Genomic DNA, 57,671 nt, shown 5'->3' with positions numbered 1-57,671 from the left:
TATTCTAAATATAATATACGTTGGTGAGGGACTGCCCGTGAATATTGAACCTATTTCACGATAACTAGTATTTTTAGAATTTAGCAAAAGATTGAAAAACTCACATGTATTAGTAAGTAAACTTAAAGAAAAATCCTGGGATATGTTTTTGGACAGGTTAGATGCAAAACATCCAAATAAACACAATTACGAATTACATAAATAACATTTTAGTAGTAAAGCGGAATTATATACTAGGTAGTATATATAAAAGCATATATATTATTGAGTATAATAATTTAACATTGATTATAAGTATTATATTATCACCAGGAGTAATTGGATGTAACTGCTTTATTACACAGAAGACTCATACTGCACAATAACATTATGGAAAATCATAACAGTATTTCGTAATTTTTTGATATTATTGTTATATGAAGATTAGTGAGTTTGTGAAATGTTGATCTTAAACTAACGGAGCATAAAGTAAAAGAATAGGAGGATGAATTAAATGGCTAGAGAATGTTATGAGTGCGGGAACACAAACGAGGAAGAGATTGAGTATAAAACGGTAACTACTGACGAAGGTGACGGTAACGAAAAAAAGATAAAACTTTGGTTATGCATAGATAACGATGATTGTGAAATGAGAGTATATAACAAGTACTACGCTAATAAGTAAAGAAGGAACAATTCGAGCAAGGCCACAGTGGAAGAAGTGTAATTTTGATTTGTGAGTCGTTCTCTTGCAGAAACCTGACGGCAGATGGTCGGATTATTCTTGCATCTGATAAATTCGGATATATTAAATAATCTACCTTCTTATAAGTAACGGGGGGTATGTTGAACAAGACATGTTGTTATAACAGGATTTTTTGCTTGCTCCAACTCCACAGTTAAATAAAAATATCTTGGACGATCATTTAATAGTGATCGTCTTATTTAAATCTGAGTGCTTAGCAAAAAAGGTGTAATTGGCTATGATTTGAAGTTATTCACTTTTCCAGGCTCCCCAGCGATGGAGTTACTGAAGACAGCAATATTTACAACTAAAGTTATTACCTGAAGCACTACCTGTAACCCTTTAAGACTCGTAAACATTTCTTTCATACCTACCACTCCCTTTTCTACTGTTTTCGCTGGCGCTTGGGACCTCGGCCTGAACCGACTCTGGGAGTGGAGCCTGGAAAAAAGAATAACTGATTTAACATTAGAGTGCTTTGTAAACCATGAAGGTTTGTTAATAATTATAGATTACCCCTCTAACGTTTTATGCAGAAAAACCAACATGTTTTAATGACAGTAAATAAATGACTCAGCATTGTGATAAAATTACTAATAAAAGGAATTACTTGGGATAAGAATATGAAAAAGGTGAGAAGAGATTGACTAAAATTGAAATAAAAATGTTTCCGGCATCATATGGTGACAGTTTTTTAGTGCGATGTTTCGATGAAACAACTACAAATATTTTAATAGATATGGGATTTAAGTCTACTTATAAAGACCATATAAAGAATGAGCTTAAAAGAATAAATGAGCAGGGAGAAGATTTGCATTTACTAGTTTTTACCCATATTGATAGAGATCACATTCAGGGAGGTCTACAATTTATCGAAGAAAATGGTTCAGTGACTTCTCCAGAAATTATTCAAGTTAATGAAATTTGGCATAATAGTTATAGACATCTTCAGTTTGATAAGAAAATTCAAAATGTAAATCAATCAGATGAAGAAATAGAAGAAAAATTAAATCAAATAATCAAAAAAGGATATGGAAGAGAAAGAGGTGTAAGAGAGACATCTGAAATAGGATACAAGCAAGGCTCTACACTAGCAAGTTTGTTGTATGAAAAAGGTTATGAAGAAATATGGAATAAAAATTTTAACCACAAAGCAGTAATGATTAGCAATGAATTTAGTGAAAAGCCAATCTCAATAAATAGAGAAGTGAAAATTACACTATTATCACCAGATATGGAAAAGTTAAAAAGACTTGACTATGAATGGAAGCAAAAATTAGTCGAGTTAGGTTTTAAAGATCAAGTGTACAGTAACAGTATAATGGATGATGCTTTTGAAGTATATAATGCAAACCTTAGGGGCGGCAATAAGAAATCAAGAAGGATTAATAAAGTTTCTGGGAGAAAAATCAATGTTGAAGAAGCAGCTGAACAAAGGTTTGAACCGGATAATACTGCTATAAATGGGAGTTCGATATCATTTATATTAGAGTTTCAGGACAAAAGAATTCTTTTTTTAGGAGATTCTCATACGGATATTATTGAAAAAAATATAGAAATGATTTTAAAAGAGACAAAAAGGGAGAGACTTCTTTTTGACGCAGTTAAAATCTCTCATCATGGAAGTAAACATAATACAAGTCCTACGTTGTTACAGTTAATAGAATCATCCCGTTATATTATATCAACTAATGGGAAGGGAACAGGCTTTAGTCACCCTGACTTGGAGACTATTTCAAGGATATTATTGTCTAAGACAGAATTCAAGAAAGAATTAATCTTTAACTTCAAACCGATTCATTTATTTGATTTTTTATCAAACCAAACCATGAAAGATAAATACAATTATGATATATATTATAAAAATGAGTTTAGTCAATCCGCTATTGGAACCTTTACTAATATTATTATCTGAAAATATGATACCTGCTTAATTAAAGGGAGTGATATTCATGACTAATAGAAATCTTTATGAAATTTCTGCGAAATTGTATGCTGACGAGGAAGCTACTGCTTTTTTAATAAGCGATAGTATAGCATTAACTGCTAAACATGCTGTTGATAAAAATATAGAGGAAAACACGGGCGTTACTCTTCAATTCTTTGTTGAAACTAATTTTGAGAATAATCAAGTTAGAGCAAAGGTGAAAAATTATAATAGTAATTTTGATATTGCAATACTAGAGTTAGATCAACCATGCACCCATGTTACTATCTATTTAGATATAAGTAATCAAGAGGTTGAGTCGTCTGATGATTGGGAGAGTGTTGGTTATCCAATTAATTGGAGTGTTTCTGATGAGGGAAGTGAATTCTGCTATTTAAAAGGATCAATTTACCAAATCTCAAATTTAGGAAGCATTTATGATCTGCACTTAACCAGTCCATATATTAAAGATGAATGGGATTATGGCTTGAAGGGTCTTTCAGGTGCGCCTCTTATAATTGATGGTGTGATTAAGGGAGTAGTTGTCTATGAAGAATATAGCTTACTTAGGACACCGATTAAGTCAATAAGCATTAATAAGTTCGTCCAATTTTTAACCGATAATGGAATAACAACTGGTAATAACTTTGGACCAAAATCTAATCTTGTTAATAAAAGGTTAAATAGACAAAAGATAAAATGCGAAGACTTGTTTAAAAAAGTCGAATATAATTCACGAAATTCGGAAGTGAATATATCGATAAACTCATACCATGTGAACTACGATGATAACGGATTAGCAAAGGTAAAACACTTATCAGATTATCTCGCTAGTTCTATTATAGATTACGCTTTCACTTTAGAGGAAATCCATAAGAGCAGGAATAGTGATACAAATAAAGAAATGTTCCAATTGATGAAAAGGACGAACCAGGTAATTGAGGTTTTAAAAGAAAGTAACGAATTTGGATCAATACTTTTGTGGATGATTTTGGAAGGGGTAATAGGAGCTCCTAAGGCTGTTAGACGGCTAAGTATTAAAGATGAAGAGGACAACATTTATAACGAAGCACACATTGGAGTCAGTTCAGAACAAAAGCTAATACTCTACTTAGGAAATGGTCTTCTGGAGAATGACTTTAAAACAGGAATAAATAATTCAATGGAAGTACTAAAACGGTTATTGAATGTTCAAGATGATGTTTATGTTGTTGATGATTATTTTTATGAACAAATAGGAGAATCACCAATAAGGCAGCTATTAACAGGCTTTGATTTATCACATACGCGGGATTGGGATAATGTAACAATTGAGTTAAATGTTTTTGGTGGATACGATTCTAAGACAATAAAGGAAATAGAAAGTAAAAAGTTAAATAAAAGAGCTATCGAAAAGTTTATTGAGGCTCAATACGTTAAAGAGTGCTTAGAAAATGAAGAATATATCTGTGAAAAACTTACACAAGAAACTGAATTTAAGCATGTAAAGGTTAATTGGTTTATTCTCCCCTTTAATACGATTAAGGATTTTGAAAGAATTATTTTGGATGAATTAACCGAGGAGGGGAGTTACAGATGATTTCCAATGAGATAGTTAACTCCATAGATAGAGAACGTTTAAATAAATTAATAAAGAAATTAAAAAAAATAGTCCTTCAACAAGAATTATTTTCAATTGGAGTTGACCAACTAACTTTACCTGAGCTTAGAAATCTTGCTGAGGTTGCAAATACCTTGGCATCTTCAAGGAATAATACTGATAAATTAATGGCACTGGACATTGCAGTATCTCTACCGCAAGTTATGAAATCGAAAGGTATTTACTTAAACTCTTTTTTAGTCCTCAGAAAACTAGGTAATTACCCTGCAATTAAATTGCTTGAGGAAATAACTGACATACAAGCTTATAAAAAATTATTAAAAGGTATTTCAGCTTTTGAAGAGTATCTATTTGAAAGTTTTAATGAAAAAGAGATAGTTAACCAAAAATATTTGTTAAGTAACTTTCAATATAAAATTTTTGATTTAATTAATGAAAATAATGCTATAAGTTTATCTGCACCAACCTCTGCAGGGAAATCTTTTATTTTGTTGAAGTATGTACTGGACTTCCTTTATAAGAAGAATATGAGTTCTGTCGTCGTATACATAGTGCCCACAAGGGCTTTAATTAAACAAGTAATGAACGATTTTACAGACGATATTCGGGAGTTTGGTCTGAAAGATATATATATAGGGTGTTCATCTGAAGTAGACGTATTGCTAAAGCAACCTAAAAAATCGAGTATATTAGTTCTTACACAAGAAAGACTTTATCAACTTTGTAGTAAACCTGAGACAAAACGGATAAAAATAGATCTGGTAATTGCAGATGAAGCTCATAACATACAGAGTGGTGGGAGAGGTGTTCTATTAGAAAGAGCAATTAATTATGTAAGAGATTTATATCCGGAAGTTAAGGTCTTATTTTCTAGCCCTCTGGTTAGCAACCCAGAAAAAATGTTATCTACATTTAATGTAGAGGGGCAACAAGAAAAAAACCAATTTCCATTAGTAAGTCAAAACGTAATAGAAGTGAAGCAAACTTCGAAATTTCTTAAGGTTTTTACCAAAATTGCTGATGAGGAAGTAGAGTTAAATAGGATCAATTATGGAATTAAAGGAACCTCTAGAGCTAGTATTCTAGCAAACGTTGCTATAAAGCTCTGGAATCAACGAAGTTCAATTATTTATTCAAATGAACCAATGTTATCCTCCGATGTTGCAAGGAATTTAGTTATGAGTGGAGAGTTTCCTAATTTAAATGATGAAAGGCTAGAAGAATTTGCTGATTTTATCGAAGAATATATATCGGAGAATTATGAATTAGCCAGCTTTATAAGGTGTGGAATTGCATTTCATTTTGGATCACTGCCGCCTATAATAAGGTCGGGAATTGAAGACTTATTTAAAGGAGGGGCAATTAAAATAGTTTGTTGCACATCTACACTTCTTGAGGGATTGAATATGCCAGCCAAAAATATTTTTATTTACAAGCCAGAAAAGGGGCAAAATAACCCCATGGATAAACTTAATTTTTGGAATTTGGCAGGAAGAGCAGGGAGAATGGGGAATGATTTTTCCGGTAATATTATTTGTATTAATCCAGATACTTGGGAGGAAAACCCCCTGGAAGGTGAAAGGCAATTTTCAATTACTCCTTCTTCAGAATATCGGTTAACAAACGAAGCTCAGAAATTTAAAGAGTTTATTAGTGACAGAGCTAAACCATCAGGGGTTGATGATTATAATGAACAACTGGTTTCATTAGTAGTAAGAAATAACCTTCTTGGTAAAAAAATGATTGATTCTCCTTATAAGAACGATGATAACGCAGAGGATTTCGTTGAAATTGATACAGTAAGTGACAAGATAATAAATGAATTTTTACCCCCCAAAACTTTATTAACAAGTCTCCCTGGGGTAGTTCCCGATAGATTAAATGATTTTTGGATTTTCTTAATGGAAAATCAAGAAAATTATAAAGACCTACTTCCAATTCGTCCTTTTCACCTTTACGATAGGGGCTATGTGAGATTTAAAAAGATTATTAAATTGATTAATAAATATTTTTTGACTGACAGAGAATGGTCAGAAGATGAGGTGAAAAAAATAGCAATAACAGGCTATAGGTGGGCAACTGGTGAATCTCTTTCCCAAATTATCTTCTATAAAAAAGGATCTACTCGATATACAGGAAAGAAACTAACTAGTTACGTAAAAAACAATATAAACTTTTTAAACGACAAAATCCGTTATAAGATGGTCAAATACACTCAAATTTATACTCAAGTAATAATAGAATTTCTAGAAACAATTGGGAAGAAGGAAGAAGCTGAAAAGGTTATTAAATTTTCTTCATATTTAGAGTTCGGTGCCAGCTCAGTTGCAGCGTTAGAATTTATGTCACTTGGATTACCAAGAGAGGCTGCTATTAAATTAGCTGAAAATTTTCTTCCAACACACTCCGAAGAACCAAAGTTTTATATCGATTGGTTAAAGAGAACGGATATAAATACTATAGAGATGCCAAGTTATTTAAGGAAGCAAATTAATTTTGTTCAAGAAATATTATAGTAATATATACTTAATAAAACAAAAAATATACTATACAGTCTTGTGGAACTCTCGATCCCTTTAAGTTCTATAAATCCTCTGCTTGTGGGTCGCCAAGTGGTCACGAAATATGAAAAATTAGGGGAAAAAGGAGGTTAAAACACAATATTAAAATAACCTAATTCCCCTTATTTAGAGGGACTAGGAAGCTATGGGAGGTTTAAGGATTTAATATATTTTCTCTGGCAACGAAGAGATCAGGCTAATTTACGAAATGTGGAAGAGATAACTTATAACCATAAAGAAAATCTCGTAAAGCGATTAACCTATTGAAAATCTGTCAAACAAGCTCTTGAAGAAATAATGCTACATGATTTTTTAACCTCACAAAATGATAATAAGACAAAGTAAACATTGAATTTACTAGAACTGTTTCATAAATATTTTAGTGATTCAATTTAAAACGAGTTGATATAATTATCATTATGTGTAGCTAATTTGAGATATTAATTCAACATTATGACAAACATAATATTGAATTAATGATGCAATATTTTTAGTGGACGGACAAGGTAATTTACGATATCCACTTCTTGGATTTTATTGAACAAGAAAGAGTGAATCTAACATATAAGTTCGCTCTTTTTCCTTATCCAAGTATATGGCCATGTTCTCCCATCCTACTTCTTTTTTTACTAAACACATATATAACAGAAGTCATGATAAAACAACTAAACCCCGGCGAAAACGAATCCGGAATCACCAAATAAAACACCATCCCAATCATTAAAACGTACAACGCCTCACGATTAAAATTCGACTCCCCACTCGCCAACCTAACAAGCGCACTCTCAGAAATCCTCCCTTTCCGAATAACCAAATAATCAGCCACCACAATAGCCGATATCGGAATAATCAGGATCCCCAAATAAGAAATATACTCCTGCGCATTATAAACCAACTGCGGAAACGAACTTAATATAATTCCGGCGATACTGAACAACAGGGCACTCTGAATCCGCGATAAGGACGGCAGTGCATTAAGCAAACTATATCCCCCCGTATACGCATTACTCAGATTAATCGAAATCATCGACACCATAGCACAAGCCGTAATCACCATTAAAAGCAGGCTTGAGTCAGTAAGCTGACCCGCTGCGACGAATGGATTCAGATCCTTGAACAAGCTCGCACTCAATCCCCCAAGGAGTGCGGTCATCATGAACCCGACGACGTTTCCTCCATACAGTCCCCAGAATCCGTGGCGATCGCTTTTGCTGTAGCGGGTGATGTCGGAGGATGCACTGACGCCTGAGATGTATTGGACGAAGACGAGGCTTGAGTAGAATAGGAACGTTCCGATGGAGAAGGGTTCCTGGTCTTGTGTGAGTGTTGGGAGGGAATCGGCTCCTTTTGTTAGGAACAGGTAGAGGATGATTCCCTGGCCGATCACGAGGATCGGGATGAACAGTTTGGTCGCTTTTTTGACGGCTTCGAAGCCGATGAGGGCCAGAAGGGTCATGATGATGGCGAGTCCGATGGCGACCGGGATGAATGGTATGGTGTACGGTGTGACTTTTTCCACCATGGAGATGATGACGAAGGTTCCTCCGATGGTTTGGACGCTGAACCAGTAGAGGGACGTCAGGGACCGGATGGGGGATGCGATGAGCATCGACAGCCGGGTTCCAATGATGGATCTTAGGACGTATTGAGCGGGCAGGCCGTAGCGGGAGCCCGGTAGAGACAGGAATGATACGAATAGGAAGGCGACGCTTGCTCCGAGTACGGTGGCGATGAATGCTGCCTGGAAGGATAGTCCGCCTTCCAGGACGGCGAGAGCCGGGATGAGGAAGTTCCCTGCGTTCACGGAGAAGGCGATCTGTATGATGAAGTATTCGATCCATGTGGTTGATTTTAACTCAGGCGGGACCTTTTCGAGTCCGAGCCGTTCGATCATGGGTTGTTTCATAAAAAAAGTCTCCTTTGGGTATACTAGGATGCATGGTTTCTATTTTAAAGAATTTTTGAAAAAAAGCGAAGAAATAATCATTTATTTTTTTAAAGAAAAATAGAGATATTTCCTTATTTATTTGTTAGAATGTAAGTGCTTACAGGGTGAGTAATTGCCCTTCGCTATTATATATGAATAGTGTTATATTTAGGAAGTGAATGCTCCAAGGAGCAATAGTGCATTTAGGAGGTTGGCTTAGTATGCGTATTGGTGTACCAACGGAAATTAAAAACAACGAAAATCGTGTGGCCATGACGCCGGCTGGTGTTGTGAACCTTGTTCAATTCGGACATGAGGTTTACATTGAAGCTGGAGCGGGAATGGGTTCAGGATTTACAGATGAAGATTACAAAGCAGCAGGTGGACACATCGTTGATTCTGCAGCGGAAGCATGGTCCATGGATATGGTCATGAAGGTAAAAGAGCCACTTCCAAGTGAGTACTCTTATTTCCGCGAGGGGCTTATCTTATTTACATATTTACATCTTGCTCCAGAGCCGGAATTAACGAAAGCGTTAATTGATAATAAAGTAGTCGGAATCGCGTACGAAACGGTTGAACTGAATCGTGCCCTTCCATTACTGACTCCGATGAGTGAAGTGGCTGGACGTATGGCGACTCAAATCGGTGCCCAGTTCTTAGAGAAGATCCACGGTGGTAAAGGTGTATTACTTTCAGGTGTCCCTGGGGTTCGCCGCAGTAAAGTAACGATCATCGGTGGAGGAGTGGCCGGTACGAATGCCGCCAAAATGGCTGTCGGACTTGGTGCCAACGTAACGATCCTTGACCTTAACCCGGATCGCCTTCGTCAGCTGGATGATATCTTCGGTAGCGACGTTACAACGCTTATGTCGAACCCGTTAAATATCGAACAAGCTGTCAAAGAAGCGGATCTAGTCATCGGAGCTGTACTGATTCCAGGAGCGAAAGCACCTAAATTAGTAACAGAAGAGATGATCAAAGCGATGACACCTGGTTCAGTTGTTGTCGATATCGCCATCGACCAAGGCGGAATCTTCGAAACAACAGACCGCATCACAACGCATGACGATCCAACATACGTGAAGCACGGCGTTGTACACTATGCCGTTGCTAACATGCCTGGTGCCGTACCACGTACGTCTACCATCGCATTAACAAACGTAACCGTGCCTTACGCGGTTCAAATTGCAAACAAAGGCTACAAAAAAGCGTGCCTAGACAACGAAGCTTTATTAAAAGGTATTAACACATTGAACGGATATGTTACTTACCAGGCTGTTGCTGAAGCACATGCTGTAGATTATTCAGATACTAGAACTCAATTAGAGCAACAACAATAACAACGAGAAGCCGACTGAATGGGAATGTTCAGTCGGCTTTTTTATGTGCTGAATTCTTCACCAATGATCAAACTCACTTTTATTTTTGTGAAATTCGGGTATAACATAAAGTAGCATACGAGAGTAAGAAAAATAGATAAGTTTATTTGGAGGAGAGAAATTATGAAGATTTCATATCATGGACATTCAGTAGTGAAAATCGAAACAAATGGCAAAACAATTCTAATCGATCCATTCATCAACGGGAATGAACTGACGGATCTTAAAGTGGATGACGAAAAGCCCGATGTCATCATCCTGACACACGGTCACAATGATCACGTAGGTGATACTGTCGAGCTCGCGAAGAAAAACGATTCATTGGTTATCGCCAACCATGAACTGGCAACCTACCTAAGCTGGCAACTGGTGAGAACTCATCCGATGCATGTTGGGGGAGCATATGAGTTCGACTTTGGTAAAGTGAAACTGACTCAGGCATTCCACGGATCAGGTCTCATCACAGACGGAAATGAAATCATCTATATGGGTATGCCAGCAGGCGTTCTCTTAATGATTGAAGGGAAGACGATTTTCCATGCAGGGGATACAGGGTTATTCTCTGATATGAAACTGATCGGGGAGCGTCATCCGATCGACCTTGCCTTCCTGCCAATCGGCGACAATTTCACGATGGGACCTGAGGATGCAGCAACGGCAGCAAGCTTCTTAAAAGCGAAGAAAGTCGTGCCGATTCATTATGATACATTCCCGCCGATTAAGCAGGATCCGCATAAATTCGTCGAGATGCTTGAGGATTCTGAGGGACAGGTTATGAAGGCTGGAGATGTTATCGAATTTTAACATATTAGAGCGGTGAAAATTAAGTAGCTCAAATACTGTGATGAGAACAATAAGATTTCACCTTGTATGACATATGTTTCTGATATAACAAAAGCTTGGGCAATCCCAAGCTTTTGTTATTGGTCTTATTCAATTAAAGCCCCCGTTACTTGAATAAGAAAATGCCTTGCTTCCCTGTTGAAGCAAAGCCCCTTTGAATAAAGCTATGTAGAACTCAGCAGTTAATCTTCTAGAGAATTATTCAATAACTCTGCTAAAAAGACTCCAAAATTCTCTGCAATTATTTCAAATGATTGTTCCTTTATCGGAAGTCCACTGATAAAGGAAACAACGGGTGCATTGTCATCATTATTACTTTGTACTTTGGAACAATCCAGGCAGAAATACTCGCCATCATCAGCGAAATAAAAGCAAATTAGATTATTAGGCAAACTATCTGTTTCTCTTAATTCTTTGGTAATCCAAATCATATTAGGAATTCCTGTTTCATCTGTTCCTAGACCATAAATTTCTTGTCCAAAAATATCTCCCAAACCATATTTCTTTAAAAACAACCTATAACTTTTAGGAAATTTCACCTTTAATTTATTTTCTGCATCAATTATTGTTTGTTCATCGATTTCACCAATAAAATCAGCTTCTTCTTGGTTAGCTTCTATAATTTCTACTGCTTTATTTATTGACATTTACTCTCCTCCATACCAATCCATTTTTAACTTATTTTAACACCAATCCTTATCCAACTAAACTGCCCTTTACTTGAACAAAGGGGCTGCTGCTTGTTCTGTAAACGCCTCCATTAATTGAGTAATCAATTATCGATTAATCATACCTACTTCCTGCATATAATATTCTCGCAAAAGCACACCATTTAGCTTCTTCTGTGAGTAAATCAGTATCAATTGCCCAAGCTTCCATCGCATCTAGGAAGGTATCTACACTTGTATTTTCCCACTCCTGTTTATTTTCTAAATAGTCCACCTTCAATAATTTTATGAATTGTAATAAATCTCCTTTAGACTTAACTTTAGTTTCAATTTCATCAAATTTCATTTTTAACTTACCTCATTTCACTATACACCTATTGAATTATTCTGCCCGCTTATTGAAGAAATGAAGATTCGTAATCTTTAAATTTATATTACCACATAATGTTAAAAATCCTTCATGCATCAACTAAACAACCATTTAATTTAAAGTGCTAAAAAGTAGTGCTCATGCATTAAAATGTTCCTCCACAAAACTGAACTTTTTAGTTGCAAATTGCATCACCCTTTTTCACATGTTCACACAACATCCTCCACCCACTCGCATATACATGATACAAGCCTAGAGAGGAGGGAAATGTTTGAAACAACGTTATATACTCTGTTTACTCATCACAGGGGCACTCATCTACTACGGAGCCCCACGTATGTCTATTTTTGCAGAAGGCCTACAAGGGTACTTCGCCATCGGCTGGCTCATCCTCGCCACCTGTGTCCTAGCCGGAAACCTGGCAGCTCTGCTTTATACACCGAAAGGAACAGGCAAGGGTAAGAAGTTGAAATCGAAGCCTGTTCGGAAGGTGAAATCACGATCATTTGGCTAAAGAAAAACGGGGCTTGTATCACTCAAAGCCCCGATTAAATTGAAACACCGCGCTTTTCACATTATAATAAACATATAAAGTAGGACGTTATAAAGAAGGGTGAAAAGCTTGGCTACAAAACACGAACAAATACTGGAGTACATAGATACCCTGCCTGTCGGAGAAAAGATCTCCGTCCGCCAGATCGCAAAAGCACTGACCGTCAGCGAAGGAACGGCATATCGGGCGATCAAGGATGCCGAAACGAAAGGCTACGTGAGCACAATCGAACGGGTCGGAACAATCCGTATCGAACAAAAGAAGAAAGAAAATATCGAGAAGCTCACTTACGCAGAAGTGGTCAACATCATCGATGGTCAAGTACTCGGTGGACGATCCGGCCTGCATAAGATGCTCAACAAGTTTGTCATTGGAGCCATGAAGCTTGAAGCCATGATGAGATACACGGAAGCCGGGAACCTTTTGATCATCGGGAACCGGACCCAGGCGCAGGAACATGCCCTGCGTGCGGGAGCAGCCGTCCTGATCACCGGGGGATTTGATGCAGACGAAGACGTCAAGAAGCTCGCGGATGAACTCGAACTCCCGATCATATCGACTTCCTATGACACCTTTACCGTCGCCACCATGATTAACCGTGCGATTTACGATCAGCTTATCAAGAAAGAGATTGTGTTAGTGGAAGACATTTTAACGAAAGTGGACGATACGATTTACTTGCACCTCGATGACACGTTGGAAGAGTGGTACGAAAAGAATCAGTACACATTCCACAGCCGTTTTCCAGTCGTGGACCGAAACTTGAAAGTCCATGGTATGGTGACGTCAAAAGACGTCATGGGTCAGGAAAAGTATGCGGGCATTGATAAGATCATGACGAAGCAGCCGATCACCGTCAGCCCGAATACTAGCGTCGCCTCCGCCGCCCACATCATGATTTGGGAAGGGATCGAATTACTTCCTGTCGTCAATGAACAGAACAAGCTGCAGGGGATCATCAGCCGTCAGGACGTCTTGAAAGCCCTGCAAATGATCCAGCGTCAGCCGCAGGTGGGGGAAACGATCGACGACCTCATCTCAAACGCAGTTGAAGTAGTAGGGGAGAAGAAAGACAACAAAGAAATCTACCAATTTGCCGTTACACCGCAGATGATAACGGGGATCGGGACGCTTTCCTATGGTGTCTTCACCACCTTAATGACTGAAGCCGCCAACCGTGCACTGAAGCCGTACAAAAAAGGCGACCTCGTCATCGAAAACATGACTATTTACTTTATCAAGCCTGTCCAAATGGAAAGCATACTCGAAATCTATCCAAAGGTACTCGACGTAGGGAGAAAATTTGGTAAAGTGGATGTAGAAGTATATAACGAAGGCGTGCTCATGGGGAAATCCCTGATGATTTGTCAGTTGATTGACCGGCATTAATCGGTAAAACAAAAAGACTAGATGGGCATCTAGTCTTTTACAGTACTTTATTGGTTATCCAGTTCCTTCGCTTCTCTCTGTGCAAAAGGAAGCACGTGCTTGTACATCTTATATCCAGCCCAGCAGCTACCAAGTCCTAAAAGGATGAACAGCGTGCCGATGACATACGTCAGTGTGCCAGGGAATAAAAACAGCTGATTGATCCCGAACAGGGCAACGAACAGCCCAAGGGCAATGCTTGCTTTCGCCGATAACCATTTCTTTTCCATCGGTCGTCTCGTTCTCACTTGTCTTATTTTATAAAAGACATAGAACGTGAACGTAACGACAATCAGTAATGCGAGAAAATACATAGTTTTTTGTCCTCCATCGTTGACATCTCTCGCTACTATTTTACAGATAACGGAGCAGAATGCCAAATATAAATTCCACTACAAAGGAGATTCCCATGAAAGAACAAATTCTGAACCTCATCAAACAATACGAAACGATCATTGTACATAGACATGTCCGTCCAGACCCGGATGCATACGGATCCCAGGGAGGACTCGTGGAAATGCTGAAAGCCTCTTTCCCTGAGAAAAATATTTATGCCGTCGGGAAAGAAGAGGAAACGCTCCATTACTTAAAGCGTCTCGATGTTATCGAAGATTCCGTATTCGAAGGAGCCCTGATCATCGTATGCGATACGGCCAACGAAGAACGAATCTGTGACCGTCGCTACAAACTCGGCGATCTGCTTGTGAAAATCGATCACCATCCAAACGAAGATGCATACGGGGATCACCTCTGGATTGATACAACAGCGAGCTCCGTCAGTGAAATGATCTATGAATTTTACCAGTTCGGAAAAGACAAAGGATTGACCCTTCCTGATGCAGGGGCACGACTATTGTTCGCAGGGATTGTCGGCGATACGGGCAGATTCCTGTATCCAAGCACGACCCAGAAGACGTTTGACATCGCGGGTGAATTGATCCGCTATGATTTTGACCGGAATGAATTATTCAATAAAATGTATGAAGTTGATTCCAACGTTACGAAGCTCAACGGATATGTCCTGCAAAACTTCGAGATGGATGGGGATGGCTGCGGCATGATGGTCATGACGAAGGATATCCTTGAAGAACACGCCGTCGTACCATCTGAGGCATCCCTTCTTGTCAGTACGTTGGGTAATGTAAAAGGCATGAAAGCATGGGTCTTCTTTATTGAAGAACATGATCAAATCAGGGTTCGCCTTCGCTCGAAGGGTCCTGTCATCAACACAATCGCCAAAAAGTACAACGGTGGAGGTCATCCCCTTGCGGCTGGCGCATCGATTTATTCATGGGAAGAGAAAGAAGAAGTGATGAAGGATTTACAGGAAGTGTGCAGTAATCACCAATAAGTTTTACGAAGAGTCGGCTGACGCCGGCTTTTTTTGTGCAAAAATACTCATTCCCAATCTAGGCTTCTTCACCAGTCACAACACCCAGCGAGCGAACATAAATTATTGAGGATGATTCACATTTATCGTGCTTTTGCCTAATAGAAACTCCATGTCGATCGATAAGAAAGCCTTATGGTACTTTTTTTGGGAGGTAATGAGGATATGAATAATTTTTATAATGAACTTCAGAATTTGAATGTAGGTGATTTCCAGGCAACACAGCCCGTATCCTGGGATCAGAATATGTATGACCCGAATGACGAACGACTTTTCCTTGGATTTGGAGGCTGTTTCGGCTTTGGTTTTGCATGCTTCTTTAGCTGCTTCGGGTGTGGCGGGTGTTTCCGTTGCGGAGGCTGCGGCAGATGTGGGGGATGTGGACGCTGTGGCGGTTGCGGCAGATGTGGACGCTGCGGTCGTTAAGAAGAATATCGGTTTCAAATGGATCCCTGTGAGTGTGCAGGGATCTTTATTTTATACATAAGGGACAAATTGAAATTCATACGCTAATAATGACAGCCAAAATATAAATGAGATAAGCGGGGGTTAGGAGGATTGCTATGGGAAAATTGAACCCTTCTATGCGTTTAAAAGTGAAGAGGGATACGTTTTATCTCCCTGAGCGGGACAGCGGCGTGTATTTCAGGAATAACCTATGCTCTTTCCGGATGGAGGGAAGCGGCATTGATCAGTGGGTGGAAAAGCTATTGCCGATGTTCAATGGGGAGTACTCCCTTGAGGAGTTGACGAACGGACTGCCTGATCCTTATCGAAACAGGGTCATGGAAATAGCAGAGGTGTTGCTTAAGAATGGATTTGTCCGGGACGTAAGCAGGGACCTGCCACACAATTTGCCCCGACACGCAATGGAAAAATTCGCATCACAGATTGAGTTCGTCGATAGTTTGGCAGACTCAGGTGCTTCACGGTTTGAATCCTATCGTCATAGCAATGTCCTGGCAGCGGGGTCTGGTCCCCTTCTGACTTCATTGGTTTCATCACTCATTGAATCCGGATTGGCGAAGCTGCAGGTGCTCGTGACTGATGAGGTACCTACGAATAGACGAAGGCTGAGGGAACTTGTGGACCATGCCCGTAAAACCGATCCAGAGGTAGAGCTTCATGAAGTGGGATTCAGTGAATCCGGATGGCGGGAGACGATAAGATCTTACGATTCGATTTTATATGTGACGCAAAACGAAAACCTCGAGGAACTCGACCTGCTTCATGCCATTTGCAGGGCAGATCAAAAGCTCTTAATTCCGGCGATTTGTCACAAGCAGACATGTATCGCTGGACCAATCGTCCATCCTGATTCCGAGGCGGGGTGGGAATCTGCCTGGAGGCGTCTCCACGGGACTGCCTTGCAAAAAGAAGGGGAATTTCATGCTGAGTCGGCAGTACCTGGAGCAATGATGGCGAACATGATTACATTTGAACTATTCAAAGAGATGACAGGAGTGACAAAGCCTGACCAGAGAAACCGGCTCTTTCTGCTGGATACCGAAACACTGGAAGGAAGCTGGCATTCCTTTTTACCTCATCCCCTGGAAACCAACATTGGAGCTGAACCGATTCTGAATCTTGAAACCAGACTTGAACAGGGGGGAGAAAGGTCTGATCCAGAAAAACTGCTGTATTTCTTCAGTCTGCTGACGTCAAAAGAGACGGGGATTTTTCACGTATGGGAGGAAGGGGATACGAAGCAGCTTCCGTTGGCTCAATGCCGTGTCCAGCCTGTTGATGGCCGGTCGGATGGTCCAGCAGTACTGCTAGATGAGGTGGTCTGCAGTGCTTTGACCCATGCCGAGGCACGTCGCGAAGCAGGGTTAAGAGGAATAGAGAGGTATTCTTCAAGATTGGGGAGTATGGTGGTCCCTCATGATACAGGGGAATTCATGGCATTCTGTACAGGGGCGACGTTCGCAGAATGCGTTGGCCGCGGTTTAGAGAAGTGTTTGACGGATGATTTGAGAAAAAGAGAATTGGGTCAAAACACTACCATTTCCGGTCTTGAATTAGAAGCAGTTGAGGATGAAACATGCCGTTTTTATCTAAAGGCACTGACGACGATGCAAAAGGAACCTGACATGGGGTTAGGGGAGGATTTGCATGGATTTCCGGTTGTCTATGTCCGTGGAAGAAATGGCTGGTATGGGAATACCGGCTTCACGATCACCATGGCGCTAAGGAACTCTCTGCAGCAAGTGCTCTTCCAAGCCCAGAACAATACGGATGCATTCGACGCACATCCTGTTGCCGTCGCTTTTGAGAAAGAGAATGTACAGAGAATCGTCATTCCGGAGGGTGAAGATCGGACTCAGCCTGATCATCTGAAAGAAGCTCTCCACACTTTGAAATTGAATCAGAAACAGGTAACGGTGTATGAACTTGATATGGAACCTGTATTCAGGCAGGAGCTGGAAGGCGTATTTGGTGTGCTGCTGCGAGAGGAGGAAGCCTAATGAGTTCTTTCGTAGTGATTGTAGGGGAAGGAATGCTTTCGGACCGTGTCTGTGCGCAAATGTCAGCACGGTACCCCGTTTTCAGGCAAAAGACCGTTGAAACGAGCTTCCCGGCAAATACAGATTTAGTACTGGTGTTGGATGATGCCTGGAACCCGGCTGTCCATCAAATGGCAGAAGAAGTCATGAGGGGGACTCGGGTTCCATGGCTGAGAGGCTTGGTCTCGTTTGGAGAAGGGATCATCGGACCACTGGTTCAGCCCGACACACCGGGTTGTTCCCAATGTGCCGATCTGAGACGTCTCCTTGGTGGAAAGGAACGGCATGAGATGAGGGAGGTGCAGGGGAAACTCGCTGAAATCGGTGGGATGGCGAAGGATCCGTGGGCTTCGAATACCGGGTTATCGCATATGGCTCACATCATCGCTGCAGAAGCTTGCCGGGTCCTGGAAGGTGCAAAGCCACGTTCCCAAGGGAAGATATGTTTGACCGAATTGAAAACATTGAATAGCTCCTGGCACTCCTTCGTTCCCGACTCATTATGCCCGAGCTGCAGTCAGGTTCCGGATGATTCGGCTGAACTAGCCCGTGTTACCCTCAAGCCCAGTCCGAAGATCCGAGCCGACAGTTTCCGATGTACTCCTTTGGATGATTTGAAATCAGTTCTTGTAAACGACTATCTTGATAACAGGACGGGACTCTTTAACAGCAAGATGTATGACCTGGTGACGCCATTTGCCGATGCGAGCGTCAATATGCCGATGATCTCCGGTGGTGATGAAGGGACGGCTGGACGGACTCAAGCTTACTCAGACAGCGAGCTGACAGCAATCCTTGAAGGGTTGGAGCGTCACTGCGGATTGGAGGCCAGGGGTAAACGGACGGTTGTCCATGACTGCTACCGGAACGTGGAGGAACATGCATTGAATCCTCTGGAGGTCGGCGTGCACACCGACGAACAGTACGCCATGCCGGGATTCCCATTTGAAAAATTCGATCCTGACAGGAGGATCGACTGGGTGTGGGGATACTCCCTCATCGAAGAGCGGCCGATTCTCGTCCCAGAGCTCCTTTCCTACTACAGTCTGGGCTGCGGTTCGTCCGGTTTTGTCTATGAAACATCCAACGGTTGTGCCCTCGGGGGAAGCAGGGAGGAAGCGATTTTCTACGGAATCATGGAGGTTGTCGAACGGGATTCCTTTTTGATGACCTGGTATGCAGAACTGGGTCTGCCTCGTCTCGATCCGTTTACTGCAGAAGACGAGGAGCTGCAGTTAATGATCGAACGGATGCGGGCCGTCGCAGGGTATGACCTCTATTTATACAACGCTACCATGGAGCACGGAATCCCAAGCGTTTTTGCCATGGCCAAGAACAGGAAGGATACGGGATTGAATCTGATCCTTGCGGCAGGTGCCCATCTGGACCCTGTAAGAGCGGCGAAAAGTGCGATTCAGGAGCTTGCCGGGATGATGCTGAATCTGGATGGAAAGTTGGAGAAGAACAGGGCGAATTATGAAAAGATGCTGTACGATGATTCCCTCGTGAGACAGATGGATGATCATGGCATGCTGTATGGATTGCCCCAGGCTGAAGAACGTTTTAGCTTTTTACAAGAACGTCCTCTGAGAAGTTTCCAGGAGGAATTCAAATGGAATTCCCGTCACGCGGATCTGACGGATGATCTGAAGGATATCCTTGAACGATTCCGAAGCCGGAACCTTGATGTCATCGTCGTGGACCAAACCGCACCGGAACTTAAAAAGAACGGACTACACTGCGTGAAGGTGCTGATTCCCGGCATGCTTCCCATGACATTTGGGCATCATCTCACCCGTCTGACAGGACTGGAGAGGGTCCTGAACGTCCCGGCGGAACTGGGATATAGGGACCGGCCACTGACAGTTGATGAGCTCAATCAAAAACCGCATCCGTTTCCTTAAGGTGTGAGGAGGTAAGGAGGATGAGTCTGGAAGAATTTCTGCACAATCTGCAATGTGATATCAACCGGGCCAATCAGCCAAACTGGGAAGTGGACTGGGAGGATGCGCCCCTTCCTTATAAGCTGTATCGGGGATTGCCGGTCGTCCCTTTGTCTTTGGAGGTTCCATTGTCACTCAACGGGGAGCAGCCGCCGTTGAAACCGGATGTAGAAAGAATCGGTCATTTCCTATGGTATGTGTACGGCATCTCCGGGGTAAGCCAGTCGGAGCAGCCCGATGATTTCGGGGAGGAGTCGTACCCCATCCACTCCTATCGGCGGTTTGCTCCATCAGGAGGGGCGCTGTATCCGAACGAACTCTATCTTTATTTGAAACTCGATGATTTGCCCCAAGGAATCTATCATTATGATGCCGCCCACCACCGACTTGTCCTGCTCCGGGACGGGAATGTTGATTCGTACTTAGAACGGGCACTCGGCAATCGCTCCGACATCTCGTCGTGTTTTGCCACTGCCTTTGTGTCGGTGAGATACTGGAAAAACTTCTTTAAATACAATAACTTCTCCTACCGCCTGCAGGGGCTCGATGCCGGCGTCCTGATGGGGCAGCTCTTGGAAACATCCAAACGGTTCGGGTTCGAGACAGGGGTGTATGCTCAATTTCTCGATTCCCCGATCAACCATTTGATCGGACTCACAGAGGAAGAGGAAAGCGTCTATTCCGTAATCCCGCTTTCGGTTGCTGCAACGAATTGGGGCAGCAGGGGGATGGAGCGGGAAGTTACCGCTGAAGAATTATGCCTGGAGCTGCCTGCTATTTCCCTTTCAAGCTATGAAAGGTCTGAAAAGGTTCGAGAGTTTCCTAGGCTACTGGAAGTGAATGAAGCTTCTAAACTCGAAAGTACCGGTGATTTTCAAAAGGTGGCGAAACAACCGGGTATGAGAGCGGGAGAAAAAGAAATCCATCTCCCGGAAATCGAGTCAGGCTCGTATGATTTTGTGGAAGCATGCCAAAAGCGCCATTCACCGGAAATGGATTTTGTCATGGGGAAGGTCAGCCAGGAGCAGCTCGCGGCTTTGTTGAAAAGGGCCGCACATTCCTACTCGTTTCGAAGTGACCTAGACAACGTTTTTGACGGGGAAGCACCCCGTGTTTCGATATATGGCTGTTTGTATAATGTAGAAGGCATTTCAAATGGCGCGTACGCATATGACAGTGACCGCCATTCACTAAGGGAAATCGGTAGTGGGGATTATCGTCTCCAGCTACAATCGGGGCTGTCACTGGATAACGTTAATTTGTTGCAGGTGCCACTGTGCATGCATATCATTGGGAACAAAGATTATTTCAAGGGTTCCCTTGGCTACAGAGGCTACAGGATCATGCAGATGGAAGCGGGAATGCTCGTACAGCACCTGCTCTTGTCTTCGGCGGCCGCCGGGTTTGGTGGACATCCGCTGCTTGGGTTTGATACAGGGGTGACGGATGGGATTTATAGGCTGGGTTCTGAGAACTTAACGACCTTGATTCAGATTCCTATTGGACCTTATCGGGAGAAGGCTTGGATGAGGGGGAGTTTGTTGAGTTGAGGATGAGGGAGCAACAGGGACAGGTCCATTGACTCTTTGAATTGGAGTCGAGGTGCCTGTCACCGTGGCGCATTTCTTCCGCATGAATAAAGAAAATTCGACACCTCGGCATGATTATCCAATGTCTCGCATGATTTCTTTTAAACTCGCACGATTATGATGATAGGCGCATGATTAAACCAAATGCCGCACGATTCTTGTAAATCTCGCATGATTCTGTTTGATGCTCTTTATCTAGGATGCGAGCTTGGACGGGGATATGGTGAATCTTTAAGAGAAACATAAAAAAACGTCCCTCAGGCAAAACAAGGGACGTTTTTTTTGATAAAAAGTTGGACAGGTGATTTTCTTATTAATCAGTGTCACTTTCTATATCTGCCTTCAATTCCTTAAACCACTGTAAATTTACTAAGTGATGAGAACGGGAATTCTCGTTCATGCGACCAAAATAATCAATTTGACCAGGTGATTCTTCAATGGTAGCCAAGTACTCATCGAGAAGAGTAATTCTGGCTTTTGTTTGATCAATTTGGGATTGGATTAACTCCAATAATTTGTTTTTATCGTATACATCTGCAAAGAGTAATGCCCCATAGACCGGTAAGTTGACATACTCGGATTTCGTTCCGTGTTTGGCCATTAATTTATGGAATTCTTCTATTCCTGAAGACGTTACTTTAAAGGTGTGAATGTCACGACCGTTGTTTGGACGTCTTTCATTTGTTTCTTCAATCAACCCTTTTTCTTGGAGTTGTTGCAAATTGTAATAAAATGATCCCTTAGTAAAGTTAACGATATATTTATAATGTCGTTTTTCCATTAAACTTAATAGTTCGTAGCCATGTGCGCCAGGGTTTTGAATCAGTAATCCAAGGATGAGTAAGGGAATCAAGGGTGCATCACCTTCGCCATCTGTGCTTCAAATTCAGCGTATGTGATTTTGCCCAGAGCTAAATTCATACTGTGAATATAGATTTGTTCATTTTTTGAATAGGTAAGGTTTGTCTTTAGTGATTGATTTTCATCCGCAAGTGGCCCTGAGATATGACGCTTTTTCGAAAATGCCTCGAAGTAGCGATAACCGAATTTTCGTTGGGAAGCGGCGTTTAAATGAATACCATCCGGATTGGCGGTTAGACCTTCTGCCGATACAAAATAACAATTGGGCTGCTCATGAGCAAATCGATGTAATTCAGCGTTAATTTCTTGAAACTCTGATGAGTGCTTTCCGAAACCTTCCTTCCCTAAGAAATGACCAAGCTCACCAATAATTAATGGGACGTCTTGAAGGTTTAATTCGCTGCGTAACGTTTCAATGATAAGAGATAACTTGTCGTAATATGTTTCATGGAGAGACTGATGGCTGTCACTTTCACCTTGATGCCAAAGGATGCCACAAATTTGACTGGTTTCAAGAGCGAATCGGGCTTCAGATAAAGCATGTTTGAACAGAGTGCCTTGCGGGTGCCAATCATTCAAGGAACTGCCGCCTTCCGCACAAGGAATCAACCCGATTTCATCATCCGGGTTGGCTTTCGAACACTGGTCCGCAAAGGATGCTGCCAGACTTACACCGGAAACAGGGCGGTCATAGTTAATAGGCTCTGTCATCATTTGCCACTGTCCGTTACGAAGCATCTTTATTTTTTCATTATAGATAGGATCTACCTCATGCAAGAATCCACGACCTGCCATATTCGATTGTCCTACCATTAAAAAAGATTTAATCATTTCATTTTCATTCCTTTACACGATAGTCTAATTAGACTAAGCTAGTATAAAGTCTAATTAGACTATTGTCAATGAAATAGGAGAGGACTGATGATGTTGGGAAGTGTCAGAATGTTAAAAATTATGATGTGTGTCGGACTGTTAAGTTTAAGCTTCATTGGTAACGGATTAAAACAGACCGAGGCAAAAGAAAAAGCAACAAGTCATGGGGCTGGCCATAAGTTCATGCAACTCGAGAAAAAATTTGATGCCCGCCTCGGTGTCTATGCGATTGACACCGGTACAAATCGGACGGTAGCTTATCGACCTGATGAACGGTTCGCCTATTCATCCACCTTTAAGGCTGTGGCCGCAGGGTTGGTGCTGCAGCAAAACTCGATGGACGAACTTGACGAAGTCATCACCTACACCAGAGATGACCTCGTCACGTATTCTCCCATTACAGAGCAACACGTGGATACCGGTATGACCCTTAGGGAAATTTGCGATGCGGCTATCAGGTACAGCGATAATACCGCGGGGAACCTTTTATTGGAGGAACTCGGAGGACCTGACGGCTTCGAAAATGCACTGAGGCAAATCGGCGATCATGTCACCGAGGCTGATCGCTTTGAGACTGATTTGAACAGTGCCATCCCAGGAGACATCCGTGATACAAGTACAGCAAGAGCACTTGCCACCAACTTGAAGGCTTTGACGGTCGACGACGTGCTCCCGCATGATAAGCGTACCATCCTGACAGATTGGATGCGGGGGAATACTACTGGAGACGAACTGATCCGTGCCGCTGTTCCTAAAGGATGGGAGGTAGGCGATAAAACGGGAGCTGGAGGCTACGGAACGCGAAACGATATCGCTATCGTATGGCCGCCGAATCGAGAACCCATTATTATCGCGATTCTATCCAGCCGTGATACTGAGGATGCTGCCTATGATAATGAACTTATAGCAAAGGCAGCTAAGGTTGCACTGAAAGAATTTAAGTGATTTTTCGAAACGTTAAAGAATCTGGACAATCCATTTCCTCGTGAAAATCGTATGACTTTAAATAAGATAAAAGTGATCAAAATGCTAGGGTTAAATCGCTTGCTTCTTCTAAGGAATTAAAACCGTTTCCGGTGGGGGATGAATAAGAAGGTGGAACTGGATAAAGAGCAGAATGAGTCACTGTGAGGCGATGACTTAGGAGATTGTCGTCTTTCTCTTATAAAATAAAATTTATCTAGAGTTAGATTCCTTTTTCAAAAAAATTGGTAGTGAGTCCATTGTTGATGTTAATCCAATCGTAATATAGTGGCTCTGTTAAACTCTAATATTGAAATATAGTCAAAATAATGAGGAAACCCAAAAAATACAGGGTTTCCTCATTCCTAATACTATCGAACTCGCTAGATAGTGTTAGAGTGGAGGATTTTCCACACCTAAGTGGATCCAATCTTCTTTTGGCGGTCCATAAACGCCAAACGGTTTGATTCCGGCTTGACGCATAAGAATAGTAATTTGGCCACGATGATGAATAATGTGTTTAATTAGTCCCATTAAAACTTGAGCATTTGTTTCTTCCCTGCCAAATGCAATTTGTACTTCTTTCAAAGATTCGTCTGTCCATTGTTGTTCAATGGCTTTGACTGCACTAGAACTTATGTTTTTAAACGTTTCAGACATTTCTTTAGCTGAGGCAGGGACATTTTCCATATTTTCTACACCGTCTACATTCAGCCCGAAATGAGTCAAGTACTCTGGAATATTTGTCGTGAAATGCCAAACAATCCTCCCCAATGAACGACCTTCCGGGTAAACTTTTTGGTTCAATGAATCATCCGTTAAACCTTCCAAAACCTTTTGAGTTAGCGTTGCCTCCCAATTCCATTCTCTAATAAAGTCTGTAATCGTTACATACATATACCACGCCTCCATAATCCCGTTTCAATAATTTTTCATTTATGAAAACACATTATAAAACACTTGTTCGGAGTATTCAAATTTCCTCTTTACTATTACTTTAAATATTTGAATTACGAATGGCAGTTTAGATTAGCATCCATATAAAACAACCCAGTCGGGAATTGTCTTGAAATTTCAGTTATCGTATAGTGTAATTATTCCTAATAAATAAAGGAGAATCGAAAATGAGAAAACTTGTTCTATTTCTGCACGCATCGCTTGACGGTTTTGTAGAAGGGCCGAAGGGGGATATGGACATTGGATGGGTTTCCTACGATGCTGATCTTGAGAAGCACGCGAAAGAAATTCTGAGTACTGCCGACACCGTCATCTGGGGGCGTGGGACATACCAGATGATGCACAGTTACTGGCCATCTGTCTCTTCAAACCCAACAGCTTCACAACATGAAAGAGATCATGCCGAATGGATCGAAAAGACAGAAAAAATCGTTTTTTCGAGGACACTGGAAAAAGTCGAATGGAACAATTCCAGACTGGTTAAAGAAGATGTCATGAAAGAGATCAACAACCTCAAACAGCAGCCAGGTCAGGATATGGTCATACTCGGAAGTCCAAGGTTCGCACACTACCTTATGCAGCTAGATTTAATAGATGAGTATAAAATTACAGTTTCTCCCATTCTAATCGGGAGCGGGCTGCCGTTATTCCAAGGTATCAAAGGAAAGATCAATCTTAAGCTAATCGAAAACAAGACATTTGACTCTGGCGCCATAGGGCTTGTTTACCAGACGGTTAAATGACCTTGCTGCCCCAAATGAGTTTAAGCAAAGGCATCCCAAAGACAGCATACTTTTCAGATTCTCCTTCAACATAACTCAATCACATCATTTTTCGAAAAACTAATATTTATTGTGTTGACGTGATCCTTATGGGATTGCGTTTTTTTGTTTACAGCATTTAAGAATTAATTAAGAACTACATAAGAAATCATTTAGAATTGCTCCCTACAATAAGTACATGTCAGCCGATGAGGTGACAAAAACGAATTTGAGAAGGAGTTTTTTACATGTCAAAAAAAGTTGGTTATTACTCCGTGTTATCCCATCTTTGGATCCAGTGGATCATATTGGGGGGCATCTTGCTTAATACATTTATGGTCTATCCCAATATTTTTCACAACGTACCGGAGACGTTGGAAGCATCCATGGACTGGATGCAAGTCGCAAGTCCACACACCTACTTTCCGCCATTGGGGTTTGTCAGTATCCTGACGGGTGTCCTGGCAGGAATCTTTGTGTGGAAAGTGAAACCGGCAAGAAAATGGGTACTCTTCAGCCTGATGGCCATCATATTAGAAGGGGCAGCCTCCATCCTGTTTGAGTGGCCGCGGAATGAAATCATGTTTATGGAAGGAGCTGGCGTCCACTCTGTTGAATTTCTAAAACAAACCGTTCAGGAATTCAAAATCGTCCATTGGTTCAGGGTGATGTGTAATATCTTTGGTTCATTGTTCATTTTTATAGGATTTATAAAGTTTGATCGTTTTATGACCTCGGAACATCAAGGGGAGAATCGTAAATAATATAAACACGTGCCGGACAGTCCGTTTTGAGAAACGTCCGGGTTGTTCGAACATTGTAAGTTGAAAGAGGAGGTGACAGTGCGATGTCCATAAAGAAAAGACTGATCTTATCGAATATCGGTATGATTTTTATCCCGATAATCAGTTTAATCATTGTCGAACTTGGTGCCGGGTATGTGTTTTTTTATGTGCTTGGAAAGAAATCTGAAGGGGAGGATATGCAGGTCTTTCAAACCTTTCGTTTTGGGGCGATGATCGTGATACTCTTCGTCACCAACGGGATCCTGACGTATTTTATTTCAAGGAGTCTCCTTGGACCAATCAAGAGTTTATCCATGGTGGCAAAAAAGATCAGTGAAGGGAATCTCGATTACAGCTGTGCTTCACAGCAAAAGGACGAATTGGGGCAATTGTCCAATGCTTTTGAAGAGATGCGGTTGAAACTGAAGGAAGCGTCGGTGGTTCAGCAGCAGTACGAACTGAATCGCCAGGAGCTCATTGCCAGTATTTCGCATGATATTAAGACGCCACTGACCTCGATCAAAGGATATGTGAGCGGCATTCAGGATGGAGTGGCGGACACGCCTGAGAAACTAAATCGTTATATTTCCAAGATTGAAAAAAACGCTCACGATATGGATGCCCTCATCGATGAACTGTTTCTCTATTCCAAACTGGACCTTGAACAAATTCCATTTACATTTGAGAAGATCAAACTGGACGATTATCTTCAAGATTTTATTGAAGAACTCTCGTTAACCCTTGAACATGACCATGGGAAAGCGGTACTGATCCATGATCCTCTAAAGTCTTATGCCGTGAAGGCGGACAGGGAAAAATTAAACAGGGTCGTCATGAATATTACACAAAACAGTCTGAAGTATATGGACAAATCAGTGAAAGTAATAAAGGTCATCCTCAGTGAGAACAACAATGAAGTCCAGGTGGAAATCAAAGACAATGGGAGCGGAATTCTGAAAAAGGATCTATCCAATATCTTTGACAGCTTCTACCGGACAGATGAATCGAGGAATTCAGCCACGGGAGGCACCGGGCTCGGACTGTCGATTGCAAAAAAAATCATTGAAAACCACGGCGGGAAAATCTGGGCAGAGAGTGAACCGGGAGTGGGGACGAGCATTTATTTTACATTGAAAAAGGTGAATGAGCGTGAAGAAAATATTGATTATTGAAGATGAGATGGATATTGCTGAACTGGAAAGGGATTATTTAGAGGTGAACGGATTTGGCAGTGATATCGCTTCGACAGGGGAGGAAGGGCTGAGACTTGCAAGGACCCATTCATACAACCTCATCCTGCTGGATTTAATGCTTCCGGGAATCGACGGGTATGAGTTATGCAAAAAGCTGCGGGAATTCTTAGATATTCCGATTCTTATGGTGACCGCCAGAAAAGAAGACATTGATAAAATCAGGGGATTCGACCGCGGAGCAGATGATTATATCGTGAAGCCCTTCACACCGAGTGAACTTATTGCCCGGGTAAAGGCGCATATGTCAAGATACGACCGATTAATCAGTCGGGAAGCCCCGAAAGATGAAATCGAAATCAAGAACCTCAGGGTGGACCTCGATTCCCGGAGAGTATACGTGGACAATGAAGAGAAACCATTTACCGCAAAAGAGTTTGATTTATTGGTGTTCCTGGCAAACCATCCTGACAGGGTCTTCACGAAGGAACATCTATTCGAAAGGCTCTGGGGTTATGATTCTTTTGGGGACATTACGACGGTCACCGTCCATATTAGAAAAATCAGGGAGAAAATTGAAGAGGACCCCTCAGATCCTGTATTTATTGAAACCATTTGGGGTGTAGGCTACCGATTCAAGAAGCAATAGGGAAGGAGGGCCTTAAAAGTGAAAGATACCAAGAAATACATGAATGAGATAACGCGTCATTTCCCTGACATTAAGATAGAATCGGTTCAAGTACTTGGTGAAGGAATGATGAGTATCGTCTTTGAAGTCAATGATCAGTGGGCATTCCGTTTTGCAAAGAACGAAGGGGGATCAATGGATATTGAGAAGGAAATCAGCATCTTGCCTGCCATTCAGCCTAAGTTATCATTGTCCATCCCATTTTTTGAGTTTGTAGGCAGGCAGGAAAATGGGCTTTATTTTGTAGGGTATAGGAAGCTGCCTGGTGTGCTCCTTGAAGAAGATTCCATTTCGAGACTCAGTCGGATTCAAGTCAGGAATTTGATCGGATCACTTTCTGAATTTATGAAAAGTCTACAAGCGATTTCGGTTGAATCGGTGGCATACCGGGCTTTACCTGCCGTAAACCTTGAAACCAAGTACTTACAGCTGTTTAAAGAAGCAAAAGAGAAAGTTTTCCCCCATACTGACGACAAAACAAGAGACTACATCTCTGGCCGGTTTAACTCGTTTTTACAACATCCTGATTATCATACATATACACCCACATTGATTCATGGGGATCTTTCCCCCAATCATTTCCTTATTGATACCGAAACAGGTGGACTGACAGGGATCATCGACTTCGGAGATATGTGCGTATGTGACCCCGACTATGAATTACTATATATCCTTGAGGATTGTGGAAAGGGATTTACAAGAGATTTATTACGTTCGCTGGGATATTCAAACGTAGAAGAGAGGATTGAAAAGATCTCTTACTTTGTTACATTCGATCAGATTCAGTATATGATTGATGGGATTATCAGGGGAAATGAAGAATGGGTGGAGGAAGGATTGCTGGAGCTTGGGAAAGAGATGGGAGGGTGTATGGGGAAATAGGCAATGGAGGGGATTCCGGCAGCCGCGGGGACAGGTACCTTGGCGCTTACTTACCAGGTCTAACAAATACACGGAAAAATTCCGCTTATGTCGTCTTTGCTAGTAGAAAAGACCTGAAATAGAAGGGAAAATTCCGCCTATTGACTCAATAAATCCAAAAACGGATGATTTTTCTGTACATAAACGGAAAAATTCCGCTTAATTTCCCCAAATACACCGTTCATTTTGAATGTAAGCGGAAAATCTCCGCTTATTTTTTTTTGAGAAACGGCTTCTCCCTTTGCCATAATCAGTTTGAAGTTTGTATGATCACGTCTTTACAAAACCATAACTTTCTATTAAAAATGGGTCAAAACTACTGTGCTACCTTGAAGATGACAAAAGCACAGGGAGGTTTTCCATGTCTTTGAGTAAATGGATGTTGGCAGCAATCGCAACGGGGGTATTTTTCATCGGATCATCATTTGCGTCATCTTCCACCGATCCTGGAGAGTATATTTCTGTGCAGCTTCTGGGAGTCAATGATTTTCATGGCCAGCTGGAAACGGTTCGAACGAGGGATGGAAAGAAGGTAGGCGGTGCTGAATACTTGTCTGCCTATTTAAAAAAGCACCGGCAGGAAAACGAAAATACTTTATTGGTCCATTCCGGCGACATGGTCGGTGCTAGCTCACCTGTGTCATCTCTTATGCAGGATGAACCTGCCGTCGAGTGGATGAACGAGGTCGGATTCGACATCGGGACGTTAGGGAATCATGAGTTCGATGAAGGAACGGAGGAGATGTTCAGGCTCCTTGACGGCGGCAAACATGAGAAAACGGGTACCTTTGAAGGGGCGGCATTTCCATACACAGCTGCCAATGTCATCGATAAAGAGACAGGGGAATCCATTTTACCACCCTATTTGATCAAAGAAGTCGATGGTGTGCCCATCGGGTTTATCGGAGTTGTCACGACAGAAACGAAAGATATCGTCCTGCCAAGCGGGATTGAAGGCATTAAATTCACGGATGAAGTCACGGCCATCAATCAAAGCGTGAAAGAATTGAAGGCAAAAGGAGTTCGGTCCATTGTCGTCCTCGGGCATGTTTCCGCTTCTTCAAATGAGGACGGAACAAATCCTGCTCAAGACGCCGCTGAATTTGCCCCCCGCATCGATGATGAAGTAGATATCATCTTCGGCGGCCACAGTCACGGCTTTGCAAATACATCAGTTGATGGGAAATTGATTGTTCAATCATACTCATATGGAACTGCCTTTTCCGATGTAGATCTCCTGATCGACCGGGAGACGAAGGACATCGTCAATAAGCAGGCAGCCATCCTATCCACCTATCACGATGGAATCGAGCCCGACAAAAAAATCAAACAAATGGTCGATTCTTACTCGGCAGACAAGCAGATGATGCTGGACCAGAAAATGGGTCAGGCGGAAGCCGCCATCACGAAGGAAAGGACCGCCAGTGGGGAGAGGCCGATTGGAAATCTTATCGCAGATTCACATCGGGAGAACATGGACACCGACATCGCATTCATGAATCCGGGTGGAATCCGGGCGAACCTGGATGAGGGGGAACTTACTTGGGGAGAACTGTACACCATGCTCCCCTTCGGCACCAACCTGGTTAAACTATCATTGACCGGCGCCGAGATGAAAGAAGCACTGGAACAGCAGTGGACAGGGAATTTTCAAACCATCATGCAGACATCGGGGCTCGACTACACCTATGATAAAGACGCACCACCTGGCCATAAAGTAGTAGCGATGACTGATAGAGATGGAAACGCCATTCAGCCGGACCAGACATATACCGTAGCCCTCACAAATTATCTTGCAACCGGTGGAGACGGATTCACTGCCTTTAAAAAGGGCCATGATTCTGTGGAAGGCCCGCCGACATTGGACTCATTCATTACCTATATCATTGAATCAGGCGGAAGCGTAGCACCACCTGAGACAGGGCGGATCAAGGTGCAGTAAAAATAAAACAGTAGAGCGGGGCAGATCCCGCTCTACTGTTTTATTTTCATTTAATTACTGGAAGAGGAGTATTGCTCAAATCTATAATATTTGAAATAATTGGAACTATCTTGTTTTTAATATTAGTTACCAAGTATTGAAGTAGCAGGAGTACAGTAGCTGAGGATACTGAACGATCAGTATACTTATTGAATTAATTATATAAAAGTAAAGGACATGTCAAAATGTCCTACTATTATAAGGATGTGTAACTATAAGAAGTACCCGGAATTCGCAGATGGCAGCAAGCTAACTGACACCTTTATGTATTCAATAATAAAGTAACCGATGTGAAAGGGAACCCACAGAGAATATGGGTACGGCAAATTCAACAATAGGTGTGGACAATAACTGATCCAGCTATCTTGAATTATCAGGCAGGTTAAAGAAAGAATAGAATGGAGGAGAAATGAATGTCTCAAGATGGAATTGTCTTAGTAGCAAGTGTATCAATCTTACGTCATGGTAAAGTCTTGATGATAAAAGAAAACAAACCCAATGCCGTCCATAAGTGGAACTTTCCGAGTGGGCATATAGAGTATGGTGAGGATATTCTTTATTCAGCTAAAAGGGAAGTGAAAGAGGAGACGGGTTTGGATGTAAAGCTGGTTGGCACGACAGGAGTATATAATTTCACCAGTAATACGAACAATCAAGTCATTTTATTTCATTTTATTGGTGAGGTTACTGGAGGTACATTAAACCTTGAAGAGGATGAAATTACTGAGAGCAGGTGGATAACAACGAATGACCTTTTAGCATTAGAAAAAGAGGATTTGCGAGAACCGCATGTATTAAAACAAATCATTCATAACTTAGTAGAAGAAAATATCTATTCAATTAGCGTGATGAATGAGCAACTTTTTAAGGGCTAACATCACTAATGAGCGATTATTAGTAGTAGGATAACTCCCTCCTTCCATATTTCTTTTTGAAAATTCTATAATTTGATATGATGGACTTTGTAATCAGGAAAATTAAGTATACAGAGGAGTGCTTAAACATATGGAATACATCACACTTAATAATGGGCTGAAAATGCCAATTGTAGGGACAGGTACAAATACGTATGGGAAAGAAAATCATGAGTATAACGCGGCGTTAACCAATGAAATTCCTGAACTTCTATCAGCACTTGAGTTGGGATACCGTTCAATCGATGCCGCCATCGTTTATCGAAACGAAGAACTTGTGGGAAGAGTTTTAGCAGAAAGCACAGTGCCTCGGGAAGAGTTATTTATTACGACAAAAGTTCCAGGCGATGAAGAATATATTTCTTCAAAGGAAGCTACTCGTGCAGCAATCGATAACAGTCTAAAAAACTTTCAAACAGACTATCTTGATCTGCTTCTTATTCACTTTCCTATCGAAGACAACGTACAACTTCAAAACACGTGGGAAGTCTTTGAAGAATATTACGAAGCGGGCAAACTAAAAGCAATCGGCGTTTCAAACTTTGGAAAAGATCATCTGGAAGAATTGAAAGATTTCGCTAAAGTGAAGCCAGCCGTTAATCAAATTCAAATTAACCTAACAAAACCTAACAAAGATCTCCTTTCTGTATTAAAAGAAGAGGGCATTGCACCGGTTGCATGGGGGCCAATGAAAGCCGAAGCCCATCAAAAAGAGGTTTTGGATGAAATCGGTGAATCCTACAAAAAATCTGGCGCACAAGTCTTATTAAAATACCAAATCCAACGTGGTGTGATCGTCATTCCTAAATCTCATAACCGCGAAAATCAAGCGTCTAATCTAGATCTTTTCGATTTCGAATTATCTGAAGAAGATATGAAAAAAATTGAAAACTTATAATTTGTTTGGCCTTCATCCTAGTGATAGAGATAGTATCGCTAGGATTTTGGTTTATTAAAAGCATTGGGCATTCCAAGAAAACTAAGCAGGTGAAAAAGTGAATAACGTAATAGAAAAACTGAAAGAAATAGAAGTTGGAGAAGTAGGCTTAACGATCTATTCCACGAAAGAAAATAAAAAAAGTGCCTCTCTAAATAGTGAACTCAAAATTCCTCTTGCTTCAGCAGCTAAAGTGGCGATTGCATTTTGTGTAGCGAAATGGGTAGAGGATAATGTGATTAAATGGGAGGACATTGTTGAAAAAGTGTCATTTAATCCAGAAGAGGACAGCAAAGAACTTTATCCACATCTACAAAATAGACATACCCTTCCGTTGAGGGAAGCGGTTGAAGTAATGATTGCCTGCCATGATAGTTATATTGCCAGAAGCATTGTTGAATTTTGTGGTGGTTGGGAAAAAGTAAATGGGTCGCTCCAGTCTTATTATCCTTCCATACATGTTACTGAAAACCCAAGGGATGTTGATAATAAAGCTCAGCTAAACGAAATGCTAGATTTGATGATTCGTATCTATCAAGGGTACAAAACGCAGCCTCTCTTGTGGACACCGATCATGAATGGATTGGTTAGACAAAAGGGAAATATAGGACAAATACCAGTGCACCATTTAAACCATATGACAGGTGGTCTGGAAGATGTAGCTGTTGATATCGGTATAATGGGTGACTTCAACGAGAACCCTTATCTCTTTGCATTAGGAGCGGTTAACTTACCTAATCGTCTAAACCATCAGGATTCTGACCATAAGATTATGGAAGCGATGGAGTTGCTTTATGGTGAATATGTAAAACAGTAAGCAGCTTTATTTAAGTATCGGGAATGATGGGGGAATGTTCGTGCATCCAATAACGCTAATAGAAATAACAATGTGTGCTGCATTTATCCTGATCCTCTTTGTAACGGCATTTTTATTGCCTAAAAAGAGTAGAAAATGGAGTTTCATTATCGCGTCCTCAATAACTCTAATAGTCCTTTCATTTTTCGTGATTCGACCCTATTGGATTGATTATCAAGTATCACTTAAGACAGAACAACTAAACTATTTTCTTGAAAAAAAATATCCCGATCAAGAATGGAAAATTGATCATCAAACAAGGAGGCAATTCAATCCTTATCATTTAAAGGTTGAGTTTGAAAACGAAAAAGGCTGGATTTACACATACTCAGTGGTAGATGAAAAGACTATTTGCCAAACCGCTTGGACACCTCCAGAGGGCAGTTTGCCAAAGGACGGGAAGCATTTTGAACGTAATCAGTGTGAATAAGTATGGATTTAAGAAGGGCGAATGTAAAAGTATCTTATTGTAGTTTCCAAAGTACGTTTTATTCAAGGGGGAAAATGATGAAGAATGCACTACTGGTTATAGACGTTCAGAATGGGATGTTTCAGGAAGGTAATGTTGTATACAAAGGAGAAAGATTACTCCAAACTGTAAAAGATCTAATTGAAAAAGCACGCTCTAACGAGACATCGATATTCTTTATACAGCATAATGCACCTGTTGGAAAACCTTTAGAGTATGGTACAAAGGGTTGGGAGATTCATCCTGAAATCACTCCACATCCTCAGGATATCATCATTCAAAAAACGACTCCGGATTCATTTTATAATACTTCTTTAGATGATGAACTGAAAAAACAAGGGATTGACCATGTAGTCATTGCGGGAATTCAAACAGAAGCATGTGTGGATACATCTTGCAGAAGAGCTTTTAGTTTGGATTATAAGGTCACTTTAGCTTCAGACGCACACAGCACTTGGGATTCGCAAGATATCACGGCTCAACAAATTATAAACCATCATAATGGCGTATTGCGTTGGTTTGCAGATGTATACCCAAGTAACGATATTACGTTTGATAGTTGAGTGTGGAACTATACATATTGTTAAACAATAAAGGACGGTGGCTCCCATGCATAAATTAAGCGCAGGTGACAAAGTGGGGATTTTCACTCCATCATCACCAGCAACAGTTACAGCAAGAAAACGATATGAACGGGCAAAATCTTTCCTGGAGAGCAAAGGTTTATGTATAGTCGAAGGGAAATTGACAGGAAAGAATGAAGGGTATCGCTCAGGGACCCCTAAAGAGCGCGCAAATGAGTTAAATGATTTATTGCGAGATCCAGAAATAAAAATGGTGATGTCCACGATAGGCGGTACCAATTCTAATAGCCTTTTGCCCTATATAGATTACGAAGCGTTGATAAAAAATCCGAAGATCGTAGTAGGTTACTCCGATGCAACGGCTATCCTTCTTGCTCTTTATCATAAAACAAAAATCACTACTTATTATGGTCCTGCACTCATTCCTTCCTTTGGTGAATTCGAACCATTAGTTAATGACACGTACCAATACTTTGTTAACTACTTTATGACAGAAAGCAGTCTTCCTTATGAAGTGCCCATGCCTACATATTGGTCTGATGAACCTGTTAATTGGTTAGACAAAACAAAAGAAAAAACTCTCTATCGAAATGAATGGATAACAAGAAACACCGGAGTCGCGGAAGGTCGATTAATAGGTGGAAATGTTAATACGATGTATGGTTTTATTGGTACGGACTATTTCCCGCCTATAAAAAATGGGGATGTCTTACTGATAGAGGATTGTGCGAAAGATGCGTCGATAGTGGAAAAGAACTTTGCAATGTTGAAACTGCACGGAATCTTTGAAAAGGTGTCAGGGATCATTTTGGGGAAACATGAGGGATATGATGATTTAGGAACAGGTAAGAAGCCAATCGATATTCTTATGGAACAATTAGACGATAAAGAGATCCCTATTTTAGCTGAGTTTGATACGTGCCATACTCATCCCATGCACCCTTTGGCTATAGGAAAGAAAGTGAAAGTAGATACAAAGAGAAAGTCAGTCCATTGTATAGAAGCGTGGATCTAGGTTTATCTTGATTCCCTAATTGCGATTGGTTATCTTGAATTCAAGTTATCAAAGGAGAGCTTATCCAGAATAGGGATAAGCTCATTTTTAAAAAAATTTGGTATTTCCATTAAAATATATTGTTGATTTCAAATTAGATTACAACTATAGCGAGGGATTCAAATATGTTTTTCATTCAGATGTCCGGTTTTCCAGGCTCAGGAAAGTCTACACTTTCTAGACAAATTGCCAAGCACACAGGAGCTGTACTCATTGATCACGATATTGTTAAATCAGCTTTATTAGAATCCATTGAAGCCGAAATCGATAACAGCTTAGCTGGGAAAATTTCTTACAATATTGATTGGTCATTAATTGAGTTTCATTTATCCCAAGGTCACAATGTCATTTTTGATAGTCCTTGCTTATATGATGAATTAGTTCGTAAGGGCACGAACTTATCTGCTAAATACAATGCTACGTACAAATATGTTGAATGTTATATCGATGATGTAAAGGAAGTTAATTTTCGATTAAAGAATCGAGAAACGATGACCAGTCAAATAAGCGAAATCACTTCAAAAGAAGCATTTAGATATACTATCAATAACAGTAAAAAACCAATGGATATCAAATGTTTGTTAGTAGATACAAGTAAACCTCTGGAAAGCTATGTTGAGGATGTTTTTGAGTATGTGAAGGAGTGAGTTAATAGATTGTCTTGCATATAATGGATAATCACGTTATGATGTTATAATTTGCAATATTATAACAATTGAAGAGGGTTTAAAAAAATGGAAGAAATCATTCAACGGGCTAATCAAAGACAAAAGATTGCACTGGGAATTTTAAACAAATTAGACTTGATTAAAAAATGGGGAGAAGTTGGTGAAGTCCATCTGGTAGGGGCTACAGCCTATAACCTTATGGTAAGTCATGATATTGACATAGAGACTTTCTGTGACATCCCGAGTCCAGAGAACGTCTTTAAAGTACTCGGAGACTTAGCTACTCATAGGGGTGTGGTAGAAATCAAGTTTCATAACTATTTAAACTCTCCATTTAGAGGTTTATATTCTAAATTAACATATCTTGATGCAGATCATGATGAAGGAACTCAATGGAATTTAGACATGTGGCTTTTTCCTTCTAACCATAACGGTCCACTATCCAGGGACTTGGTTGGGTTTATGGATAAAGCGTTGTCAGATAGAAGTCGTAAATCCATCTTGGGTATTAAAGAACACCTTGTAAAATTGGAATTGAACTATCCATCTGTATTTATATATCGAGCTGTCCTGGTGGATGGGATAGAAGGTATTCATCACTTCTTAGAATGGATGAACAATCAGGATGTTAATGAACCGTTTAAATTAGAGAAATTGGGCAAGGTTGAAAGGTGAGAAGATCATGTCAGGAAATAAAGAAATATGGGAAAAACAATATGGTCAGATAGAAGATTACTTATGGGGATTGGAGCCAATCCAAACATTAATTGACTACCTCCCTTTAGTAAAAGACGGAAAAGTGTTGGACCTCGGCATAGGTGAAGGAAGGAATGCTCTATATTTTGCCCATAAAGGGTTTGAAGTTGAAGGTATTGATATTTCAGAAACAGCCATCAAGCGCTCATTAACTGCTGCTAAGGAAATAGGAGTAACCATCAAAGCAGAAGTAAACGATTTAACAAAATGTGAAATAGAAGAAAACACATATTCATTGATCATTCTTGCCAATGTCCTCAATTTTTTCAACGATGAGGATATAAAAGGAATCATTAATAAGGCTAAAAAGGGACTGATTCCAGGGGGCCTCATTTATATCAATGCCTTTGATGTCAATGATCCAAGCTACGATAAGAATGTGAAAAATGCTCAAACGCAAAGTGAGAATACGTTCTATCGTCCCAAGTCTGATACCTATATTCACTTCTTTACACAGAACGAATTAGATCATCATTTTAACGGATATGAAAAGATTAAGGCATCTGAGACCCTTCTGTTGGATATAGGTCACGGTGAGCCACATTATCATAGTACGGTTGAAGTGTTATATCAAAAGTACCGAATAAAGGAATAACCGTTATCTCAATTCCCTTAAAATTTGTTGCGATTTTATTGTAACTAAACCCCTTTTGGGTATTATTACGTACAGTTGTACTAGAGCGGTAAATCCGTGACTGTGCCTTTAGTTGGAATAAGATGGACTGCAAAACTCCTGTAAGATAAAGACTATAGTAAACTTGTAAAGGAGATGAAGTATGAAATAACTAAGATTAAATAATATGTCTTTATAGAATGTAATGGTTCTAGCGGGGTATTTTTATATGGTGAATTGTTGAAAAAATTTACTTGCGGAGGTTTGAATTGATTACAATAAAATTTTTAATACATAATGAAAATATCTGTGGATTTACAGTTAAAGGACATGCGTTATTCGCCGACTACGGTGAGGATATTGTTTGTGCAAGTGTTTCAACACTAACAATCGGGACAATCAATTCGATAATGAGGATATGTAAAGAGGAAGTGGAAATAGAAAAAGACGATGGTTTAATTGGAATACATTTATCTAGTACTTTAGAGTCCAGTATCGAAGCCCAAACATTAATGAAATCAATGTTGTATAACTTACAAGATATTGAAGAGCAGTATCCAAAAAATGTTTGCGTCAAAAAGAACTTTTAGAAAGGCCATTTTAAAAAGGAGAATAGAAGATGGACTTAATGCAGTCGTTCTCAGCTGAAGTTGAAAATATTATTATACGTATACAAGAAGAACTCACTACTATATTAAACGATGACCTTGCTGGATTGTATATTCACGGTTCCGTAGCAATGGGGGGATTTAATCCAAACAAAAGCGATATAGATTTATTGGCCGTCACGAAAAAAACGATTACAGTTGAAGCGAAAAGGAAGTTGGCTATATTCTTTTTGAATTGCTCCAATTCCCCTTACCCAGTCGAAATCAGTTTTATTAATAAGGAACAATTAAGAGATTGGCAGCATCCTTGTCTATTTGATTTCCATTATAGTGAGTTCTGGAGAGAGCGGTATGAACATGATTTGGTAAGGAATACACACAAATTTTTAACTGGAAGTAGTAGCACTGATCCGGATTTAGCAGCCCATATCACTATTTTACATAATAGGGGGATTTGTGTGACAGGCGAACCTATTGCTGAAGTATTCCCCATAGTTCCGCGTTCAGATTATCTATCGTCAATAGTCGGAGACTTTCAAGAATGCCTGGGTCGCATTCAAGAGGAACCCATTTATTGCACCCTAAATATGATTAGAGTGTTCAGGTACGTAAAAGAAGGAGTCATTTCTTCAAAGGAAGAAGCTGGGCGTTGGGGTTTAGCCCACTTGCCGAAAGAATTGAGTAGCACTGTCAATAAAATAATTGATTGTTATTCGAGTGAAAAAGATGATTGTCAATTTGAGAATGATGAACTATTAAGGTTTAGAGATTATGTTGCTATTAATGTGCAGACCATCTTAAGCTAAGCGTTTAACGACTTAAGATTAGCTAATTTTCCCTTTACTCACTTTATTCAACAAATGGGGTACGACATAAAGTTTGAATTGTGATACCGATTCTGAAAGTACATAGAACAACGATTTTCTTATTTAACAGGAGGCAGTATAACTTATAAATTTAATGTTATGACACAAGAACAAGCAGAAAATATTGCATTTACATGGCACTATGAAGGTGACTATTCATTTTACGATATGGAAGCTGATGCAGAAGATCTAGCTGAATTTTTAAACCCGGAAGAACGAGGGAATACAACGTTTGCTGTTTCAAAAAATAAAGAATTGGTTGCCTTCTTCAGTGTTAGTAAAATAGCTGACGGAATCTTTGATATTGGGTTAGGGATGAGACCAGATTTAACTGGAAAGGGTAATGGGATCGAATTTTTAAGGGCAGGCATGAACTATGTACAATCAGAATTTAAATCTGAAAAACTCACATTGTCAGTAGCGACCTTTAATCAAAGAGCAATAAAACTGTACAGAAAAGTTGGATTTAAAGATGTAGAGACTTTTGTGCAAGATACTAATGGCAGCACATTTGAGTTTCTAAAGATGGAATATAAATGTTATTGAAGCATGGGGAAGGTTCTTATGCTTCCTTTTTATCGAAAAGGGAGCACAGGAACCGTCCCTGCGCTTCCTCCCATGCTTCCTGATGACTATGTTAGAAACTCGAGAACCCGTTTGATCACAAGCTTCGTCGCGTCAGCATCATAAGAGGATATACTGCTGTCGGTGAAGAGGTGCTCCTTGCCCTCATATAGAAAAAGCTCAGCGTGTTTTGCAGACTTCACAAGTTCCCGTGCTGCATCGATATCGCCGTCTTCAACGAAGAAAGGATCTTCATTCATGGCATGAATTTGAACCGGCAAGTCGGCTGGCCATGGAGACTCGAACTCGGAGGTCGGGAGGCATGCATGGAAAAACAGTGCTCCTTTTGCGCCTTCGCGTGTTTGAGCGAGCTGTTGTGCTGCCGGTACCCCCAGTGAAAACCCAGCGTAGACGACATCTTTAGAAAGATCGCCGGCTGCCCGAATGCCACGCGCCGTCACTTCTCCAAACCCGATTTCCTTCACAAATCCTAAGCCTTCCTCGAGTGAGGAAAACGTACGGCCATCAAATAAATCCGGGACATGCACAATATGTCCCGCATCTCTCAGTTGATCAGCGAATGCTTCAATTCCCTTCGTTTTACCCAAAACATGGTGGAACAACAAAACTTCTGCCATCATTTACGCCCCCATTTAAATACGTCTTATGTATAAATTTCGACAAAAATACAGTTTACCCTGCCAACGCTTTAACTTCCTCCTCAAGATCATAGCTTTGAAAGAGTTGTTAAAATTTTCTTGCGTTTTATTAGTGCTATTTGAAATAATTGGAATTGGGAGTTGCGACTTTTAAGAAAGTAATGCTTACTCTTTTACTAAAAATAGGGAGGCGCACATATGACAGGTAAAGAATTAGTTGAGGCGGTAGACTTTAAAAAACTGACGATCGTAGAATTACAAATTAAATTCGAGGAACTAAAAGATAAATACCCAGAAAAGAAGATGATCTTTCTTACCCAATCTGCCACCATCGAGGCTGATTTCCAAATGCAACTAGCAGATAATGTAGAAGAGGAACCTATTCTGGGTCGTGCCCTGCAAGAATACGAGGTTAGTCCAGAAATAGACATTACAGACAAAACAATCGTAAATTCTTCTGCTTGTATTTACTTAACGGATGTGAAGCTAACACCTTTAGCATCACCGAATTCACCTATTTATCTGGAAGAGTTTATTTTGTTTTCAGACCATTTATTAGGGTTAACAACTACGTAAGTTATTCTATTAAATAGGAATAGCTGATGATCAGCTAATTAGGATTGTTTCGAATGGGAAGGAGGCTTTAAAAATGGGCGTTAAGAATTATCTGATTGAAGGCGTTTCGTGCACCGGTAAAACTACCGTCTGCAATGAATTGCAGCGGCGCGGCTATCAAGCCATCCATGGTGACCGGGAATTGGCTTATCAGGGCGATCCGGAAACGTGTGAAAAGACCGATACTGCCTCTCACGAGAACCATATATGGGATGTGGATAAGGTAATAGCGTTGGTCGATAACAAGAATGAGCCAGTAACATTTTTCTGCGGCGGCTCCTGTAACTTCTCGAAATTTATTGATCTATTTGATGGGGTGTTTGTCCTGGAGATTGATATTGAAACATTGAACCGACGACTGGACGAGCGACCCGAAGATGAATTTGGAGGGAAGAAGTCGGAAAGGGAGCTCATAGTTCGTTTGCATGAGACGAAAGAAGACATTCCCAAGAATGGAATGATCATTGACGCGGCTGCACCGGTAGAGCAGGTAGTCGATGCTATCGTTGGACAAAGTGAAGGTAGCTGAGTGACAAAGTTTAAATAGACTTTTTGATCCGTAATGGGTAATCCGTTAATATTTCAGGTTAGGTGGATATTGAATATGGTTTAGGGGGGACTTTATGTTTGTAGTAAATGTAGAAGGTGCTATTCACCGTGATGGAAAGTGGCTATTAATCCATAGAAGTGAAAAGGAGGAACACGCTGGAGGCACACTTTCATTAGTCGGCGGAAAGTGTGAAATTGAAGGAGTTTCATCAGATATTCTAGAAAGAACTTTGATCCGAGAGATTTTTGAGGAAGTAGGTTGCGAGGTTACGGGGCTTAAATATGTAAATAGTTCTTCCTTTGATACTGACTCAGGGATCCATGTAATTGATATCGTTTTTCTGTGTCATCACAAAACTGGAGAACCTTTCGCTAAAAGTACTGAAGAAGTTGATGATGTTATTTGGATGACGACCTTAGAGATTCTTTCCCATCCGGAAATACCTGTATATCTAAAGGAGAATATTAAACTGGCGGATAAAATGCTATAAGATCATTTGTATGTTAATTGTTAGCAATGCATAAGCACGTAGGAGGACTAACATGAAAATCAACAGAATGGATCATATCAGTATCAACGTAAACGACCTTTCAAAGGCTAAAGAGTTCTTTATTGATTTAGGACTTGAGGTCAAAGGCGAATGGGAGATGGATGGAGAACTGCTGGACAAGGTGGTCGGCATGAAAGATGTGAAAACGTCATGCGTAGGAATGGGATTGCCGGACGGAGAGACATGGATAGAACTCGTCAAGTACCGTACACCGTCAGATGAAAACGGTATTCAGCAAACCTTCCCCAACACATTGGGTATCCGGCATATTTGCTTTGCTGTTGATGATCTTGAAACCATGGTTGCCCATTTGAAAAGGAAGGGTACGGAAACCTTTAGTGAAATCCAGCAATATGAAGAACGATATAAACTATGTTACGTACGTGGTCCGGAGGGGATTATTTTAGAGCTGGCGGAAGAAATTAAGTGAAAGTGGCTAAACATGAAATCCAATCTAAATAGTATGAAGCTTACATACGTCAGCTACTCTAAAAAGCCTTTCTATTTGAAAGCGAGGGGCACGCTAGACAATAGAGGAGAATGAAAGGGAAAAGAAAAATTCAACCAACACCAGACATAATAAAAGAATGGATAAAAACCTATGTACCGGACAAAGACCTCTTTTTCCTCCCAGAGAACAACCTTGCCAGTTTTAAAGAATATCTAAATAATGTCCTAGTGGTTCCCCACGAGGAGTTCAAAAACCATTCCACTTATAAACAAGTTCAACTTGCAAACAGCTATGAGTATTGGAATCTATCAAAGGACGTGGCCTATGTACTGGTGACACCTCCAGGCTGGGTGAATGATTTACCAGCTGAGAAGAAAATCGAGCTTTTTCAGATTCAAGTGGAAGTGAACAGGGGATTGATTCATCCGATCTCTGACTTCTCTGTAGACACACCATCCCTCAGTCAAAATATGATAGAGGTTAAGGGAGAGAAGCAGTTAGTCCTTCACAAAGCAATGTGGGAAGACCTCTCATATGCTAATAAAGAAGAACTCATAACAGATATTGCCCAACAATGGGAAGATTGGACTTGCTATGATGTTCCTACCCAAACTGCTCCACACTTAATTAAGTTTGCAAACACCTTCCCATCCACAGCAGGGAGTAATTGTTTATCTGCCACACTCTTCGCCATCAGCAAACAAGAATGGATCATACATGAATGGGTCCATCCTCAAACATTTCTTCAAAGCTTGAAAAATGAGGATTATCACTTGATCTCTTCTGAAGATATGAGAGCAGGTGATGTGCTCACATGGGAGAATTCAGACGGGATCATTCAGCACGCCTCTTACTGCATAGACGGACATTTCTTCTTTAACAAACGGGGACAGACCTTTTTTAATGCTTGGAGTATTGTGCATTTTGATGATCTTACAGAAGATTGGGGTCACTATCATATGAAGAGCTTCCGGAAACATTCATAGGGAGGAGCGTACCATGAATACATTCAAAGAACTGGCATCAAGTTTTTTACTGATCATTAGCTGGTTTCTGTTTGCCATAAGTGCGTATCTCCTTTATTGGACGGTCATAATGCCTGAATATGTCATCATTCCGTTCCTTTTTTTTGTAGCTGCTGGTCTGCTGTGTTTTTTCAGTTCAAGAAAGCTTGATGGTAGAAAGAAAGTTCATAATTAAATTTATATAAATCTTCTTGGATTCCAACGGTTAGGAAGGAAGTGAAGGGGAAAATGGAAGTATTTAAAAAGATCGTCAGTCTCCTTAATCGATTGAAGCAAGTATTTTACTCCTATGATGATGAAGGTTTCTCGACTGCTGAAAAAGAATACATTGATCGTATCAAGAATGCCAATCCCTATGGCATATTTGTCCTGATTTTTGGCGGGATATCCTTCGCATTCGGTCCCCAATATGTCATTTTCCCAATCATCACTTTGACGGTAGCCTTCTTTACAATCTGGACCTTTGATCAAGAAACAGAGGACAACCCGTGGACATTTCTTCTGGGGACCGTTCTATCTCTCACAGGATTGTATATGCATATGGTGGGAGCGGTTCATGTTCTCATTCTTTAAGGGGGGAAGGGTAGATGGAATTCATTAATCGCATTCAAGAAATTGTATCCATGGGACTTGCATTTGTTGTTTATCTTGCTATACCGGCGTTTATTATCATTAGATCCATCCGAAAAAAGAAACTGCCCAACAATCAATACACTCCCCTGGACGATATCCTGGACGGGAAAGTGAGAGATCCTGAGGAAGAGAATGAAGGCGCAAAGAATGGACTAAGAAATGAATGATATGGAATTTTATAGAAAATTAGAGGAGAAGGGAATACAGAAAGCGAACTACTTGATAGACCAGTATAAGGGAGAGAAGGATTTGAGTAAATCATTCATTGAACAAGTACATTATATTAGAATTCCAGTCAAGAATGTCGAACAGTCAGCACATTGGTACAGAGATATGTTGGGTCTAGAGCTATTAAACGTTAACGAGGAACTGGCCGCCATCAAGGTAAATGAAGGACCTTTCTTACTGATCCTCATTCCGACGGAGGATGAAACCTTTGCCCATTTTACGGTGAACCAGGAACAGGAATTCAGCATTGGTTTTACAAGCCCGAGGCTGGGTGAATTTCATCAACACTTAACGGATCATGGGGTGAAGGTCGATGAGATAAAAGAGGATAGTGGTCATGCCTTTTTCCATTTTTACGATCCAGATGGCAATAAGCTGCAAGCCCACTGGTAAGATCAAGCCGATTTCCGAACGTAGCGGAAATCGGCTTTTTTTAATGGAATTTCAAAAATATGGTTGACTATTCAGTTGAACTGTATTAAATTATTAGTAAGCTTAACTATATAGTTGAACTGAATAAAAGGGTGAGAACATGAAACATAAATTATTGCCATTATCAGAAACGATGCATTACATTTTATTAGCTCTCCGTGAGCCACTGCACGGTTATGCCGCCATGCAGAAAATCGAAGAAATGAGTAATGGGACCGTTGTGTTAGCGGCCGGTACATTATACGGTGCGATTGAGAACCTGAATAAACACGGTTGGATCGAACCTGTTGGACATTCAGGCAGGAGAAAGATTTACAGTATCACTTCAGAAGGAAGCGCCATTTTGAAAATGGAGCAAGAAAGGCTTGTGCATATTTTATCCTTGTATGAAGGAAGTGAAGCGAATGAAGAAGTTTAAATGGTTCATCAGTATTGAAAAAGAAGAACGTTGGCTGAATGAACAATTGCAAAAAGGCTATCGGTGCACGAACATCAGTGGACTGGGAGTATACACCTTTGAAAAAACCGATAAGAGCTATGTGATGCGCCTGGACTATCAGGATTATCTATCCAAGAAAAAGTTGGAGGAATACAGAGGGATCTATGAAGATTTCGGTTGGAGCTACCTGAAGGGGTACTGGCTGAGTGGAATACGGTATTGGCAGAAAGAAAGCGATGACCAGGATGAAATCTTTTCTGACCGGGAGTCCAGGAGACATTATTATAAACGGATCATGGGCTATTCTTTTTGGTTTGGCATGATATTTCTCATCTATTCTTTTGGCTACTACAGGGATCCGGAAATATATCATGAAGGTCTTTGGAATATGGAAAATGATTTGTTTTGGAAAGCGTTTCTCTTTGAAACGCCATTCGCCCTGTTGAAACTGTTTCCTGCTTTTATGGTGGTTTTATTGGCAGGGAGTTATTATAAGGCTTATCGGAAGTATACGATGTTGAAAGAGCAATAGATGGAGAAGGGCTTGTCCGGGGAGGATAAGTCCTTTTTATTGAAGTTTTCCTTGAGTAAGTTTCTCGATTTTGAAATAATTGGTAGTAAGTTACATGATGTCAGCATTTCTTCTCCGTTAGTGAAACCTCCACATGAATCAACTAGACCTGAGGTGCAATTAATGGGTGAAAAGGGTGAAATATTTACGCGGATTGTCCATTCTGCTCAAGTAACTTACAATGGAAAATCAAAAAGAAGTAAAGATAAATGGAAATGAAAGTTTTTTATGCTGTAAATGATGTCACAGGTCCATCTGTACATTGAATAGATGACGATTAACATTACATTATTGAATATCAAACGATTGGACTAGAAACATAAGTGAACAAAGAATCAATAATGGTAATAGCAAAATCATTTAAATAGATAATTGATTAGAAGTTTGTGAAATGGTCCTGGCTAACAAAGTAATGAGCGAGAAAAATTAAACATTGACAAGAGGGATGACTTGAAGAAGGTAGTGTGTGTTTTAATTATTCTTTTATTATTCGGTTGTAGCAATGACATGGGGGACAAAGAACGGATAACGATCCTCGAAAATGAAACGTATGTAGTTTATTCTGAAAGTCAAAATGTATTAGCACCTAGAGTATGCTTAGAAAATCAACAAGAAGAACAATCAAATGAACCGTTTTTAGTGACGTTCGAAGTAACCGGTGGGTTAAAACCTATAGTTGAAAAGGAGACTAACTTTTCAATTGATAGTCGAGATCTGCTTAGTGGGAGTGAAGGAGATATTTCAAGTCTACCACCCGAGGGGGAATCCCTTTGCACAGGAATTACTTTACCACTGACTAAAGAAGTTGCTAAAGACAAATTAGAAGATATGATAACTCAAGGGGATCTAAATGTATCCGTTACTGAATTAGATGGTGAAGTGATATCATCTTCCATCATAAAAGTGTTTGTGATCGGGATGCCCGATGGTTCGATAGTTGAACCTTAAGTGTTTGGGAGGAACCACGCTTTGCCAAGCATTTCTTCTAAAAAGAATTAATCGAATGTAGACTTATGTAAGAGGACTCGATATTGACGGGTCTTTTTTTAAATTGTGGGTTGGCAAAATCTGAATGATCGTCAAGAAGCCTAGAAATTATTATACGGGTCAATTTCTTATTGTGGAAAACCAATTCCCCATTGATCCCATTTATAAAAAAAATATTAAAAGATGCCATTTCTAAAACTTTTTCCATATTCTCTCCGAATATATAGATAGAAGGCAGTGAGATTATGAACATAGAAGAACGGTGGATTAAGAGAATAAAAAAGAGTGGAAGTCATGAAGCAGCTAATGAATTAATTTCAAGGTATTACCGGGAAATGTATTCATTCGTCTATAAGCAGACAATCGACTCGGAACTTTCCTATGATCTGACACAGGAAATCTTTATCAGTGCCCTTAAATCAATTGGGAATTTTGATCCCAAGAAGGCTTCATTCCGAACCTGGCTTTATAAGGTTGCTTCAAACCGTGTGGTGGATTACTTTCGTTCCCGACACTATCAATATAGGAAACTGACTGAACCGTTGGAAGAGAGTGACCTTGAAGAAAAAGAGGAGTTGATCTTTCGGCTTGAGTATAAAGAGGAAGTCGAACAGATTGCTGAGGCCGTCAGCAAGCTAGATACGGTCATCCAACAGATTGTCCGATTGAAGCTATTTGGGGAGTATACGCTGAAGGAAATTGAGGGTTTATTGGGAATCCCCCTTTCCACTGTGAAGACGAGGTACTATGCGGGAATCAAATTGATAAAAAAAGAAATGAAGGTGAATCAACATGACTAAAGAAAAATTCCATATTCCAATGCCTGAAGAAAAGATAGTGGAAAGGGAAATTCACACTATCATTCGTTTGGGGATGAAGCCAAAACAGTCTTTCGCTGCATTTATATGGAAGATGCAGAAGGAGCTCGGCTTACGGTATCTGTTTGCAAATCAAAGGGACGGAATTATCATGACCTTCTCCTTCATGACGGCACTCATGTTTCTTATGTCTACTATGACGGAAGGATCCAGTGCTGGGGAGAGGATATATGGAGCTATCTTCTTGGTTTCACCCCTGCTCTTTATGGCACTATCTGTGTATGACTTGATTGGAAAAAGACAGAATGCAGTATTTGAAGTAGAAATGACAACAAAGTATAACCTTTATCAAGTTTCTGCGTTTCGAATGTTACATTTCAGCATTCTTTCTATTCTGGTGAACACATTTATGATTGCTTGCCTTGTATGGAGCGGTCACTCTTTTGAAATCCTAAGGGCCTTAATGATCTCCACAACATCATTATTTTTGTTTTCGACTGTTCATCTGATGGTCTTTACGAAGGGCGGTTCCGGTTTAGCCGCACTTAAGGTAGGCGTGGGATGGGGCATCTTTAATTTCATCCCTTTAGTTGTGGACCGGATGGCATATATGAAATTTCTAAAGACTGCTCCAGCAATAGTTTATGGACTTGTAATGGCAGTAAGCATTGTTTGCTATTTATATTACTTAAGTAAGTTGGTCCGGATGAGAACCGCAGAAGGAGTGTTGTGACGTGTTAGTCGTGAAAGATGTGGAGAAACGATACGGTGATTATACAGCATTGAATGAGATTAATCTTGAATTCGAAAGAGGCATTTACGGTCTCCTTGCTCCAAATGGTGCCGGGAAGACATCTCTGATTAAAATGCTCGTCACCCTCATTTACCCGACAAGAGGTGAAATTCTTTATAATGGGACAAATATTGTTGAGCTTGACGAAGATTATAGAAACATCCTAGGATATTTACCGCAACATTTTGGGTTTTACAAGCATTACACACCAAGGAAATACCTAATGTATCTTGCTGCATTGAAAGGGATCGAGAAGAAACTAGCTGCAGCCACGATTGAGAAGTTATTGGAAAGTGTAGCTCTTACAGATGTTTCCAATAAGAAAATGAGGAAATTCTCTGGAGGAATGATTCAGCGTGTAGGTATCGCTCAGGCGCTCCTAAATGATCCGAAGATTTTGATTCTAGACGAACCAACAGCGGGATTAGATCCGAAAGAACGGGCGCGCTTCCGACGGATTTTGACCAGTCTATCCCAGGACCGTTTGATTATCATATCCACTCATATAGTATCAGACATCGAGTCAATAGCGAATCAAGTGATTATGATTAAGAATCAGAAGATTCTATTTAACGAATCTGCACAGTCCATATGTAAAACCCTGAGGGGAGAAATTTATGAAACGAAGATCTCAAATGGTGATCTGGAAGTATTTAGAGAGAAGTATGCGATTCTCGGTGAGAAGCAGGAAAATGGAAAAATGAGAGTGCGCTTTGTTCATAAAGGGGAAAGTGATGAGGGTTGGATAAACGTAACACCCACTCTTGAGGATGTCTTCTTATTTGAATACCGGGATCGATTGCATGCTGAAGGATAGTGCACATGAGAATAATCATCCTGGAATTCAAGAAGGCGTTCACCTCTCCTATCATCCTTGGCTTACTACTCTTATTTCTCGCTTGGAATGTTTTTTATATCATTGACGCCAATGAATTACCAGAAGAACTCGCTGTAGTGAATAAAATTGTAAATACGTATGGTGCTGACATAACGCAGGATTCACTTAAAGATCTAAATCAGGAAGTTAAAAAGGATTTAGAAGGATTAAATGCTATTACACAAAAAATGTCAGGTGTGAGTTATGAGCATGCTGGCGATTTGTTTGCTGACCTGAATAACGGAGAACAACCTTTTTATACCGATGAGGAACTTCAGTCCTTCTACACTATTTATCTTAAAGAATTGTATCTAAATCGTGCACAGTCCATGGACCAGTCCTATGCTAAATTCAATATTAAAATAATGGGTGAAAAACAAATTAACGGATTTCAGCTTTCTGGTGATGCGGCCAACATGGTGAGGAACGGGTTTAAGGCATTTGAAAGCAGATTCAAAGAATTAAAGAAAAATGGAGAATACAACGAGTGGTTTTTTGAAGGGCAACAATTTGCGATGCACGGCCTGCTATTCAAAAAGGTGTTCATGCATATTATTATCGAATCAATGATTATAGTGGTCCTTTCGACAGCGCTGATTACCAATTTCGAATTTGAGAATGGTACGGGACTTGTCACTTTTACCACGAGAAGAGGCAGGAGGTTGATGATTGATAAGCTAAAGGCTTCCTTGATGGCATCTTCTCTCATTACATTATTGATATTGTCCGTGACACTAGGTGCTTATTTCATCATATTTGATTATTCTCGTCTATGGTACAGTTCGATTAACAGTGGCTTTAATTGGGAGACTCAGTTTCCATATGTTTCATGGTGGGATTTCTCTTTTTTAACCTATTTGATTCTGGCAGTCGTCGTTTCTTATATGTGCATGCTATTGTTCACTGTTCTTATCTTCAATCTTTCCATTATGTTGAAGAACAGTTATTTCACCATGATCGCTTTCTCAGTCTTTTTCATCTCGATGATTATACTGCAAGGTCTCGTCCCAGGTTCTTCCGTCTTTAAAATCCTGGCGGGGTTCAACTTGTCGGTACTCGTACTCAACCCTCATCAATGGTGGATGGCGACAGGAGGATTGACAATGTTCAAATACTATGAAGTGCAAACGCTCACCGCATGGACAGTTTTCCTCGCTGTTTCCTGCTGCGGTTCTATGAAAAAAATCATGAAAGAAGAGATTACTTAAGGAGAAATGTTATGAACATTGTATGGCTGGAAATGAAAAAAATCTTCAATTGGAAAATCCTTCTTATACTCGTTTTTGTTAATGTGTCCCTATACTATATGTTAGTTCAATTTGATATTGAGCACTTTCCAAATGGACGACCTGCCCTGGATTCCTACAGGGTCGGAGTAGAAATGGTCGAAAAGTATGGACCCGACATGAATGCTCCGAAAAAAACGATTTCCAGGAACGATACGAACAGGAAGTTCAAAAAGCCGATAAGTTCATCAAGGGCAGGGAGGATTTCAAGGATGCTGGAATACAATCGTACACGGAGTTTAAAAGTCATAATGGAACCCTTTTTGAGAGAGTTTACTTTGAAGAAGGGATAAATTTGTTTTGGGAGCTTCAGGCGAGGGAAACTTTACTAGATTTCCATCGTAATCAGGACACGATCATGACAAATCAAATTAATAGAGCAGAAAGATTTCAGAAAAAACAGTTAAAAGAATTAAAAGAAGCAGGGCAGGTTGATATGTACCCCGAGGTATCTTTAAGAAACATGGAAGAAATCTTCAGGAACATCGCCATTGTCGTTTTGATCAGTGTGTTACTGATTGTGTCGCCAATGTTTCTTAGCGACAGAAGCAAGCAGATGACTGAATTACAGTACACGTCTAGGACAGGCAGGCACTTATTTCGGAAGAAGTTCGCAGCGGGCATGTTTTCCTCCTTCATTGTGATGACTGTTTTACTTGCTGTCTATTTAAGCTTTTATTCTTTAAACGATCCTTCAGCCTTTTTTGAAGTTCCAATTAATTCATTTATAGCTGCTCATTACTGGTATCACCTGACATTCTTCCAATACATTGTCCTTTCCATTGTTGCTATTTATGTATTGGGCTTTATTCTCACAATCATTTCCATGGGGATATCAACTCTTGTTCCAAGCTTCATCAGTCTGATTGGAATACAGGTTATTGTCGTACTAACACTTCTCATATTTGGATTAAAGTATATGCTTTCGTTAATGGTGAGCATGGGGGTTCCGATATGGTTGGTGCCGGTCCTTTATGGAATCTTGATTATGGGGGTTATATTGATTACCTGGAGGTTATGGATGAGGGAAAGGAAACTGGATATTGTATTGTAGATGGGTATTTCGCTGAATAAAGTAAAACAAGGTAATGGTTTCTTCAATAGAGAAGAAACCACCTGTAATATTTGAGATAGCAGGCTAACTCGGAAATAAGAGTTGGACCTGCTATTTCTCATTTTGGTGAACCACTCTTGTAGCATTCTAGTTAAATAACAACTCTGTCCACTATGAGAAACGTCTTCAGAAGTTTCTTTAAATCTGAAAATCCTGGACTGTGTCCTGTTATTAGCATAATTATGGTAATATTGAAAATAATGGGTATGGTATATGCACATCTGATGGAATTAAGGATCGATACACCAACAGGTCATGAAGCATTTTTGGAAGCTTTAGAGCAATGCGGATTTGTAAACGTGAGTAATCCACCCATCATGATATTAAACTCCACTAAGATGCCGCAGAGAAATGATAAATTATTGGGAATTGCTGCTCAAGTATTTGGGTAAGAAGCATGGAGATCAATGAATATCTCAGAGCAAACACTTCTTTAGGAGGACAAATAAGTATGTCAGATAAAAAGTATCATAGAGCTTTCGGTGTATATGGCATCTATATAGAAAATGGCAAACTCTTAGTAATACATAAAGGTGGGGGCCCATATATTAATCGGTTTGACTTACCTGGCGGAAGCTTGGAAGAAGGTGAAAGTTTAACAGAAGCGATGAGGAGAGAGTTTCTAGAAGAAACAGGTATAGAGATTGAAATCGAGGAACAAATCGGGGTTAGTGATTTCAAATTCCCCTCTGTTTGGAGAGATTTTACTAATGTCCACCATATTGCCGTCTATTATTCTGTGAAAAAGACCGGTGGGGAAATAAGTATACCGGAACAGTTTGAAGGGCAAGACTCATTGGGAGCTGTGTGGGTATCCGAACATGAGGTAACTCCGGATAACGCATCCCCTTTGGTGATGAAAGCTTTTGAGTGGTTAAAAACCAATGAGCTGGGGCTGAACGCAGAGGATTATGAAGAGTGGGAAGTTTTGAAATGAGGGGTTTTCATAATAAAAATACTGAAGTACTGTGAGAATTTTTAAATGAAAGACAAATCAAGAGCTGAATTGTCTTTCGGTATAGGGGGCATCAAGCCAATGAAGGTTGAAGCCGTTTTCGTTGACCGTGATGGAACGCTTGGTGGTACGGGACACTTTATTCATCCGAAAGATTTCTCCCCATATTCGTTCAGCCGAGATGCCTTACAAATGTTAAAGGATCATTCTATTAAGACCTTTGCCTGTACGAATCAACATAGGATTAGCAAGGGTGAAGCCACTCTCGATGATTTTTATAAAGAATTCCAATCTTATGGATTCGATGATGCCTTTATTTGCCCTCATGGTTCTGATGGTGACTGCCATTGTCATAAGCCAAAACCGGGAATGCTTTTAGAAGCATCACGAAAATATAAGCTGGATTTAACTAAAACTGTATTTATTGGTGACGTTGGTTCTACAGATATGTTGGCAGCTCATACTGTTGGAGCTATGAAGGTTTTAGTGCTTACGGGATGGGGACAGGGTTCTTTAAATCAATACAGGGATAGCTGGGCAGAAGTTGAACCGGATTATGTAGCTGAAAATCTTTTAGATGCTGTTAAATGGGTCATAAGTAAAAATGAAGAATAGTATATTAATGCACATTAGGGGGATGATCTAATGGATCCCTTTTTCACCATTCAGCGAGCAAACAGGAGGTGTTCATAACTTGAACTTCAAAATAATCTTTTTTTACCTCTTATCGTTTATTGGATTCTACGTTGGCTTTATCCTGCTTGCTTCCCTTGCAGAAAACTATGACATCTCATACTTGTACGTTGTAAACGTAAAAGAGGGAGGCGTAGATGTTTTTCCAACAATAAATCCTTTCATTTTAATGTTCCTATATGTATTGGGCTCTCATACATTGATTTCTAGGATGAAAAAGAAAGCTTGAAAATCGTGATATCCTAATCGTTGACGGAAGGGGAAAGATACTATGAATTCCGCCAAGCAAGATAAAAATCATCGGCTTCGAATTGCGCAGAGTTTATATAGAAAAAAGAAGCATAGAAATATAAAATATAAAGAAAGTAAATTGTGGTCAGCTGTTCTTTTTATTTCTGTCTTAATAGCACTCTGTGTTCTCATTATTACTGAGTTGTACTATATTGATAATGGTGTATCATTGCCTGTTTTTTTACGGAATATGGCAGAAGCGTTTAACCTTATTTTCTGAAAGTATCATGAAACCATAACAAGATTAATATCCTTTACCCCATTTCCACTACTAGGTGTTTACCAGGAAATTAATGAAATAGAAAAAACGAGAATGTCACTCAACCAAAGGTCCATAACAGCATTAATAAGATAAGAAACCGAGTCTGAAATTATATGTGACTCGGATTTTTGTTTGAATTTTTAGTTAGTTGTAAGTGAATAAAAAAAGTATTTGAAATGGTGGCTGATACCTGGGGATGTTTCTTCCATTAAAGGGCCATTTAATGGAATAAGGGTTGAGAAGAAGAAGAGATATAAACTAATACTCTTGTCTTTTTAGTGATGTTCTTTTCTATGCATTGAGATACAATAAATGTAAGAAGGTTGAATAGCGAAGATACTAAAAAGCAGAAGCAGAAACTCAAAATGGTTTCTGTTTATTTTATTTGAGTAATACTTTTAAATTCTTGATATATATTAAATCTTTAATTCCTGAAACTTTTCTGGAGGATAGATACCACTAATTAGTAAAGGGGGGGCAAAAGAAGGTGGAAAAAGAAAGTTCACGACAAGTTAAAAAAGCAATTAAAGGTAGTAAGAGAGCCTTTGAAAAGTTAGTTCAACAACATTATGAAAGAATCTATAGGACAGCCTATCTTTATGTACATAATGAAGAAGATGCATTGGATGTTGTACAAGAAGCGACCTTTCAAGCTTATAAATCTATCCATTCATTAAAGCATCCTGAGTATTTTATGACCTGGCTTACTAGGATTGTCATCCGATGTACTGGTCAGTTATTAAAGAAAAGAAACAATGTCATTCCAATGAGCGATGAATATTTGTCAAACCTGCCTGATGACTCCATCCCAGACATTGAAGAATCTTCACAGCTTTTGCATGCTATTCAACAACTTAGGCTGAACTACCGTACTGCTATTATTCTATTTTATTATTATGATTATTCAATCAAAATGATTAGTAAAGAAATGGAGGTCCCAGAGAACACTGTCAAAACATATCTAAGCAGAGGAAAAGCCGAGTTGAAGAAGTTTATTAAGGGTGAGGAGGACACGTGCCATGGATAATAAGGAAATTCTTGATTCTATTGAAAAAATACCAGTGCCTAAGGAGAAAGTATTGGTTGCCATTTCCAAAGGGATAAACAGGGATATGAAAAAGACTAATCGACAGCGAAAAAGGGTGATTGCAGGAGTGGCAGCTACTGTTGCAATACTGGGAATCACCTTTGCCTCGGGGTTTCTTAATCCTACAGTCAATAATGTGCTGGCAAATGCCCCTATAATCGGTGGTATCTTTCAAGAATTTAACGATCAAACAGGTGTTGATCTAGCTTATACAAATGCCGTCACTGAACTAAATCAGGCAGTTACACAACAAGGAGTAACCGTCAAATTGACTAGTGCCTACTTTGATGGCAGTGTGGTATCCATTACCGGGTTTGTGGACGATGGAGTTGAAAATGGGAAAAACGAAAAAGGGGAAGTCAGTTTCGATGTTAACTTTGAACATAATACAGGCGATAACGACCCTTGGTTAAACGGGAAGTCAACGGACATAAGAAAAGTTAAAAACGGATATAATTTCCAATGGAAGATGAACTACCCATACAAATCTTTCAAGGAGGACTTCACTCTACCTATAACCATTCATAATATCAATGGTATAAATGGTGAATGGAATTTTAATATCCCTATTCAACAAGAACAAAATAGTACACTTGCCCTGAATCATGAGCAGGGATACCCTGATGATGAAATCAAAATCCGGCTTGAAGAAATTCTCACAGCAAAAGCCTCTTCATCACTTGTATATGAGACTGTGGAAAAATACAAGCGTGATGATACCATTTTATCAAAAGTAGTTGATGATAAAGGAAACGTGTATACATTAGGTGATCAAACGGTTCTCAAGGAATCTGAACAAGAAGATGGTTATCATAGTACCATTCGGACCAAGATGACCAAGCTTAATGCCAATGCTTCTTCACTCACATTTTATCCTCAACTTTCAATAGCCGTTCCGAAAGCAGAGCAGCTATTGGATAAAAAGTCATTTACTTTACAAAGCGAGCGCATAAATGTAGACCTGCAAGTAAATGATGTCACACAAAACGGTGAGAAGCTAGTGGTTGATTATCAGTTTACAGGGCTTCCTGAAAACTTAAGTCAAAATAGGCTGGATACGATTAGTCATAACTTGGAGTATGCTTTTTGGTTAGTGGATGAAAAATACAGGTTGAAAATTGACCCGGAAAACCCGTATCCTCCTAAAAACCACGGTATTCCATTTAACTCAGTAAACGTGATTGATGAAGCCACAGCGCACTACCAATCAACGTTTGACCTAAACGGAGATGAAAAAATAAAGAACTTTAAGCTCGAAAATACTATCCTATTATTTGACTTCTCAACCTTTGTTTCTTCTGAGAAGTTAGAACCATTTACAGTTAATCTGCAGAATGGGGAAGAGTAAATACTGACATTAGCTCATACTTGGGAATGGATAGTTGGTGAGAGGGATTCTAAAAGTCCATTGATAATAGGTGCAAAGAGCTTATCCAATAAAGGGTAAGCTCTTTTGCTTTTTGAAATTAGACTTGTTTGTGTTTCTTTATTTTGAAATAATTGGTATTAAGTTAAGGGCAGGTTCATTTAATTTATACAGTTTCCGTCTCATCTAAAACTGTTCAAAATGGTTGTCTTTATTATTTTTCACAGACAACAGAGGGGAGGGATTATAGTGAAGAATAAGAAAAGGTTCCAAAAGATAAATTGGACTGTATTTGGAATCTTAGCATTAAGTGGCGTACTTCTCGTATTGTCAACATGGCGGTCTTTGAAAAACGTAGACGCAGTAATAGGGGAAGAATCCTATAGAGACTTTAGATGGGATTCTGCAAGCTCTACACTGTTAATGGTATTACTTTTTTTAACCACCTTACTTTCTATTGGTTGGAAACGAGTCTTTCCATTTAATGGACCATTAGCTATCATACTTCTTGGTTTTTATTTTGAACTTTTTTTCCTTATTTTCACTAGAGGTTGGGTTGGATTTATGGGGGATTTTGGTTTAGCGATAGCTGTAATGATCGCTTTAGTTATGATGGTTTCTTATGTGATTTACTTAAAGTTTTAAAATTAACCTTAGAATAGTTTTTTTTAGTAGCTATAACTGAGGTGGGAGATATTGTCCTTTTCA

At 40.1% G+C, this 57,671-nt stretch carries 67 protein-coding genes (1 of these 67 running past the window's edge); 58 read left to right on the top strand and 9 right to left on the bottom strand.

All coding sequences use genetic code 11. The annotated features are described in order from the left end of the window. The 4 genes from V8G47_RS15985 to V8G47_RS15970 all read left to right on the top strand — a co-directional run. On the top strand, nt 1-8 hold the 3' portion of the coding sequence (locus V8G47_RS15985) for a DUF3307 domain-containing protein (RefSeq protein ID WP_336200994.1). The gene continues 967 nt to the left of window position 1, outside the view; only the last 8 of its 975 coding nucleotides appear in the window; the start codon falls outside the window, past its left edge; it ends in the stop codon at nt 6-8. Nucleotides 9-1,367: 1,359 nt separating this feature from the next. Beyond that, entirely contained in the window at nt 1,368-2,639 is a 1,272-nt protein-coding gene (locus V8G47_RS15980) for an MBL fold metallo-hydrolase (RefSeq protein WP_336200993.1), read from the top strand. Nucleotides 2,640-2,676: 37 nt separating this feature from the next. Beyond that, the gene (locus V8G47_RS15975; RefSeq protein ID WP_336200992.1) at nt 2,677-4,230 is read left to right on the top strand and encodes a Hachiman antiphage defense system protein HamA; all 1,554 of its coding nucleotides are present in this window, start codon (nt 2,677-2,679) and stop codon (nt 4,228-4,230) included. Further along, nucleotides 4,227-6,767, top strand: coding sequence for a DEAD/DEAH box helicase (locus tag V8G47_RS15970; RefSeq protein WP_336200991.1), 2,541 nt, complete (start codon nt 4,227-4,229; stop codon nt 6,765-6,767). The genes V8G47_RS15975 and V8G47_RS15970 overlap by 4 nt, the downstream gene beginning before the upstream one ends. 628 nt (nt 6,768-7,395) lie before the next feature. On the opposite strand, the gene V8G47_RS15965 is transcribed toward V8G47_RS15970, so the two are convergent. Continuing rightward, the gene (locus V8G47_RS15965; RefSeq protein WP_336200990.1) at nt 7,396-8,718 is read right to left on the bottom strand and encodes a purine-cytosine permease family protein; all 1,323 of its coding nucleotides are present in this window, start codon (nt 8,716-8,718) and stop codon (nt 7,396-7,398) included. A 242-nt stretch (nt 8,719-8,960) separates the two neighbouring features. Here V8G47_RS15965 and ald point away from each other — a divergent pair, with 242 nt between their 5' ends. Continuing rightward, on the top strand, nt 8,961-10,082 hold the full coding sequence (gene ald, locus V8G47_RS15960) for an alanine dehydrogenase (RefSeq protein ID WP_336200989.1): 1,122 nt from the start codon (nt 8,961-8,963) through the stop codon (nt 10,080-10,082). A gap of 162 nt (nt 10,083-10,244) precedes the next feature. After that, nucleotides 10,245-10,925: a metal-dependent hydrolase gene (locus tag V8G47_RS15955; protein ID WP_336200988.1), complete on the top strand. Its 681-nt coding sequence runs from the start codon at nt 10,245-10,247 to the stop codon at nt 10,923-10,925. Nucleotides 10,926-11,146: 221 nt separating this feature from the next. Here the strand turns inward: V8G47_RS15955 and V8G47_RS15950 are convergent, their stop codons facing one another. Continuing rightward, nucleotides 11,147-11,611, bottom strand: coding sequence for an SMI1/KNR4 family protein (locus V8G47_RS15950; RefSeq protein ID WP_336200987.1), 465 nt, complete (start codon nt 11,609-11,611; stop codon nt 11,147-11,149). A gap of 136 nt (nt 11,612-11,747) precedes the next feature. Then, the gene (locus tag V8G47_RS15945) at nt 11,748-11,978 is read right to left on the bottom strand and encodes a DUF7660 family protein (protein ID WP_336200986.1); all 231 of its coding nucleotides are present in this window, start codon (nt 11,976-11,978) and stop codon (nt 11,748-11,750) included. 295 nt (nt 11,979-12,273) lie between these two features. Here V8G47_RS15945 and V8G47_RS15940 point away from each other — a divergent pair, with 295 nt between their 5' ends. Continuing rightward, nucleotides 12,274-12,516, top strand: a complete 243-nt coding sequence (locus V8G47_RS15940; protein WP_261750025.1) for a hypothetical protein — start codon at nt 12,274-12,276, stop codon at nt 12,514-12,516. Between the two features lie 108 nt (nt 12,517-12,624). Beyond that, nucleotides 12,625-13,944 carry a DRTGG domain-containing protein gene (locus V8G47_RS15935; RefSeq protein WP_336200985.1) on the top strand — a complete coding sequence of 440 codons (1,320 nt, stop codon included), beginning with the start codon at nt 12,625-12,627 and terminating at the stop codon, nt 13,942-13,944. A gap of 47 nt (nt 13,945-13,991) precedes the next feature. On the opposite strand, the gene V8G47_RS15930 is transcribed toward V8G47_RS15935, so the two are convergent. Continuing rightward, nucleotides 13,992-14,297, bottom strand: coding sequence for a YtpI family protein (locus V8G47_RS15930; RefSeq protein WP_061809474.1), 306 nt, complete (start codon nt 14,295-14,297; stop codon nt 13,992-13,994). A 95-nt stretch (nt 14,298-14,392) separates the two neighbouring features. Between V8G47_RS15930 and V8G47_RS15925 the strand changes: the two genes are divergently transcribed. The 5 genes from V8G47_RS15925 to V8G47_RS15905 all read left to right on the top strand — a co-directional run bounded on the left by V8G47_RS15925 (nt 14,393) and on the right by V8G47_RS15905 (nt 21,373). Further along, nucleotides 14,393-15,334 carry a DHH family phosphoesterase gene (locus tag V8G47_RS15925; RefSeq protein ID WP_336200984.1) on the top strand — a complete coding sequence of 314 codons (942 nt, stop codon included), beginning with the start codon at nt 14,393-14,395 and terminating at the stop codon, nt 15,332-15,334. A 204-nt stretch (nt 15,335-15,538) separates the two neighbouring features. After that, a complete protein-coding gene (locus V8G47_RS15920) occupies nt 15,539-15,799 on the top strand; it encodes a heterocycloanthracin/sonorensin family bacteriocin (protein ID WP_079533623.1) in 261 nt (86 codons plus the stop codon). A gap of 137 nt (nt 15,800-15,936) precedes the next feature. After that, nucleotides 15,937-17,841 carry a putative thiazole-containing bacteriocin maturation protein gene (locus tag V8G47_RS15915; RefSeq protein ID WP_336200983.1) on the top strand — a complete coding sequence of 635 codons (1,905 nt, stop codon included), beginning with the start codon at nt 15,937-15,939 and terminating at the stop codon, nt 17,839-17,841. Then, nucleotides 17,841-19,784 carry a TOMM precursor leader peptide-binding protein gene (locus V8G47_RS15910; protein ID WP_336200982.1) on the top strand — a complete coding sequence of 648 codons (1,944 nt, stop codon included), beginning with the start codon at nt 17,841-17,843 and terminating at the stop codon, nt 19,782-19,784. The genes V8G47_RS15915 and V8G47_RS15910 overlap by 1 nt, the downstream gene beginning before the upstream one ends. Before the next feature lie 20 nt (nt 19,785-19,804). Continuing rightward, nucleotides 19,805-21,373 (top strand): SagB family peptide dehydrogenase, encoded by a 1,569-nt coding sequence (locus V8G47_RS15905; RefSeq protein ID WP_336200981.1) that lies wholly within the window; start codon nt 19,805-19,807, stop codon nt 21,371-21,373. A 352-nt stretch (nt 21,374-21,725) separates the two neighbouring features. On the opposite strand, the gene V8G47_RS15900 is transcribed toward V8G47_RS15905, so the two are convergent. Then, a complete protein-coding gene (locus tag V8G47_RS15900) occupies nt 21,726-22,265 on the bottom strand; it encodes a PadR family transcriptional regulator (protein ID WP_336200980.1) in 540 nt (179 codons plus the stop codon). Continuing rightward, entirely contained in the window at nt 22,262-23,104 is an 843-nt protein-coding gene (locus tag V8G47_RS15895; protein ID WP_336200979.1) for a sialate O-acetylesterase, read from the bottom strand. Before V8G47_RS15895 ends, V8G47_RS15900 begins: the two co-directional genes overlap by 4 nt. Before the next feature lie 90 nt (nt 23,105-23,194). Between V8G47_RS15895 and bla the strand changes: the two genes are divergently transcribed. Then, nucleotides 23,195-24,091, top strand: a complete 897-nt coding sequence (gene bla, locus V8G47_RS15890; RefSeq protein ID WP_442970867.1) for a class A beta-lactamase — start codon at nt 23,195-23,197, stop codon at nt 24,089-24,091. A 411-nt stretch (nt 24,092-24,502) separates the two neighbouring features. On the opposite strand, the gene V8G47_RS15885 is transcribed toward bla, so the two are convergent. Further along, the gene (locus V8G47_RS15885; protein WP_336200977.1) at nt 24,503-25,006 is read right to left on the bottom strand and encodes a DinB family protein; all 504 of its coding nucleotides are present in this window, start codon (nt 25,004-25,006) and stop codon (nt 24,503-24,505) included. 227 nt (nt 25,007-25,233) lie between these two features. On the opposite strand from V8G47_RS15885, the gene V8G47_RS15880 reads away from it, so the two are divergent. The 18 genes from V8G47_RS15880 (at nt 25,234) to V8G47_RS15795 (ending at nt 40,263) form a co-directional block, all read left to right on the top strand. Then, nucleotides 25,234-25,809 (top strand): dihydrofolate reductase family protein, encoded by a 576-nt coding sequence (locus V8G47_RS15880; RefSeq protein WP_336200976.1) that lies wholly within the window; start codon nt 25,234-25,236, stop codon nt 25,807-25,809. 266 nt (nt 25,810-26,075) lie between these two features. Then, nucleotides 26,076-26,591 carry a hypothetical protein gene (locus V8G47_RS15875; RefSeq protein WP_336200975.1) on the top strand — a complete coding sequence of 172 codons (516 nt, stop codon included), beginning with the start codon at nt 26,076-26,078 and terminating at the stop codon, nt 26,589-26,591. An 83-nt stretch (nt 26,592-26,674) separates the two neighbouring features. Beyond that, the gene (locus V8G47_RS15870) at nt 26,675-27,784 is read left to right on the top strand and encodes a HAMP domain-containing sensor histidine kinase (RefSeq protein ID WP_336200974.1); all 1,110 of its coding nucleotides are present in this window, start codon (nt 26,675-26,677) and stop codon (nt 27,782-27,784) included. After that, nucleotides 27,762-28,451 carry a response regulator transcription factor gene (locus tag V8G47_RS15865; RefSeq protein ID WP_336200973.1) on the top strand — a complete coding sequence of 230 codons (690 nt, stop codon included), beginning with the start codon at nt 27,762-27,764 and terminating at the stop codon, nt 28,449-28,451. The genes V8G47_RS15870 and V8G47_RS15865 overlap by 23 nt, the downstream gene beginning before the upstream one ends. A gap of 18 nt (nt 28,452-28,469) precedes the next feature. Then, the gene (locus V8G47_RS15860) at nt 28,470-29,372 is read left to right on the top strand and encodes a phosphotransferase family protein (RefSeq protein ID WP_336200972.1); all 903 of its coding nucleotides are present in this window, start codon (nt 28,470-28,472) and stop codon (nt 29,370-29,372) included. A 400-nt stretch (nt 29,373-29,772) separates the two neighbouring features. Then, on the top strand, nt 29,773-31,353 hold the full coding sequence (locus V8G47_RS15855) for a bifunctional metallophosphatase/5'-nucleotidase (protein ID WP_336200971.1): 1,581 nt from the start codon (nt 29,773-29,775) through the stop codon (nt 31,351-31,353). A gap of 452 nt (nt 31,354-31,805) precedes the next feature. Beyond that, a complete protein-coding gene (locus tag V8G47_RS15850) occupies nt 31,806-32,267 on the top strand; it encodes an NUDIX domain-containing protein (RefSeq protein WP_336200970.1) in 462 nt (153 codons plus the stop codon). Nucleotides 32,268-32,397: 130 nt separating this feature from the next. Beyond that, nucleotides 32,398-33,204: an aldo/keto reductase gene (locus V8G47_RS15845; RefSeq protein WP_336200969.1), complete on the top strand. Its 807-nt coding sequence runs from the start codon at nt 32,398-32,400 to the stop codon at nt 33,202-33,204. A 97-nt stretch (nt 33,205-33,301) separates the two neighbouring features. After that, nucleotides 33,302-34,060, top strand: a complete 759-nt coding sequence (locus tag V8G47_RS15840; RefSeq protein ID WP_336200968.1) for a serine hydrolase — start codon at nt 33,302-33,304, stop codon at nt 34,058-34,060. A 40-nt stretch (nt 34,061-34,100) separates the two neighbouring features. Beyond that, entirely contained in the window at nt 34,101-34,529 is a 429-nt protein-coding gene (locus V8G47_RS15835; protein WP_336200967.1) for a hypothetical protein, read from the top strand. A 77-nt stretch (nt 34,530-34,606) separates the two neighbouring features. Beyond that, complete coding sequence (locus V8G47_RS15830) at nt 34,607-35,131, top strand: cysteine hydrolase family protein (protein ID WP_336200966.1); 525 nt, start codon at nt 34,607-34,609, stop codon at nt 35,129-35,131. A gap of 46 nt (nt 35,132-35,177) precedes the next feature. Beyond that, nucleotides 35,178-36,167, top strand: a complete 990-nt coding sequence (locus tag V8G47_RS15825) for a S66 family peptidase (RefSeq protein WP_336200965.1) — start codon at nt 35,178-35,180, stop codon at nt 36,165-36,167. A 164-nt stretch (nt 36,168-36,331) separates the two neighbouring features. Next, nucleotides 36,332-36,853, top strand: coding sequence for an AAA family ATPase (locus tag V8G47_RS15820; protein ID WP_336200964.1), 522 nt, complete (start codon nt 36,332-36,334; stop codon nt 36,851-36,853). An 87-nt stretch (nt 36,854-36,940) separates the two neighbouring features. After that, nucleotides 36,941-37,549: a hypothetical protein gene (locus V8G47_RS15815; protein ID WP_336200963.1), complete on the top strand. Its 609-nt coding sequence runs from the start codon at nt 36,941-36,943 to the stop codon at nt 37,547-37,549. Nucleotides 37,550-37,556: 7 nt separating this feature from the next. Beyond that, entirely contained in the window at nt 37,557-38,225 is a 669-nt protein-coding gene (locus V8G47_RS15810; protein WP_336200962.1) for a class I SAM-dependent DNA methyltransferase, read from the top strand. A gap of 287 nt (nt 38,226-38,512) precedes the next feature. Beyond that, the gene (locus V8G47_RS15805; RefSeq protein WP_336200961.1) at nt 38,513-38,833 is read left to right on the top strand and encodes a ribosomal-processing cysteine protease Prp; all 321 of its coding nucleotides are present in this window, start codon (nt 38,513-38,515) and stop codon (nt 38,831-38,833) included. A 29-nt stretch (nt 38,834-38,862) separates the two neighbouring features. Then, nucleotides 38,863-39,657 carry an aminoglycoside adenylyltransferase domain-containing protein gene (locus V8G47_RS15800; protein WP_336200960.1) on the top strand — a complete coding sequence of 265 codons (795 nt, stop codon included), beginning with the start codon at nt 38,863-38,865 and terminating at the stop codon, nt 39,655-39,657. Between the two features lie 138 nt (nt 39,658-39,795). Next, nucleotides 39,796-40,263, top strand: coding sequence for a GNAT family N-acetyltransferase (locus V8G47_RS15795; RefSeq protein ID WP_336201008.1), 468 nt, complete (start codon nt 39,796-39,798; stop codon nt 40,261-40,263). Between the two features lie 86 nt (nt 40,264-40,349). On the opposite strand, the gene V8G47_RS15790 is transcribed toward V8G47_RS15795, so the two are convergent. Next, a complete protein-coding gene (locus V8G47_RS15790; protein WP_336200959.1) occupies nt 40,350-40,919 on the bottom strand; it encodes a dienelactone hydrolase family protein in 570 nt (189 codons plus the stop codon). A 219-nt stretch (nt 40,920-41,138) separates the two neighbouring features. Between V8G47_RS15790 and V8G47_RS15785 the strand changes: the two genes are divergently transcribed. The 17 genes from V8G47_RS15785 to V8G47_RS15705 all read left to right on the top strand — a co-directional run bounded on the left by V8G47_RS15785 (nt 41,139) and on the right by V8G47_RS15705 (nt 51,117). Then, nucleotides 41,139-41,516, top strand: a complete 378-nt coding sequence (locus V8G47_RS15785; RefSeq protein ID WP_034756646.1) for a hypothetical protein — start codon at nt 41,139-41,141, stop codon at nt 41,514-41,516. A 73-nt stretch (nt 41,517-41,589) separates the two neighbouring features. Next, a complete protein-coding gene (locus tag V8G47_RS15780; RefSeq protein WP_336200958.1) occupies nt 41,590-42,084 on the top strand; it encodes an AAA family ATPase in 495 nt (164 codons plus the stop codon). A 94-nt stretch (nt 42,085-42,178) separates the two neighbouring features. After that, nucleotides 42,179-42,595: an NUDIX hydrolase gene (locus tag V8G47_RS15775; protein ID WP_336200957.1), complete on the top strand. Its 417-nt coding sequence runs from the start codon at nt 42,179-42,181 to the stop codon at nt 42,593-42,595. Nucleotides 42,596-42,647: 52 nt separating this feature from the next. Continuing rightward, complete coding sequence (locus V8G47_RS15770) at nt 42,648-43,085, top strand: VOC family protein (protein ID WP_336200956.1); 438 nt, start codon at nt 42,648-42,650, stop codon at nt 43,083-43,085. A gap of 110 nt (nt 43,086-43,195) precedes the next feature. Further along, nucleotides 43,196-44,092, top strand: a complete 897-nt coding sequence (locus V8G47_RS15765) for a hypothetical protein (RefSeq protein WP_336200955.1) — start codon at nt 43,196-43,198, stop codon at nt 44,090-44,092. 13 nt (nt 44,093-44,105) lie between these two features. After that, complete coding sequence (locus tag V8G47_RS15760) at nt 44,106-44,306, top strand: hypothetical protein (protein WP_336200954.1); 201 nt, start codon at nt 44,106-44,108, stop codon at nt 44,304-44,306. A 53-nt stretch (nt 44,307-44,359) separates the two neighbouring features. Then, on the top strand, nt 44,360-44,704 hold the full coding sequence (locus V8G47_RS15755) for a cell division protein FtsK (RefSeq protein ID WP_336200953.1): 345 nt from the start codon (nt 44,360-44,362) through the stop codon (nt 44,702-44,704). Between the two features lie 14 nt (nt 44,705-44,718). After that, nucleotides 44,719-44,931 carry a hypothetical protein gene (locus V8G47_RS15750; RefSeq protein WP_336200952.1) on the top strand — a complete coding sequence of 71 codons (213 nt, stop codon included), beginning with the start codon at nt 44,719-44,721 and terminating at the stop codon, nt 44,929-44,931. Nucleotides 44,932-45,013: 82 nt separating this feature from the next. After that, the gene (locus V8G47_RS15745) at nt 45,014-45,385 is read left to right on the top strand and encodes a VOC family protein (protein ID WP_336201007.1); all 372 of its coding nucleotides are present in this window, start codon (nt 45,014-45,016) and stop codon (nt 45,383-45,385) included. Between the two features lie 139 nt (nt 45,386-45,524). Next, on the top strand, nt 45,525-45,842 hold the full coding sequence (locus V8G47_RS15740; protein WP_254652019.1) for a PadR family transcriptional regulator: 318 nt from the start codon (nt 45,525-45,527) through the stop codon (nt 45,840-45,842). Continuing rightward, complete coding sequence (locus V8G47_RS15735) at nt 45,829-46,395, top strand: DUF2812 domain-containing protein (RefSeq protein WP_336200951.1); 567 nt, start codon at nt 45,829-45,831, stop codon at nt 46,393-46,395. Before V8G47_RS15740 ends, V8G47_RS15735 begins: the two co-directional genes overlap by 14 nt. Continuing rightward, a complete protein-coding gene (locus tag V8G47_RS15730) occupies nt 46,396-46,653 on the top strand; it encodes a hypothetical protein (RefSeq protein ID WP_336200950.1) in 258 nt (85 codons plus the stop codon). A 231-nt stretch (nt 46,654-46,884) separates the two neighbouring features. Continuing rightward, nucleotides 46,885-47,382 carry a hypothetical protein gene (locus V8G47_RS15725; protein WP_336200949.1) on the top strand — a complete coding sequence of 166 codons (498 nt, stop codon included), beginning with the start codon at nt 46,885-46,887 and terminating at the stop codon, nt 47,380-47,382. A gap of 284 nt (nt 47,383-47,666) precedes the next feature. Beyond that, entirely contained in the window at nt 47,667-48,221 is a 555-nt protein-coding gene (locus V8G47_RS15720; protein WP_336200948.1) for an RNA polymerase sigma factor, read from the top strand. Then, nucleotides 48,214-48,972: a hypothetical protein gene (locus V8G47_RS15715; RefSeq protein WP_336200947.1), complete on the top strand. Its 759-nt coding sequence runs from the start codon at nt 48,214-48,216 to the stop codon at nt 48,970-48,972. Before V8G47_RS15720 ends, V8G47_RS15715 begins: the two co-directional genes overlap by 8 nt. 1 nt (nt 48,973) lies before the next feature. Continuing rightward, nucleotides 48,974-49,849 carry an ABC transporter ATP-binding protein gene (locus V8G47_RS15710; protein WP_336200946.1) on the top strand — a complete coding sequence of 292 codons (876 nt, stop codon included), beginning with the start codon at nt 48,974-48,976 and terminating at the stop codon, nt 49,847-49,849. Between the two features lie 5 nt (nt 49,850-49,854). Further along, entirely contained in the window at nt 49,855-51,117 is a 1,263-nt protein-coding gene (locus tag V8G47_RS15705) for a hypothetical protein (RefSeq protein WP_336200945.1), read from the top strand. A 154-nt stretch (nt 51,118-51,271) separates the two neighbouring features. Here V8G47_RS15705 and V8G47_RS15700 read toward each other — a convergent pair whose 3' ends face one another. Next, entirely contained in the window at nt 51,272-51,445 is a 174-nt protein-coding gene (locus tag V8G47_RS15700) for a hypothetical protein (RefSeq protein WP_336200944.1), read from the bottom strand. Between the two features lie 45 nt (nt 51,446-51,490). Between V8G47_RS15700 and V8G47_RS15695 the strand changes: the two genes are divergently transcribed. From V8G47_RS15695 to V8G47_RS15655, 9 genes are all read left to right on the top strand, one after another. Continuing rightward, nucleotides 51,491-52,249 carry a hypothetical protein gene (locus tag V8G47_RS15695; RefSeq protein WP_336200943.1) on the top strand — a complete coding sequence of 253 codons (759 nt, stop codon included), beginning with the start codon at nt 51,491-51,493 and terminating at the stop codon, nt 52,247-52,249. 242 nt (nt 52,250-52,491) lie between these two features. Continuing rightward, nucleotides 52,492-52,701: a hypothetical protein gene (locus tag V8G47_RS15690; protein WP_336200942.1), complete on the top strand. Its 210-nt coding sequence runs from the start codon at nt 52,492-52,494 to the stop codon at nt 52,699-52,701. A gap of 59 nt (nt 52,702-52,760) precedes the next feature. Continuing rightward, complete coding sequence (locus V8G47_RS15685; RefSeq protein ID WP_336201006.1) at nt 52,761-53,246, top strand: NUDIX hydrolase; 486 nt, start codon at nt 52,761-52,763, stop codon at nt 53,244-53,246. Between the two features lie 45 nt (nt 53,247-53,291). Beyond that, nucleotides 53,292-53,879, top strand: coding sequence for an HAD-IIIA family hydrolase (locus tag V8G47_RS15680; protein ID WP_336200941.1), 588 nt, complete (start codon nt 53,292-53,294; stop codon nt 53,877-53,879). Nucleotides 53,880-53,958: 79 nt separating this feature from the next. Next, nucleotides 53,959-54,186, top strand: a complete 228-nt coding sequence (locus V8G47_RS15675) for a hypothetical protein (RefSeq protein ID WP_336200940.1) — start codon at nt 53,959-53,961, stop codon at nt 54,184-54,186. Nucleotides 54,187-54,228: 42 nt separating this feature from the next. Then, a complete protein-coding gene (locus V8G47_RS15670) occupies nt 54,229-54,468 on the top strand; it encodes a hypothetical protein (RefSeq protein WP_336200939.1) in 240 nt (79 codons plus the stop codon). 529 nt (nt 54,469-54,997) lie between these two features. Then, the gene (locus V8G47_RS15665; protein ID WP_336200938.1) at nt 54,998-55,537 is read left to right on the top strand and encodes a sigma-70 family RNA polymerase sigma factor; all 540 of its coding nucleotides are present in this window, start codon (nt 54,998-55,000) and stop codon (nt 55,535-55,537) included. After that, a complete protein-coding gene (locus V8G47_RS15660) occupies nt 55,530-56,945 on the top strand; it encodes a DUF4179 domain-containing protein (RefSeq protein ID WP_336200937.1) in 1,416 nt (471 codons plus the stop codon). Before V8G47_RS15665 ends, V8G47_RS15660 begins: the two co-directional genes overlap by 8 nt. Before the next feature lie 267 nt (nt 56,946-57,212). After that, nucleotides 57,213-57,608 (top strand): RND transporter, encoded by a 396-nt coding sequence (locus V8G47_RS15655; RefSeq protein ID WP_336200936.1) that lies wholly within the window; start codon nt 57,213-57,215, stop codon nt 57,606-57,608. Nucleotides 57,609-57,671 lie beyond the last annotated feature (63 nt).

This window comes from Rossellomorea sp. LJF3 (assembly GCF_037046045.1).
Lineage (GTDB): Bacteria > Bacillota > Bacilli > Bacillales > Bacillaceae_B > Rossellomorea.
Note: the sequence above shows the minus strand (reverse complement) of the source record. Positions and strands in the feature narration are given on the sequence as shown.

Coding starts and splice junctions, on each gene's coding strand:
- V8G47_RS15975 (WP_336200992.1), top strand. CDS start 2,677: ATGACTAATAGAAATCTTTATGAAATTTCTGCGAAATTGTATGCTGAC.
- V8G47_RS15970 (WP_336200991.1), top strand. CDS start 4,227: ATGATTTCCAATGAGATAGTTAACTCCATAGATAGAGAACGTTTAAAT.
- V8G47_RS15965 (WP_336200990.1), bottom strand. CDS start 8,718: ATGAAACAACCCATGATCGAACGGCTCGGACTCGAAAAGGTCCCGCCT.
- ald (WP_336200989.1), top strand. CDS start 8,961: ATGCGTATTGGTGTACCAACGGAAATTAAAAACAACGAAAATCGTGTG.
- V8G47_RS15955 (WP_336200988.1), top strand. CDS start 10,245: ATGAAGATTTCATATCATGGACATTCAGTAGTGAAAATCGAAACAAAT.
- V8G47_RS15950 (WP_336200987.1), bottom strand. CDS start 11,611: ATGTCAATAAATAAAGCAGTAGAAATTATAGAAGCTAACCAAGAAGAA.
- V8G47_RS15945 (WP_336200986.1), bottom strand. CDS start 11,978: ATGAAATTTGATGAAATTGAAACTAAAGTTAAGTCTAAAGGAGATTTA.
- V8G47_RS15930 (WP_061809474.1), bottom strand. CDS start 14,297: ATGTATTTTCTCGCATTACTGATTGTCGTTACGTTCACGTTCTATGTC.
- V8G47_RS15925 (WP_336200984.1), top strand. CDS start 14,393: ATGAAAGAACAAATTCTGAACCTCATCAAACAATACGAAACGATCATT.
- V8G47_RS15920 (WP_079533623.1), top strand. CDS start 15,539: ATGAATAATTTTTATAATGAACTTCAGAATTTGAATGTAGGTGATTTC.
- V8G47_RS15915 (WP_336200983.1), top strand. CDS start 15,937: ATGGGAAAATTGAACCCTTCTATGCGTTTAAAAGTGAAGAGGGATACG.
- V8G47_RS15910 (WP_336200982.1), top strand. CDS start 17,841: ATGAGTTCTTTCGTAGTGATTGTAGGGGAAGGAATGCTTTCGGACCGT.
- V8G47_RS15905 (WP_336200981.1), top strand. CDS start 19,805: ATGAGTCTGGAAGAATTTCTGCACAATCTGCAATGTGATATCAACCGG.
- V8G47_RS15895 (WP_336200979.1), bottom strand. CDS start 23,104: ATGATTAAATCTTTTTTAATGGTAGGACAATCGAATATGGCAGGTCGT.
- bla (WP_442970867.1), top strand. CDS start 23,195: ATGATGTTGGGAAGTGTCAGAATGTTAAAAATTATGATGTGTGTCGGA.
- V8G47_RS15885 (WP_336200977.1), bottom strand. CDS start 25,006: ATGTATGTAACGATTACAGACTTTATTAGAGAATGGAATTGGGAGGCA.
- V8G47_RS15880 (WP_336200976.1), top strand. CDS start 25,234: ATGAGAAAACTTGTTCTATTTCTGCACGCATCGCTTGACGGTTTTGTA.
- V8G47_RS15875 (WP_336200975.1), top strand. CDS start 26,076: ATGTCAAAAAAAGTTGGTTATTACTCCGTGTTATCCCATCTTTGGATC.
- V8G47_RS15870 (WP_336200974.1), top strand. CDS start 26,675: ATGTCCATAAAGAAAAGACTGATCTTATCGAATATCGGTATGATTTTT.
- V8G47_RS15855 (WP_336200971.1), top strand. CDS start 29,773: ATGTCTTTGAGTAAATGGATGTTGGCAGCAATCGCAACGGGGGTATTT.
- V8G47_RS15850 (WP_336200970.1), top strand. CDS start 31,806: ATGTCTCAAGATGGAATTGTCTTAGTAGCAAGTGTATCAATCTTACGT.
- V8G47_RS15845 (WP_336200969.1), top strand. CDS start 32,398: ATGGAATACATCACACTTAATAATGGGCTGAAAATGCCAATTGTAGGG.
- V8G47_RS15830 (WP_336200966.1), top strand. CDS start 34,607: ATGAAGAATGCACTACTGGTTATAGACGTTCAGAATGGGATGTTTCAG.
- V8G47_RS15825 (WP_336200965.1), top strand. CDS start 35,178: ATGCATAAATTAAGCGCAGGTGACAAAGTGGGGATTTTCACTCCATCA.
- V8G47_RS15820 (WP_336200964.1), top strand. CDS start 36,332: ATGTTTTTCATTCAGATGTCCGGTTTTCCAGGCTCAGGAAAGTCTACA.
- V8G47_RS15815 (WP_336200963.1), top strand. CDS start 36,941: ATGGAAGAAATCATTCAACGGGCTAATCAAAGACAAAAGATTGCACTG.
- V8G47_RS15810 (WP_336200962.1), top strand. CDS start 37,557: ATGTCAGGAAATAAAGAAATATGGGAAAAACAATATGGTCAGATAGAA.
- V8G47_RS15800 (WP_336200960.1), top strand. CDS start 38,863: ATGGACTTAATGCAGTCGTTCTCAGCTGAAGTTGAAAATATTATTATA.
- V8G47_RS15790 (WP_336200959.1), bottom strand. CDS start 40,919: ATGGCAGAAGTTTTGTTGTTCCACCATGTTTTGGGTAAAACGAAGGGA.
- V8G47_RS15785 (WP_034756646.1), top strand. CDS start 41,139: ATGACAGGTAAAGAATTAGTTGAGGCGGTAGACTTTAAAAAACTGACG.
- V8G47_RS15780 (WP_336200958.1), top strand. CDS start 41,590: ATGGGCGTTAAGAATTATCTGATTGAAGGCGTTTCGTGCACCGGTAAA.
- V8G47_RS15775 (WP_336200957.1), top strand. CDS start 42,179: ATGTTTGTAGTAAATGTAGAAGGTGCTATTCACCGTGATGGAAAGTGG.
- V8G47_RS15770 (WP_336200956.1), top strand. CDS start 42,648: ATGAAAATCAACAGAATGGATCATATCAGTATCAACGTAAACGACCTT.
- V8G47_RS15765 (WP_336200955.1), top strand. CDS start 43,196: ATGAAAGGGAAAAGAAAAATTCAACCAACACCAGACATAATAAAAGAA.
- V8G47_RS15760 (WP_336200954.1), top strand. CDS start 44,106: ATGAATACATTCAAAGAACTGGCATCAAGTTTTTTACTGATCATTAGC.
- V8G47_RS15755 (WP_336200953.1), top strand. CDS start 44,360: ATGGAAGTATTTAAAAAGATCGTCAGTCTCCTTAATCGATTGAAGCAA.
- V8G47_RS15750 (WP_336200952.1), top strand. CDS start 44,719: ATGGAATTCATTAATCGCATTCAAGAAATTGTATCCATGGGACTTGCA.
- V8G47_RS15740 (WP_254652019.1), top strand. CDS start 45,525: ATGAAACATAAATTATTGCCATTATCAGAAACGATGCATTACATTTTA.
- V8G47_RS15735 (WP_336200951.1), top strand. CDS start 45,829: ATGAAGAAGTTTAAATGGTTCATCAGTATTGAAAAAGAAGAACGTTGG.
- V8G47_RS15730 (WP_336200950.1), top strand. CDS start 46,396: ATGGAGAAGGGCTTGTCCGGGGAGGATAAGTCCTTTTTATTGAAGTTT.
- V8G47_RS15720 (WP_336200948.1), top strand. CDS start 47,667: ATGAACATAGAAGAACGGTGGATTAAGAGAATAAAAAAGAGTGGAAGT.
- V8G47_RS15715 (WP_336200947.1), top strand. CDS start 48,214: ATGACTAAAGAAAAATTCCATATTCCAATGCCTGAAGAAAAGATAGTG.
- V8G47_RS15705 (WP_336200945.1), top strand. CDS start 49,855: ATGAGAATAATCATCCTGGAATTCAAGAAGGCGTTCACCTCTCCTATC.
- V8G47_RS15700 (WP_336200944.1), bottom strand. CDS start 51,445: ATGACTTTTAAACTCCGTGTACGATTGTATTCCAGCATCCTTGAAATC.
- V8G47_RS15690 (WP_336200942.1), top strand. CDS start 52,492: ATGGTAATATTGAAAATAATGGGTATGGTATATGCACATCTGATGGAA.
- V8G47_RS15685 (WP_336201006.1), top strand. CDS start 52,761: ATGTCAGATAAAAAGTATCATAGAGCTTTCGGTGTATATGGCATCTAT.
- V8G47_RS15680 (WP_336200941.1), top strand. CDS start 53,292: ATGAAAGACAAATCAAGAGCTGAATTGTCTTTCGGTATAGGGGGCATC.
- V8G47_RS15670 (WP_336200939.1), top strand. CDS start 54,229: ATGAATTCCGCCAAGCAAGATAAAAATCATCGGCTTCGAATTGCGCAG.
- V8G47_RS15660 (WP_336200937.1), top strand. CDS start 55,530: ATGGATAATAAGGAAATTCTTGATTCTATTGAAAAAATACCAGTGCCT.